At 70.0% G+C, this 57,671-nt stretch carries 44 protein-coding genes, 1 other RNA gene and 1 pseudogene (2 of these 46 cut by a window edge); 36 read left to right on the forward strand and 10 right to left on the reverse strand.

Annotated features, from left to right (window positions below):
* A protein-coding gene (locus AMK31_RS38865) for an FHA domain-containing protein (RefSeq protein ID WP_079186619.1) crosses the window boundary here: on the reverse strand, positions 1 to 1,215 show its start. The gene continues 3,597 nt to the left of window position 1, outside the view; the window shows 1,215 of its 4,812 coding nt (coding positions 1–1,215); it begins with the start codon at positions 1,213 to 1,215; its stop codon lies off the left edge, out of view.
* A gap of 368 nt (positions 1,216 to 1,583) precedes the next feature.
* Between AMK31_RS38865 and AMK31_RS00215 the strand changes: the two genes are divergently transcribed.
* The 4 genes from AMK31_RS00215 to AMK31_RS00230 all read left to right on the forward strand — a co-directional run bounded on the left by AMK31_RS00215 (position 1,584) and on the right by AMK31_RS00230 (position 6,856).
* Positions 1,584 to 3,320 (forward strand): serine/threonine-protein kinase, encoded by a 1,737-nt coding sequence (locus AMK31_RS00215; protein WP_073938208.1) that lies wholly within the window; start codon positions 1,584 to 1,586, stop codon positions 3,318 to 3,320.
* A gap of 153 nt (positions 3,321 to 3,473) precedes the next feature.
* Complete coding sequence (locus AMK31_RS00220) at positions 3,474 to 4,718, forward strand: serine/threonine-protein kinase (protein ID WP_073938209.1); 1,245 nt, start codon at positions 3,474 to 3,476, stop codon at positions 4,716 to 4,718.
* A gap of 72 nt (positions 4,719 to 4,790) precedes the next feature.
* A complete protein-coding gene (prfB, locus tag AMK31_RS00225) occupies positions 4,791 to 5,897 on the forward strand; it encodes a peptide chain release factor 2 (protein ID WP_073938210.1) in 1,107 nt (368 codons plus the stop codon).
* Positions 5,898 to 6,181: 284 nt separating this feature from the next.
* Entirely contained in the window at positions 6,182 to 6,856 is a 675-nt protein-coding gene (locus AMK31_RS00230) for an LPXTG cell wall anchor domain-containing protein (RefSeq protein ID WP_073938211.1), read from the forward strand.
* A gap of 75 nt (positions 6,857 to 6,931) precedes the next feature.
* On the opposite strand, the gene AMK31_RS00235 is transcribed toward AMK31_RS00230, so the two are convergent.
* On the reverse strand, positions 6,932 to 7,123 hold the full coding sequence (locus AMK31_RS00235; protein ID WP_073938212.1) for a hypothetical protein: 192 nt from the start codon (positions 7,121 to 7,123) through the stop codon (positions 6,932 to 6,934).
* A 230-nt stretch (positions 7,124 to 7,353) separates the two neighbouring features.
* Between AMK31_RS00235 and ftsE the strand changes: the two genes are divergently transcribed.
* The 6 genes from ftsE (at position 7,354) to dacB (ending at position 12,998) form a co-directional block, all read left to right on the forward strand.
* Entirely contained in the window at positions 7,354 to 8,043 is a 690-nt protein-coding gene (gene ftsE, locus AMK31_RS00240; protein ID WP_043501321.1) for a cell division ATP-binding protein FtsE, read from the forward strand.
* 32 nt (positions 8,044 to 8,075) lie between these two features.
* Complete coding sequence (gene ftsX, locus AMK31_RS00245; protein ID WP_073938213.1) at positions 8,076 to 8,993, forward strand: permease-like cell division protein FtsX; 918 nt, start codon at positions 8,076 to 8,078, stop codon at positions 8,991 to 8,993.
* Between the two features lie 68 nt (positions 8,994 to 9,061).
* Positions 9,062 to 10,225, forward strand: a complete 1,164-nt coding sequence (locus AMK31_RS00250) for a S41 family peptidase (RefSeq protein ID WP_079186620.1) — start codon at positions 9,062 to 9,064, stop codon at positions 10,223 to 10,225.
* Positions 10,226 to 10,308: 83 nt separating this feature from the next.
* Positions 10,309 to 10,788, forward strand: a complete 480-nt coding sequence (smpB, locus tag AMK31_RS00255; RefSeq protein WP_073938215.1) for an SsrA-binding protein SmpB — start codon at positions 10,309 to 10,311, stop codon at positions 10,786 to 10,788.
* A 117-nt stretch (positions 10,789 to 10,905) separates the two neighbouring features.
* Positions 10,906 to 11,305: a transfer-messenger RNA gene (ssrA, locus tag AMK31_RS00260) on the forward strand.
* 100 nt (positions 11,306 to 11,405) lie between these two features.
* The gene (gene dacB / locus AMK31_RS00265; protein WP_073938216.1) at positions 11,406 to 12,998 is read left to right on the forward strand and encodes a D-alanyl-D-alanine carboxypeptidase/D-alanyl-D-alanine endopeptidase; all 1,593 of its coding nucleotides are present in this window, start codon (positions 11,406 to 11,408) and stop codon (positions 12,996 to 12,998) included.
* Positions 12,999 to 13,088: 90 nt separating this feature from the next.
* Here the strand turns inward: dacB and AMK31_RS00270 are convergent, their stop codons facing one another.
* Both AMK31_RS00270 and AMK31_RS00275 read right to left on the reverse strand, forming a co-directional pair.
* Positions 13,089 to 14,093, reverse strand: a complete 1,005-nt coding sequence (locus AMK31_RS00270; RefSeq protein ID WP_107468478.1) for a LacI family DNA-binding transcriptional regulator — start codon at positions 14,091 to 14,093, stop codon at positions 13,089 to 13,091.
* 87 nt (positions 14,094 to 14,180) lie between these two features.
* Positions 14,181 to 15,395, reverse strand: coding sequence for an MFS transporter (locus tag AMK31_RS00275; protein ID WP_073938218.1), 1,215 nt, complete (start codon positions 15,393 to 15,395; stop codon positions 14,181 to 14,183).
* A gap of 83 nt (positions 15,396 to 15,478) precedes the next feature.
* Between AMK31_RS00275 and AMK31_RS00280 the strand changes: the two genes are divergently transcribed.
* The 4 genes from AMK31_RS00280 (at position 15,479) to AMK31_RS00295 (ending at position 21,724) form a co-directional block, all read left to right on the forward strand.
* Entirely contained in the window at positions 15,479 to 16,447 is a 969-nt protein-coding gene (locus AMK31_RS00280; protein ID WP_073938219.1) for a LysR family transcriptional regulator, read from the forward strand.
* A gap of 339 nt (positions 16,448 to 16,786) precedes the next feature.
* Positions 16,787 to 19,057, forward strand: coding sequence for a transglycosylase domain-containing protein (locus AMK31_RS00285; RefSeq protein WP_241842525.1), 2,271 nt, complete (start codon positions 16,787 to 16,789; stop codon positions 19,055 to 19,057).
* A gap of 58 nt (positions 19,058 to 19,115) precedes the next feature.
* On the forward strand, positions 19,116 to 20,408 hold the full coding sequence (locus AMK31_RS00290) for a hypothetical protein (protein ID WP_073938220.1): 1,293 nt from the start codon (positions 19,116 to 19,118) through the stop codon (positions 20,406 to 20,408).
* A 161-nt stretch (positions 20,409 to 20,569) separates the two neighbouring features.
* The gene (locus AMK31_RS00295) at positions 20,570 to 21,724 is read left to right on the forward strand and encodes an amidase domain-containing protein (protein ID WP_241842491.1); all 1,155 of its coding nucleotides are present in this window, start codon (positions 20,570 to 20,572) and stop codon (positions 21,722 to 21,724) included.
* Between the two features lie 61 nt (positions 21,725 to 21,785).
* Here the strand turns inward: AMK31_RS00295 and AMK31_RS00300 are convergent, their stop codons facing one another.
* Positions 21,786 to 25,253, reverse strand: coding sequence for a DNRLRE domain-containing protein (locus tag AMK31_RS00300; RefSeq protein WP_073938221.1), 3,468 nt, complete (start codon positions 25,251 to 25,253; stop codon positions 21,786 to 21,788).
* A 576-nt stretch (positions 25,254 to 25,829) separates the two neighbouring features.
* Between AMK31_RS00300 and AMK31_RS00305 the strand changes: the two genes are divergently transcribed.
* Complete coding sequence (locus AMK31_RS00305) at positions 25,830 to 32,951, forward strand: polymorphic toxin-type HINT domain-containing protein (protein ID WP_241842492.1); 7,122 nt, start codon at positions 25,830 to 25,832, stop codon at positions 32,949 to 32,951.
* Between the two features lie 14 nt (positions 32,952 to 32,965).
* Positions 32,966 to 33,208 (forward strand): hypothetical protein, encoded by a 243-nt coding sequence (locus tag AMK31_RS00310; protein ID WP_019891762.1) that lies wholly within the window; start codon positions 32,966 to 32,968, stop codon positions 33,206 to 33,208.
* 72 nt (positions 33,209 to 33,280) lie between these two features.
* Here the strand turns inward: AMK31_RS00310 and AMK31_RS00315 are convergent.
* Positions 33,281 to 33,823: pseudogene (locus tag AMK31_RS00315) on the reverse strand (site-specific integrase); the annotation flags it as partial.
* A gap of 212 nt (positions 33,824 to 34,035) precedes the next feature.
* Here AMK31_RS00315 and AMK31_RS00320 point away from each other — a divergent pair.
* Positions 34,036 to 34,299 (forward strand): hypothetical protein, encoded by a 264-nt coding sequence (locus AMK31_RS00320; RefSeq protein WP_143204191.1) that lies wholly within the window; start codon positions 34,036 to 34,038, stop codon positions 34,297 to 34,299.
* A 162-nt stretch (positions 34,300 to 34,461) separates the two neighbouring features.
* On the opposite strand, the gene AMK31_RS00325 is transcribed toward AMK31_RS00320, so the two are convergent.
* Positions 34,462 to 34,929: a hypothetical protein gene (locus AMK31_RS00325; RefSeq protein ID WP_241842493.1), complete on the reverse strand. Its 468-nt coding sequence runs from the start codon at positions 34,927 to 34,929 to the stop codon at positions 34,462 to 34,464.
* A gap of 28 nt (positions 34,930 to 34,957) precedes the next feature.
* Between AMK31_RS00325 and AMK31_RS40300 the strand changes: the two genes are divergently transcribed.
* Positions 34,958 to 35,377 carry a hypothetical protein gene (locus AMK31_RS40300; RefSeq protein ID WP_143204192.1) on the forward strand — a complete coding sequence of 140 codons (420 nt, stop codon included), beginning with the start codon at positions 34,958 to 34,960 and terminating at the stop codon, positions 35,375 to 35,377.
* A 278-nt stretch (positions 35,378 to 35,655) separates the two neighbouring features.
* Positions 35,656 to 36,477: an ammonia-dependent NAD(+) synthetase gene (gene nadE / locus AMK31_RS00330; protein WP_385310570.1), complete on the forward strand. Its 822-nt coding sequence runs from the start codon at positions 35,656 to 35,658 to the stop codon at positions 36,475 to 36,477.
* Here the strand turns inward: nadE and AMK31_RS00335 are convergent.
* Both AMK31_RS00335 and AMK31_RS00340 read right to left on the reverse strand, forming a co-directional pair.
* The gene (locus AMK31_RS00335; RefSeq protein WP_073938224.1) at positions 36,440 to 36,640 is read right to left on the reverse strand and encodes a DUF397 domain-containing protein; all 201 of its coding nucleotides are present in this window, start codon (positions 36,638 to 36,640) and stop codon (positions 36,440 to 36,442) included. The two genes, nadE and AMK31_RS00335, sit on opposite strands and share 38 nt — an antisense overlap.
* A 12-nt stretch (positions 36,641 to 36,652) precedes the next feature.
* Positions 36,653 to 37,522 carry a helix-turn-helix domain-containing protein gene (locus AMK31_RS00340; protein ID WP_385310443.1) on the reverse strand — a complete coding sequence of 290 codons (870 nt, stop codon included), beginning with the start codon at positions 37,520 to 37,522 and terminating at the stop codon, positions 36,653 to 36,655.
* A 151-nt stretch (positions 37,523 to 37,673) separates the two neighbouring features.
* Between AMK31_RS00340 and AMK31_RS00345 the strand changes: the two genes are divergently transcribed.
* The 11 genes from AMK31_RS00345 (at position 37,674) to AMK31_RS00395 (ending at position 50,520) form a co-directional block, all read left to right on the forward strand.
* A complete protein-coding gene (locus AMK31_RS00345) occupies positions 37,674 to 38,111 on the forward strand; it encodes an ATP-binding protein (RefSeq protein WP_338013018.1) in 438 nt (145 codons plus the stop codon).
* Positions 38,112 to 38,148: 37 nt separating this feature from the next.
* Entirely contained in the window at positions 38,149 to 38,919 is a 771-nt protein-coding gene (locus AMK31_RS00350) for a hypothetical protein (RefSeq protein WP_073938226.1), read from the forward strand.
* Positions 38,920 to 39,084: 165 nt separating this feature from the next.
* On the forward strand, positions 39,085 to 40,317 hold the full coding sequence (locus AMK31_RS00355) for an RCC1 domain-containing protein (RefSeq protein WP_073938227.1): 1,233 nt from the start codon (positions 39,085 to 39,087) through the stop codon (positions 40,315 to 40,317).
* A gap of 211 nt (positions 40,318 to 40,528) precedes the next feature.
* Entirely contained in the window at positions 40,529 to 41,941 is a 1,413-nt protein-coding gene (locus AMK31_RS00360; RefSeq protein ID WP_073938228.1) for a nitrate/nitrite transporter, read from the forward strand.
* Positions 41,942 to 42,039: 98 nt separating this feature from the next.
* The gene (locus AMK31_RS00365; RefSeq protein ID WP_073938229.1) at positions 42,040 to 43,215 is read left to right on the forward strand and encodes a uroporphyrinogen-III synthase; all 1,176 of its coding nucleotides are present in this window, start codon (positions 42,040 to 42,042) and stop codon (positions 43,213 to 43,215) included.
* Between the two features lie 97 nt (positions 43,216 to 43,312).
* Positions 43,313 to 43,924: a CGNR zinc finger domain-containing protein gene (locus AMK31_RS00370; protein ID WP_073938230.1), complete on the forward strand. Its 612-nt coding sequence runs from the start codon at positions 43,313 to 43,315 to the stop codon at positions 43,922 to 43,924.
* 228 nt (positions 43,925 to 44,152) lie between these two features.
* Positions 44,153 to 44,737, forward strand: a complete 585-nt coding sequence (locus AMK31_RS00375; RefSeq protein ID WP_073938231.1) for a sigma-70 family RNA polymerase sigma factor — start codon at positions 44,153 to 44,155, stop codon at positions 44,735 to 44,737.
* 50 nt (positions 44,738 to 44,787) lie between these two features.
* Positions 44,788 to 45,576: an anti-sigma factor family protein gene (locus AMK31_RS00380; RefSeq protein ID WP_073938232.1), complete on the forward strand. Its 789-nt coding sequence runs from the start codon at positions 44,788 to 44,790 to the stop codon at positions 45,574 to 45,576.
* Positions 45,577 to 45,763: 187 nt separating this feature from the next.
* Complete coding sequence (locus AMK31_RS00385; RefSeq protein WP_073938233.1) at positions 45,764 to 48,073, forward strand: HelD family protein; 2,310 nt, start codon at positions 45,764 to 45,766, stop codon at positions 48,071 to 48,073.
* A 365-nt stretch (positions 48,074 to 48,438) separates the two neighbouring features.
* On the forward strand, positions 48,439 to 49,854 hold the full coding sequence (locus AMK31_RS00390; protein WP_073938234.1) for an NAD-dependent malic enzyme: 1,416 nt from the start codon (positions 48,439 to 48,441) through the stop codon (positions 49,852 to 49,854).
* A 384-nt stretch (positions 49,855 to 50,238) separates the two neighbouring features.
* Complete coding sequence (locus AMK31_RS00395) at positions 50,239 to 50,520, forward strand: HU family DNA-binding protein (protein WP_003990598.1); 282 nt, start codon at positions 50,239 to 50,241, stop codon at positions 50,518 to 50,520.
* A 90-nt stretch (positions 50,521 to 50,610) separates the two neighbouring features.
* Here AMK31_RS00395 and murA read toward each other — a convergent pair whose 3' ends face one another.
* Entirely contained in the window at positions 50,611 to 51,951 is a 1,341-nt protein-coding gene (murA, locus tag AMK31_RS00400; RefSeq protein ID WP_073938235.1) for a UDP-N-acetylglucosamine 1-carboxyvinyltransferase, read from the reverse strand.
* Positions 51,952 to 52,206: 255 nt separating this feature from the next.
* Between murA and AMK31_RS00405 the strand changes: the two genes are divergently transcribed.
* From AMK31_RS00405 to AMK31_RS00430, 6 genes are all read left to right on the forward strand, one after another.
* On the forward strand, positions 52,207 to 52,779 hold the full coding sequence (locus AMK31_RS00405; RefSeq protein ID WP_073938236.1) for a YqgE/AlgH family protein: 573 nt from the start codon (positions 52,207 to 52,209) through the stop codon (positions 52,777 to 52,779).
* 30 nt (positions 52,780 to 52,809) lie between these two features.
* Positions 52,810 to 53,091: a DUF3039 domain-containing protein gene (locus AMK31_RS00410; protein ID WP_073938237.1), complete on the forward strand. Its 282-nt coding sequence runs from the start codon at positions 52,810 to 52,812 to the stop codon at positions 53,089 to 53,091.
* Positions 53,092 to 53,312: 221 nt separating this feature from the next.
* A complete protein-coding gene (locus AMK31_RS00415; protein WP_073938238.1) occupies positions 53,313 to 54,605 on the forward strand; it encodes an extracellular solute-binding protein in 1,293 nt (430 codons plus the stop codon).
* 41 nt (positions 54,606 to 54,646) lie between these two features.
* Complete coding sequence (locus tag AMK31_RS00420) at positions 54,647 to 55,591, forward strand: carbohydrate ABC transporter permease (protein ID WP_073938239.1); 945 nt, start codon at positions 54,647 to 54,649, stop codon at positions 55,589 to 55,591.
* Positions 55,585 to 56,433, forward strand: coding sequence for a carbohydrate ABC transporter permease (locus tag AMK31_RS00425; RefSeq protein ID WP_073938240.1), 849 nt, complete (start codon positions 55,585 to 55,587; stop codon positions 56,431 to 56,433). The genes AMK31_RS00420 and AMK31_RS00425 overlap by 7 nt, the downstream gene beginning before the upstream one ends.
* Positions 56,434 to 56,437: 4 nt before the next feature.
* A protein-coding gene (locus AMK31_RS00430) for a beta-N-acetylhexosaminidase (RefSeq protein ID WP_073938241.1) crosses the window boundary here: on the forward strand, positions 56,438 to 57,671 show its 5' portion. Its footprint extends 389 nt past the window's final position; only the first 1,234 of its 1,623 coding nucleotides appear in the window; it begins with the start codon at positions 56,438 to 56,440; the stop codon falls past the right edge of the window.

The raw sequence follows: 57,671 nt of genomic DNA on the forward strand, positions 1-57,671 counted from the left end.
CCACAGCCGGGGGCCGGGGCCGAGCGCGGTGAGCAGCAGGGCCGCCGGGTCCGGCCAGGTCTCCGGCAGCCGGGGGCCCGCCGACAGCGCGGGCGCGGCTACGGCGGCCGTCTCGGCGTCGTACGTCTGCGGCCCGGGCGCCGGCTGCTCGCCCCGACCGCCGGCCAGCCGACGGGCCCACGCGCCGAGGCCGCCGCGTCGGCGAGGGGCGGCCGGTGTGCCGGCGGTGCCCGGTCGTGCCGGTTCCGGGACGGTCGGGCCGGCGGGGGTGCCGTGGAGGCCGCCGGTCATGCCTTGGCGCCCGTCGGTCATGCCCTGGCGCCCGCCGTGCGTGCCGCCGTCGGACGGCGGCTGTGCGGGCGGCACCAGCCGGGCGCCGGGCGAGCGTCCTCCGGTGCCCCGGTCGTCGGTCTGCGTGCGGTCATCGGTCCGCGTGCTTCGGTCCTCGATCCGCGGCGCCCCTGCCTGCCCCGGCACGACCGGGGGGCGCACGGCGTGCGCGGTGTCCCGGCCAGGCTGCCGCCCGTCGGCGGCGCCGTCCGCGGGGGCCGGGGACACCCGGACGAAGCCCTCTCCGTCCGGTGCCGTGGCCCGCCGTGCGCCCAGGCCCCCGGCGGGGGCGAGGCGCAGGGCCGATTCACCGAGCCGCAGCAGCGCGCCCGGCGCGAGCCGGACCGGGTGGGAGCCGACGCGGGAGCCGTCCAGGGTGGTGCCGTTGGTGGAGCCGAGGTCGGCGACGGTGACGCGGCCGTCGGCGTCGAGGGTCACCGCGCAGTGCAGCCGGGAGACGTCCGGGTCGTCGAGCGGGACGTCGGCGTCGGCGGAGCGGCCGATGTCGATCCGGCCGCCGTGCAGCAGATGCACGCCGCCCGCGTCGGGGCCGGCGACCACGTCGAGGCGGGCCGGGGCGTCGCCGACCTCGGGGTGCGGCTCGGGGTCGGCGGGGGCGCCGAGGGACAGCACCGCGCCGTCCACGAGCGGGGGCTCGCCGAGGGTGCAGCGGCGGTCGTCGAGGCGTTCCGCGCCGGCGTACAGCACGACCGGGCCGGGCTGGGCGGCGCCGTCGCCGGTGACCGCGGAGGCCAGTGCCGAGGCGACCGCGGAGAGGGCCGTGCCGGCGGGCGCGGTGACCAGCAGGTCGCGGCTCGCGGCGCGGCCACGCGCCTCGGCCGAGGGCGGACCCAGCGGGTCTACGACGGTCAGCCGGATCTGCATCGCCGTCAGCGGTCCCTTCTGCGCGGGCGCGGAGGGGCGACCCCCCAGGAGCGCACGAGCACGTCGGCCAGTACTGCACGCATCCTCGCACCTGTCACCGGCCGCGCGCCCGCCGCTCCGGCAGAAGTGATCTTGATTGGTCGGCTCTGCCCGCAAAAGTGCCTGCCCAAAGCGTTGCCGCCGACCGGTTGAGATCGGTCACGCCCGCTTTCGGCAACCTTGGGACCGGGGTGAGCGTCTTTCCTTCGAACGCGGGCGGGGGTGTGTACGTAGCACCCACAGAAAGAGGACAGCCCGGTCCCGCACACCCGGCACTACAGTGGTTCGGAACGACAAGCAGGCAAGGCAAGCAACAGGGAGCGCGTGACGTGCGGCCAGTCGGCAGCAAGTACCTGCTCGAGGAGCCGCTCGGACGCGGCGCCACGGGCACCGTCTGGCGAGCCCGCCAGCGGGAGACCGCGGGTGCCGAGGCGGCCGTACCCGGACAGCCCGGCGAGACCGTCGCCATCAAGGTCCTCAAGGAGGAGCTGGCGAACGACGCCGACGTCGTGATGCGCTTCCTCCGGGAGCGCTCCGTGCTGCTCCGGCTGACCCACCCGAACATCGTCCGGGTGCGCGACCTGGTCGTGGAGGGCGATCTCCTCGCCCTGGTCATGGATCTCGTCGAGGGTCCGGACCTGCACCGCTACCTGCGCGAGAACGGCCCCTTCACCCCGGTCGCCGCGGCCCTGCTCACCGCGCAGATCGCCGACGCGCTGGCCGCCAGTCACGCCGACGGCGTAGTGCACCGCGACCTGAAGCCGGCGAACGTCCTGCTCAAGCAGGACGGCGGCCAGATGCACCCGCTGCTGACCGACTTCGGCATCGCCCGCCTCGCCGACTCGCCCGGCCTGACCCGCACCCACGAGTTCGTCGGCACGCCCGCGTACGTCGCGCCGGAGTCCGCCGAGGGCCGCCCGCAGACCTCCGCCGTCGACATCTACGGCGCCGGCATCCTGCTGTACGAGCTGGTCACCGGCCGCCCGCCGTTCGCCGGCAGCTCCGCCCTGGAGGTGCTGCACCAGCACCTGAGCGCCGAGCCGCGCCGCCCCTCCACCGTCCCCGAACCGCTGTGGACGGTCATAGAGCGCTGTCTGCGCAAGAACCCGGACGAGAGGCCGAGCGCCGAGAACCTCGCGCGCGGCCTGCGGGTCGTCGCCGAGGGCGTCGGCGTGCACGCGAACTCCGCGCAGATCGCCGCCGCCGAGAACGTGGGCGCCCTGCTCGCCCCGGACCCGGCGCCCGCCGCCGTCCCCGGCTCCCCGGGCGCGGCCGACCCGACGCAGGTGCTGCCGCACGGCTCCGCGCCGGGCGCGTACGACCCGAACGGCGCGACCAGCGTCCTCCCGCACACCGGCGGCCCGGCCGGCGCCGCCGACCCCACCGCCGTACTCCCGAACACCGGGGCCGCCGACCCGACGGCCGTGCTGCCGCCGGTGCCCCCGAACCAGCCCGGACAGCACGGCCAGGACCCCGGCCGGCAGGGCGAGCACCCCTGGCAGAACCAGCTGCGCGCCGCGCGGGACCGCAACGAGCAGACGCAGGTCCAGTACCTCGACCCCAGCCAGGACCCGCTGCGCCGCCGCCCCCAGCGGCAGGTGGCCCGCCCGCAGCAGCAGCCCCAGCAGCCTCAGCGGCCCCAGCCCCAGCAGCGCCCGCAGCCCCGGCGCCAGCAGGGCCCGCCGCCCGGCTACGGCTACCCGCAGCAGCAGCACCAGCCGCAGCAGTACGCACCGCAGCAGCAGCCCCAGCGGTACGCGCCGCCCGCCCCGCCGCAGCCGCAGCAGCCCACGCGGGAGCCGAGACAGCCGCGGCAGCGCAGCGCCAACCCGATGCGCATCCCCGGTCTGGGCTGCCTCAAGGGCTGCCTGTTCACGATCGTCATCCTGTTCGTGGCCGGCTGGCTGGTCTGGGAGCTGAGCCCGCTCCAGGAGTGGATCGGCACCGGCAAGGGCTACTGGGACCAGCTCACGGACTGGGTGGGCACGGTGACCGGATGGATCAGCGACCTCGGCGGCGGATCGGACGGCGGCGGATCCGGCGGCGGGGGCGGCTCGACGCAGTAGCGCTCCACGGCGGCGGGACCCTCGGGCGGCGAGTCCGTCAGGCGGCGAGTCTGTCGCTTTGTCGACACCCGGGGGGTGATTTCGGCCTCCCCGGTGAACGTCGGCTCGCCGGACGCGTAGTTTTAGCGACAACACGCGTCTGTAGGAGCAGTCTTGGCACGGAAGATCGGCAGCCGGTACACCGCGAACCAGATCCTGGGACGGGGCAGCGCCGGCACGGTGTGGCTGGGCGAGGGGCCTGAGGGCCCCGTCGCCATCAAGCTGCTGCGCGAGGATCTGGCGTCCGACCAGGAACTCGTCGGACGCTTCGTCCAGGAGCGCACCGCCCTGCTCGGGCTCGAGCACCCGAACGTGGTCTCCGTCCGCGACCTGGTCGTCGACGGCAACGACCTCGCGCTCGTCATGGACCTGGTCCGCGGCACCGACCTGCGCACCCGGCTGGAACGGGAGCGGCGGCTCGCCCCCGAGGCGGCCGTCGCGATCGTCGCCGACGTCGCCGACGGGCTCGCCGCGGCCCACGCCGCCGGGGTCGTGCACCGGGACGTCAAGCCCGAGAACGTCCTGCTGGACATGCAGGGCCCGCTCGGACCCGGCGGCTCGCACCGCGCCCTGCTCACCGACTTCGGCGTCGCCAAGCTGATCGACACCCCGCAGCGGACCCGCGCGACCAAGGTCATCGGCACCCCGGACTACCTGGCGCCCGAGATCGTCGAAGGCCTCCCCCCGCGGGCGTCCGTCGACATCTACGCCCTCGCCACGGTCCTCTACGAGCTGCTGGCCGGCTTCACGCCCTTCGGCGGCGGACACCCGGGCGCCGTGCTGCGCCGCCACGTCACCGAGACCGTCGTCCCGCTCCCCGGCATCCCCGACGAGCTGTGGCAGCTGATCGTGCAGTGCCTCGCCAAGGCCCCCGCCTCCCGGCTGCGCGCCTCCGAGCTGGCCGCCCGGCTGCGGGAGCAGCTGCCGACGCTGGCCGGAATGCCGCCGCTGGACGTGGACGAGCCGGACGCCGACGCCGCCGAACCCGCCGACGACGCCCCGCGGCCCCAGCAGGGCACCCCGGCGCCCCCGGCCCGGGAACGCCGGGGCGCGGTCTCGCTGGTCCCCGGCGCCAAGCCGGACTCCAACCGGGACACCCACACCTCGATGCGCGTCCCCGCCCCCGACGAGCTGGCCGGCGGCGCCCACGGCACGGCCCGCGCGCCCCGCGCCTCCGGCGCCCCCCGTCCCGGCTCGGCCCGCAACCGCGCCGCCACCCGGCGCCGCCGCATCACCCTCGGTGCCGCCGCGGTGGTCCTGGCCGCGGCGGTCGGCACCGGCGCCTGGCTGGCCGCGTCGGGCGACGACGAGGGGGCGGCACCGCAGGACACCAGGAACTCGGCACCGGACACGCCCTGACGCCCCCTGGCCTGCCGGGCGGGGCCGCGCCGCCCGGCGCCGAGCGCTCGACAGAGCCGTTACGCTGGATGCGTGGCAGTCGTCGATGTATCCGAAGAGCTCAAGTCCCTCTCCTCGACCATGGAGTCGATCGAGGCCGTTCTGGACCTCGACAAGCTGAGGGCAGACATCGCCGTGCTCGAGGAGCAGGCGGCCGCGCCGTCCCTGTGGGACAACCCGGACGAGGCGCAGAAGATCACCAGCAAGCTCTCCCACCTCCAGGCGGAGGTGAGGAAGGCCGAGGCCCTGCGCTCGCGGATCGACGATCTTGCCGTGCTCTTCGAGATGGCCGAGGAGGAGGACGACCCGGACACCCGTGCCGAGGCCGAGTCCGAGCTCGCCGCCGTCAGGAAGGCGCTGGACGAGATGGAGGTGCGCACCCTCCTCTCCGGCGAGTACGACTCCCGTGAGGCGCTCGTCAACATCCGCGCCGAGGCCGGCGGTGTCGACGCCGCGGACTTCGCGGAGAAGCTGCAGCGCATGTACCTGCGCTGGGCCGAGCAGCGCGGCTACAAGACGGAGCTCATCGAGACGTCCTACGCGGAGGAGGCCGGCATCAAGTCGACCACCTTCTCCGTGCAGGCCCCCTACGCCTACGGCACCCTCTCCGTCGAGCAGGGCACCCACCGCCTGGTGCGCATCTCGCCCTTCGACAACCAGGGCCGGCGCCAGACCTCCTTCGCCGGTGTCGAGGTGCTTCCCGTCGTCGAGCAGTCCGACCACGTCGAGATCGACGAGTCCGACCTGCGCATCGACGTCTACCGGTCCTCCGGGCCCGGCGGCCAGGGCGTGAACACCACCGACTCCGCGGTGCGCATCACGCACCTCCCGACCGGCATCGTCGTCTCCTGCCAGAACGAGCGGTCGCAGATCCAGAACAAGGCCACCGCCATGAACGTCCTCCAGGCCAAGCTGCTGGAGCGGCGCCGCCAGGAGGAGCAGGCCAAGATGGACGCCCTCAAGGGCGACGGCGGCAACTCCTGGGGCAACCAGATGCGTTCGTACGTCCTCCACCCGTACCAGATGGTCAAGGACCTGCGGACCGAGCACGAGGTCGGCAACCCCGAGGCCGTCTTCAACGGTGAGATCGACGGTTTCCTGGAAGCCGGTATTCGCTGGCGCAAGCAGCAAGAGAAGTAAGTTTGTCGACAAAGTCAACCGCCCCTGAACCAGGGGCGGTTGCTGTTTGTCCGGGTTTTACATCACACTCACAGTCTCCAGAGCCGACAAAGCGCGGTACATAAGGACATTGCGCGCGCAACGGCCTTGACGTTGCTTTGAAAAATCGGAAGGCTGAAGCGCGGCATGCGTACTTCTGGGGCGCATGTGAACCGGGGGGATTGAGTAAATGGCTACCACCCTCCGTCGATCACGGCCCCCGAGCGCCGCCTCATTGACGATCAGCTACTGGGGGTAGCAACCATATGACCAAGAAGACGCGGATCCGTCTCGCGCGTATAGCGGCCGGTGCGGTGATCGCCGCCGGTGCCTCGCTGACCGCCGCGGGCGCCGCTTCCGCCGCCCCGGACGACTGCGGGTTCCTGGGGATCGGCTGCGAGACGCCGAGCCCGGACCCCGAGCCGACCGACCCGGAGATCCCGACGGACCCGAACCCGACCGACCCGGGCATCCCGACCGACCCGGGCACGCCCACCGACCCGGGCATCCCGACCGACCCGGGTACGCCCACCGACCCGGGCACCGACCCGGAGATCCCGACCGACCCGACCGAGGACCCGACCGAGCCCGAGGAGCCGGAGGAGCCGGGCAACGGCAACGGCAACGGGAATGGCAACGGAAACGGGAACGGCAACGGGAACGGCAACGGAAACGGCAACGGGAACGGTGGCGGCAACAACACCAACCCCGACGGCGGCTCCAACGACTCCGCCCAGAGCGAGGGCTCCTCGGCCCTGACCGACACCGGCGCCGACGCCCCGGCCGACACCTCGGCCCAGGGCGGCGGCGACGAGCTGGCCGAGACCGGTGCCGCGGAGACCACGTTCCTGCTGGTGGGCGCCGCGACGATGATCGCCGGCGGCATCGGCTTCCGCGTCCTGCCGCGCCTCATGGGCGGCCGTGGCGGTGCGGCCGCCTGAGTGGTGGCCGACGGTAGCTGAAAGGGCCCGGAGCGTTACGCTCCGGGCCCTTTCCGTGTCCGTGTCAGGGAGGCGTCACGCGGTCTGGTGCGCCAGCAGTGCCACCGCGGCGACCAGCACCGCCAGCAGGGCGATCAGCGTCATCGGGTTCAGGCCCGCGAGGGGGTTCTCCTGCTGCAGCCGCTCGCGGTTCGCCCGGCACACGGGGCAGCGGCCCTCGCTCACGGGCGCGGCACAGTTCGCGCACACCAGCCGGTCGTACGTCATGTGCTCGCCCTCCTAGCGCCGGTTCTCCCTGAACAACGCTCTCCGGGGTGAGAACGTTCCCCCTCCACTGTGCCAGGTTCCCCGGAAGGGTGCGCGGGGCCCTTCGAAGGAGACTGCGGACGCGTGCACAAAACGTACATGTGACGCGCAACCCCGACCGGTGACTGCGGTTGCCCACTCGGTTCGCGTATGGTCACGCTCATCTACCCCCGGCGACCCGTGGTGCATCCGTGATCCGATTCGACAATGTCTCCAAGGTCTACCCCAAGCAGACCCGCCCGGCCCTCAGGGATGTCTCCCTGGAGGTCGAGAAGGGCGAGTTCGTGTTCCTCGTGGGGTCCTCCGGCTCCGGAAAGTCCACCTTCCTGCGGCTGATCCTCCGCGAGGAGCGGGCCAGCCACGGACAGGTGCACGTTCTGGGCAAGGACCTCGCACGCCTGTCCAACTGGAAGGTGCCGCACATGCGCCGCCAGCTGGGCACGGTCTTCCAGGACTTCCGGCTGCTGCCGAACAAGACCGTCGCCGAGAACGTGGCCTTCGCGCAGGAGGTCATCGGCAAGTCCCGCGGCGAGATCCGCAAGTCCGTGCCGCAGGTGCTGGAGCTGGTCGGCCTCGGTGGCAAGGAGGACCGGATGCCGGGCGAGCTGTCCGGTGGTGAGCAGCAGCGCGTCGCCATCGCGCGCGCCTTCGTCAACCGGCCCAAGCTGCTGATCGCCGACGAGCCCACCGGCAACCTCGACCCGCAGACCTCCGTCGGCATCATGAAGCTGCTCGACCGGATCAACCGCACCGGTACGACCGTCGTGATGGCCACGCACGACCAGAACATCGTGGACCAGATGCGCAAGCGCGTCATCGAGCTGGAGAAGGGCCGCCTCGTCCGCGACCAGGCCCGCGGCGTCTACGGCTACCAGCACTGACGATCCACGACGGAAAGGCTTAACCAGACGCCATGCGCGCCCAGTTCGTTCTGTCGGAGATCGGTGTCGGTCTCCGCCGCAATCTGACGATGACCTTCGCCGTCGTCGTCTCCGTCGCCCTGTCCCTGGCCCTGTTCGGCGGCTCGCTGCTGATGACCGACCAGGTCAACACCATGAAGGGCTACTGGTACGACAAGGTCAACGTCTCGATCTTCCTCTGCAACAAGAGTGACGCCGAGTCCGACCCCAACTGCGCCAAGGGCGCCGTCACCGACGAGCAGAAGGACCAGATCGTCGGCGACCTGAAGAAGATGCCGGTCGTCGACAGCGTCACGTACGAGTCGCAGGACCAGGCGTACAAGCACTACAAGGAGCAGTTCGGCGACTCGCCGCTGGCCAGCTCGCTCACGCCGGACCAGATGCAGGAGTCGTACCGCGTCAAGCTGAAGGACCCGGAGAAGTACCAGGTCATCGCGAGCGCCTTCAACGGCCGGGACGGCGTGCAGTCCGTGCAGGACCAGAAGGGCACCCTGGACAACCTCTTCGAGCTGCTGAACGGCATGAAATGGGCCGCCAGCGCGGTGATGGCGCTCATGCTGGTCGTGGCCCTGATGCTGATCGTCAACACCGTGCGCGTCTCGGCGTTCAGCCGGCGGCGGGAGACCGGCATCATGCGCCTGGTCGGCGCCTCCGGCTTCTACATCCAGGCGCCGTTCATCGCGGAGGCCGCGGTCGCCGGACTCATCGGCGGCACGCTCGCCTGCGGCTTCCTGGTGGTCGCGCGGTACTTCCTCATCGATCACGGACTGGCCCTGGCCGACCAGTTGACGCTGATCAACTTCATCGGCTGGGACGCCGTGCTGACGAAGCTGCCGCTCATCCTCGCCACCAGCCTTCTGATGCCCGCGCTGGCCGCGTTCTTCGCGCTGCGCAAGTACTTGAAGGTGTGACGCACGCCAAGAGGGGCCGTGCGGTCAACCGACCGTACGGCCCTTTCCGTTGTCCTAGACTCACCGGCATGTCAGGTCGTGACCTGTTCTGTCAGCCCCGCCGCATGCGCCGCGGGGCCGCCCTGACACTGCTCTTCGCGAGCGTGGTCGTCACCGGCGCCGCCACCGGCTCCCTGCCCGGCACCGAGCGCAGGCCCGCGCCCGGCCCGTCCCGCACGGCGGCCTCCGTGGCCCGCCCGGACGCAGTGACGGAGGCCGCCGTCGAGGCGATGGCCGACGGCAAGTCGCCCCTGGAGGCCGCCGAGCGGGCCGTCAGCCGCAGCGGGGACCGCTGGGACGCCGTCTACTCCGAGGGCGAGTACGAGGAGTTCGAGGAGACCCTGGACGGCGCCTACACGGGCGTCGGGCTGGGGGCGCGGCGCGAGCGCGGCGGGCGGATCGAGGTGACCGAGGTGGCCGCCGGGTCGCCGGCGGACGCCGCCGGGATCCGCGCGGGCGACCGGCTGCGCAGCATCGACGGCCGCGCGGTCGACGGGCGGCCCGTGACCGAGGTGGTCTCCTTACTGCGCGGTGACGCCACCGACGCGCCCGCCGGCACGACCGTCCGGCTCGGCCTGGAGCGTGACACGCGCGAGTGGGACGTCACCTTGCGCAGGGCCCGCCTCTCGACCGACACGGTGAGCGTCCGCGAGCTCCCCGAGGGGGACACCCTCATCAAGATCGGCGCCTTCACCAGGGGCTCCGGCGACACCGTCCGCGCCGCCGTACGGAAGGCCCCGCGCGGTGCCGGGATCGTCCTCGACCTGCGCGGCAACCCCGGCGGCCTGGTCACCGAGGCCGTCACCGCCGCCTCCGCCTTCCTCGACGGCGGGCTCGTGGCCACCTACGACGTCGACGGGGACCAGCAGGCGCTGCACGCCGAGCTCGGCGGCGACACCGAAAGACCCCTGGTCGCGCTCGTCGACGGGGGCACGATGAGCGCGGCCGAGCTGCTGACCGGCGCCTTGCAGGACCGGGGCCGCGCGGTCGTCGTCGGCTCCCGCACCTTCGGCAAGGGCTCGGTCCAGATGCCGAGCCGGCTGCCCGACGGCTCCGTCGCCGAGCTGACCGTCGGCCACTACCGCACTCCCTCCGGCCGCGCGGTCGACGGCCACGGCATCACCCCCGACCTGGAGGCCGACGAGGACGCGCTGCCCCGCGCGGAGACGGTGCTGACGGGCCTCGGCGACTAGAGGGCCACCCAGCGGGACCCAGTGGGACCCTCCCTTAATGACTTCCCGCACACCCCCTCCGTAGTGCGAAAATGGTCGGCACTATGGCTAAGGAAAAAGGGCGCAAACTGATCGCGCAGAACAAGAAGGCGCGGCACGACTACCTGATCCTCGACACCTACGAGGCCGGACTGGTCCTCACCGGCACCGAGGTGAAGTCACTGCGTCAGGGTCGCGCCTCGCTGGTCGACGGCTTCGTGCAGCTGGACGGTCACGAAGCGTGGCTGTACAACGTGCACGTGCCCGAGTACAGCCAGGGCACCTGGACCAACCACAGCGCCCGCCGCAAGCGCAAGCTGCTGCTGCACCGCGTGGAGATCGACAAGCTGGAGGCCAAGTCCCAGGAGACCGGCCACACGATCGTGCCGCTCGCCCTGTACTTCAAGGACGGCCGGGCGAAGATCGAGATCGCGCTGGCGAAGGGCAAGAAGGAGTACGACAAGCGGCAGACCCTGCGGGAGAAGCAGGACCGGCGCGAGGCGGAGCGCGCGATGTCCGCGGTGCGGCGCAAGCAGCGGGCCTGACCCCCGGGAATACGCTGGCACACGTCCGCGTTGGTCACGTACGATGGCATCTGCACCGCAAGCGGGTGCGCGATCCTGTCCGGGGGGCTACCTCCGGCGGGTTTGAAAAATCAACATGGGGATGATCGGTTTCGACAGCGGCTGTCGAAGCAGGGGAAGCGTGTCGAGGAAGCGGCCATGATCTCGTAAACCACAGGCCGAAAAAAATAATCGCCAACACCAAGCGCGATTCCTCCCAGCAGGCCTTCGCCCTCGCTGCCTGATCTCAGGTAGCAGAGCGAGCCTCCTACTAAGGGAGTGTCAGCCCGGGGCTGTTCCCGACCCGGATCCTGGCATCAGCTAGGGGACTAAACCTCGATCCCGGTCACGGGGTGAAGAGGGAAACCAAACAGTGACTGAGCCCGTCGGAGACTTGTCCGCGTGATCTCCGGGGCCGAGAAAATCAGAGCGGACTGCACACGGAGAAGCCCTGGTTCCGCACCGTTGGACGCGGGTTCGATTCCCGCCATCTCCACTCACTCCCATGTGGGCAAGGCCCCGACGCTTCCGAGCGCCGGGGCCTTTGTCATGCGAGGCGGTCTGTTGTGGGGCCGGGGGATCCGGGATGCTGCGGTGGCATGAAGAGATCAGGGGTCAACTCGCCCGGGCGGGCGTGGCGTTGGGTGTTGGTGGGCGGGCTGGTCGCCGGTCTGCTGGGGCCGGGGGCGTTCGCCGGGGCCGACGGGGATCGCAGCGGGCTGGCCGAGGCCATCGACACCGTGCTGGGCGACGCCCGGATGGAGGGCGGCGTGGCCAGTGTGGTGATCGCCGACACCGGGAGCGGCGAGGTGCTCTACCAGCGCAACGGCTCGACACGCCTGATGCCCGCCTCCACCACCAAGCTCGCCACCTCCGCCGCCGCCCTGGAGATCCTGGGCCCGGAGTACCGCTTCGGCACGGACGTGCTGGCCGGCGGACGGCAGTACGGCTCGGTGCTCCGCGGCGATCTGTATCTGCGCGGCACCGGTGACCCAACCCTCCTCGCCGCCGACTACGACCGGCTCGCCGCCCGGGTCGCCGAGGCCGGGATCAAGCGGGTCGAGGGACGGCTCGTCGCCGACGACACCAGGTTCGACGCCGAGCGCGTCGGACGCGGCTGGGCGGCCGACGACGAGGCCGCCTACTACGCCGCCCAGATCAGCGCGCTGAGCGTCGCCCCGGACACCGACTACGACACCGGCACGGTGCTCGTGCAGGTCACGCCGGGTGCCAAGGCCGGGGACGAGCCGGTCGTCACGCTCACACCCGACACCGAGTACGTGGACGTCGACGTCCGCGCCACCACCGTCGCCGCCGGGGGCGCGGGCGCCCTCTCCGTCGACCGTGAGCACGGCACCAACACCGTCGTCGTCACCGGCACCACCCCCGTCGGCGGCAGCGGCGGCAAGGCGTGGATCAGCGTCTGGGAGCCCACCGGCTACGCCGCCGCCGTCTTCCGGGACGCCCTCGCCGCGCACGGCGTGCGGGTCACCGGGCCGACCCGGCTGGGCCGGCAGACACCGGAGGGCGCGCGGCGGCTGGCCGAGCACCGCTCCATGCCGCTGAAGGACCTGCTCGTCCCGTTCATGAAGCTGTCCAACAACATGCACGCCGAGGTGCTGACCAAGGCCATGGGGTACGAGGTGTCCGGCAAGGGCAGCTGGTCCGCCGGGCTCGCCGCCGTCAGCGGCTACCTCAAGGGTGTCGGCGTCGACACCGCGAAGCTCCGCCAGGTGGACGGGTCAGGGCTGTCCCGGATGGACAACTTCCCCGCCGCCCAGCTCACCGCCCTCCTGCTCGCCGCCCGCGCGGAGCCCTGGTACGCCGACTGGTACCGCTCCCTGCCGGTCGCCTGCGACCCCGACCGGTTCACCGGCGGCACCCTGCGCACCCGGATGTGCGGGACGCCCGCGGCGGGCAACGCCCGCGCCAAGACCGGTTCGCTGACCGGCGCTTCCGCCCTGGCCGGGTACGTCACCGACGCGGGCGGTCGTGAGCTGGCGTACGCCATCGTGCTCAACAACCATCTGGCCTCGTCGGTGAAGCCTCTGGAGGACGCCATCGTCACCACCCTCGCCCGGTCCAGCGCGGAGGCGGCCACCTTGGTCACTCCTCGGCGAGCCCGGGGTGGGCAGGCGGAGGCCGAGTCCGATGGCCTGGAGTGCGCGTGGCGTAAGCCTGTGCGCTGCTGAGCGGGCGTGTGTGCGCGTCGGGGGTCCGGGGATCAGGCGGGTGCGGGTTCGTCGTGGCCTCTCGCGCGGTTCCCGCGCCCCTGAGGGGTGTCACAGTGCCGTTCGCCGTGCCGTGCTGCCCCGGACCGTCAGGGCCGGAGGCAGCAGCGTCGTCGCCGGTACCGGGTCGCCGGCCGGTTCGCGCAGCAGGAGTTCCACCGCGCGGCCGGCGATCTCGGCGGCGGGCAGGGTGACCGACGTCAGGGGGACGCGGGTGGACTCCGCGAGGCCGGGCGGGCAGATGGCGGTGACCGAGAGGTCCCCGGGGACGCGCAGGCCCAGCCGCCCGAAGGCGTCCAGGAGCGGGTTCAGGGCGGCCTCGTTGTGGACCACCAGCCCCGTCAGCGCCGGGTGTTCGCGCAGCAGGCGCTCGGCCAGCCGGAGGGCCGCCGCGGGCGTCGGCTCGCAGGGGTGGACGGCGGAGACGAGGCCGTGGCGGTCGGCTGCGGCGGTGAAGCCCTGGACCACGCGCTGGGCGAACGCGGTCCGGCGGACGTAGACCTCGGGCGGGGAGCCCACCAGGGCCACCACCCGGTGGCCCAGCTCCGCCAGGTGGTCCACGCAGGTCTCGGCCGCCGCCCTGAAGTCGAGGTCGACGCAGGTGAGTCCGGCGTGGTCCGCCGGGAGGCCGATCAGCACGGCCGGCCGGTCCAGGGTCCGCAGCAGCGGCAGCCGGGGGTCGTGCAGCTGTACGTCCATCAGGATCAGCCCGTCGACCAGGGCCGTGTCGGCCACCCGGCGCAGGCCGTCCGCGCCCTCGTCCTGGGTGACGACGAGGACGTCGCGGCCGTACGCCCGTGCCGTGGTCACCACCGCCACCGCGAACTGCATGGCCACCGGCACGTGGACGCCCGCCCGCAGCGGGAGGACCAGGGCGATGACGTTCGGCTCGCCGCCGGCCAGGGCGCGGGCGTGCGGGCGGTAGCCGAGGGCGCGGATGGAGTCGTGCACGCGACGCCGGGTCTCCTCGGAGATCGGGCGCTTGCCGCTGAGGGCGTACGACACGGTGCTGGGGGAGACGCCGGCGTGCCGGGCCACGTCCGTGATCTTCACCATCAGGCGGGCTCCACCGCTCGTTGTCGAAGCGCTTCGACGAGCGACGGTAAAGGCGGATCAGCGGACCGGTCAATGGGTCGGAAGGACTCAGTGGAGCGGTTCGACGGAGTGGACGAGCCTCCCTTCGCGCCGGCCGAGCGCGAGCGGCGCGAGAGCGGTCAGCAGGGCCGTGCCCGCCGCCGCGACCGGCACCGCGTAGCCCGCCGTCACCGACAGGTGCTCCACCGACCAGCCGCCCAGCGCGCTGCCGCCCGCGATCCCGCCCAGCAGGCCGGTCACCGCCAGCGTCATGCCCTCGTTGAGGCGTCCCTCGGGCGTGCGCTCCTGCACCAGGGCCATGCCGGTCACCATCGTCGGCGCGGTCGCCATCCCCGCGACCAGCAGCGCGCCCGCGAGCACCGGCAGGGAGCCGGTGAGCGTGGCGGCGAGCAGCGGCAGGGTCAGCGCCCCGGTCATGGCGGCGATGCACCACACGTACCGGACGTCGGCCCGCCCGCGCGGCCGGAACCGGCCGTACACCAGCCCGGCCGCGCAGGACCCGGCCGCCTGGAGGCCCAGGACCACGCCGACCGCCGTCCGCATGCCGTGGGCGTCCGCGAACGCGATCGTGACGACCTCCAGCGCGCCGAAGACCATGCCCATGGCGAGGCAGACCACGAGCAGCGGCGGAATGCCGGGCGCGCGCAGCGGCGACCTCCCGCGCACGGCGGGCCGCGCGGGCGGCTCGGTGGACCGCTGCGCGGCGAACAGCAGGACGCCGGACAGCAGCAGGACGACGCCGACGAGCGTGCCCGCCTCGGGGAAGAAGGTCCCGCACAGGAAGGCCGCGAGCACCGGGCCCAGCATGAAACAAAGCTCGTCGGCCGCCTGCTCGAAGGCGTTCGCGGTGTGCAGCGCGGCCGCGTCGCCCTTCAGCAGGTGGGCCCAGCGGGCGCGGGACATGCCGCCGGTGTTGGGGGTGGTCGCGGTCGCGGCGTAGGCGGCGAACAGGGTCCAGTCGGGGGTGTCCCGGCGGACGCAGAGGATCAGGGCGATGCTGCCCAGGGAGGCGACGAGGGTGGCCGGTACGGCGATCCGGGCCTGGCCGTACCGGTCCACGAGCCGGGCGGTCCAGGGCGCGACCAGCGCGGTCGCGGCGAGGCCCGTCGCGGTGACGGCGCCGGCGAGGGCGTAGGAGTCCCGCGCCCCGGCGATCATCACGACCGCGCTCACGCTGAACATGCCCATCGGCAGGCGGGCTATCAGGTTTCCGGCGGTGAAGGCCTTGGCGCCCGGGTGGGCGAAGAGCTGTCGGTACGGCATGCGTCCACCGTCGCCCGGAAGTGATCAACGGGTCCAACACCCGTTCGGCGCGGATTCACGCGCCTGTGTTGTAAGTTGCCCGGATGCCCGCCCCGCACATCGACCCCCGGCTCCTGCGCGCCTTCGTGACCGTCGCCGAGGAGCTGCACTTCACCCGGGCCGCGGCCCGGCTCTACGTCGCCCAGCAGGCGCTCAGCCGGGACGTACGGCGGCTGGAGCGGGAGCTGGGCGCCGAACTGTTCGTGCGGACCACGCGGCAGGTGACGCTGACCGGCGACGGCGAGCGGCTGCTTCCCCACGCGCGCCGGGCGCTCCAGGCGCAGGACGACCTGCTCGCCGCCTTCGGACAGGCCCGGCCGCTCCTCGTCGACCTCAACTTCCCCGGCTTCGGCACCGCGCACCGGGTGCTGCGCCGGGCCCGCGAACTCGCCCCCGGACTGGAGCTGATGGCCCGCTACGAGAGCGGGCTGACCGGTGCGGCGGAGCAGCTGGCCGGGGGGCGGCTGGACGCGTCGTTCGGACGGTACGCGGGGCTCGGCCCGGCGCTGCGCGGCCGGCTGGCGCACCAGCCGGTGCGGTTCGAGCCGATGGTGATCGCGCTGCCCGAGGGGCACCCGCTGGCCCGGCTGGAGGCCGTGCCGCTGGCCGCGCTCGCGGGCGAGCGGGTGTACGCGGGGGCCGGGAACCCGCGCACGCGGGAGTGGACCGACCTCGCGAGCCGCCTGTTCGAGGGGCGGGGGATCGAGGTGGCGCCGCCCGTTCCGCTGGCCGTCGGTGACGAGGAGTTCGAGCGGATCATGGCGAAGACCGGGTATCCGGTGCTCGCCGTGGTGGACTTCCCGGGGATGCGCGACCGGGTGATGCGGCCCTTGGTCGACCCCGTTCCTCTGTCCCCGGTGTCGTTGGTGTGGCGCAAAGGGCTGGTTCATCCGGGTCTGGACGCGTTGCGGCGGGCCGCGGCGGAGGTGGCGGCCGAGGAGGGGTGGCTCCACCGGCCCGCCGGGGGGTGGATTCCGGCCATGGACATCTCGCTCATGAACCTCCACAACTGACAATGCGTATACAGAAATCCGGTAGGCATATGCTCGGATCGGCCGCGCGAGCTCAGGCCAGCCGCCCTTCGCTTCAGATGTGACCTGTTCCGCCCGACTTTGTGTGGAGACTTTGCGAAGGGCGCTGGTAACTTGAGAGCGCCGCGGTGACCCGCGAGGTCCGGGGGGATTCAGGGTTTGCGGTCGCTGCTGCGGCAACCGACAGCAAACTCTCGTACGTCTGTACGTCTGCCTGCGCGAGCAACATGGAGTGCGGAGGGAGGCACAGTCGTGACCCAGGCAGGGCAGGGGGGACGCGATCGGGGCGGCGACGAGGTGCCCCTTTCGCCGGACGAGACCATGCAGTTGAAGGTCCCGGCGCCGCAGCAGCGAGCGGCCGCCGACGAGACCATGCAACTGCGCGTACCCGAGGGTGGCATACCCGAGGGCGGCATACCCAAGGGCGGCAAAGCTGATGACTCCGGCACAGCCGACGGATCCGGCACAGCCGACGGATCCGGCAAAGCCGACGGAGCCGGTTCCGGTGAGTCCGAGACCTCCGGTACGCCCTCCCGGCGCCGCCGCAAAGCCGCCCGCCCCTCTCCCGCCGCCCGCCTCGCCGCCGGCCTGACCGCGGCGCTCGGCCCCCGCCTGGCCCCCGTGCTCGGCCCCGTCGCCGCCTTCCTCGGCCCCTGCCTCCGCCGGATGCGCCCGCAGTACCCCCGGCCCGGCCGCACCGGCTGGCGGCGCTGGATCCCGTCCTGGAGGCAGAGCCTCGGCGGCTTCCTCGCCACCCTCGGCCTCAGCAGCCTCCTCCTGGTCGTCGCCTACGCGGCCACCGACATCCCCGAGGACCTCAACACCTACGCCACCCAGCAGGACAACGTGTACTTCTGGGCCGACGGCACCCCCATGGCCCGTACCGGCTGGGTGCTGCGGCAGTCGATGTCGCTGGACGACATCCCCGAGGACGTCCGCTGGGCGGTCCTCGCCGCCGAGAACGAGAGCTTCTACAGCGACCCCGGAATCTCCTTCAAGGGCATCACCCGCGCCGTGTTCCGCACCCTCGGCCAGGGCGACACCCAGGGCGGCTCGACCATCACCCAGCAGTACGTCAAGAACGTCTACCTCAGCCAGGACCAGACCGTCAGCCGCAAGTTCACCGAGGCGATGATGGCTCTCAAGCTCGACAACCGGATGAGCAAGGACGAGATCCTCGAGGGCTACCTCAACACCAGCTGGTTCGGCCGCGGCACCTACGGCATCCAGCGCGCCGCCCAGGCCTACTACGGCAAGGACGTCAGCGAGCTGAACGTCAGCGAGGCCGCCTTCCTCGCCTCCCTGCTCAAGGGCGCCGGCCTCTACGACCCCACGCTCAGCCAGGCCAACCACGAGCGGGCCGTGGAACGCTGGTCGTGGATCCTCGACCGGATGGTCGCGATCGGCAAGCTGTCGCCGCAGGAACGCGCCAAGTACACGAAGTTCCCGGAGCCGCTGGAGAGCAACCCGCTGTACGACACCGGTGAGCAGAGCGACTACCTGGTCGAACTCGCCGCCCAGTACGCCAAGAAGACCGCGCACATCTCCGACCCGGAGTTCGACCGCGGCGGCTACCAGATCTACACGACCTTCGAGAAGGGCCGCGAGGACCAGCTCACCGAAGCCGTGACCAAGGCCCGCAAGCAGGCGAAGAAGGACAACCCGAAGGAGGCCAGGACCGCCCATTACGGCGCCGCCTCCATCGCCGCCGACGGCCGGATCCTCGCCGTCTACGGCGGCCCCGACCACCGCAAACAGGGCTACAACGAGTCCAACGCGACCACCGTCCCCGCCGGATCGGCGTTCATGCCGTTCGTCTACGCCGCCGGACTGGAACACGGCGTCCGCAAGAGCCGCGACGGCGAACCCACCCCGGTGACCGGGGAGACCCTCTACAACGGCGACGACGAAGTGCCCGTCACCACACCCGAGGGCCCCTACTGGGACCGCAGCGGCCGCAAGGTCGCCGCACGCAACGACGGCGGCAAGTCCTACGGGCAGATCTCCCTGCACCAGGCGCTCGCGCTGTCCGTCAACACCCCGTTCATGCAGCTCGGCATGGACACCGGGCTGGAGAAGGTGCGCTCCACCGCCGAGGCCTCCGGGCTGCTGCCCTCCAGCATCGGCGCCCAGGTGCCCACCCTGTCCACCGGCAGCTCCACCCCCAGCGCCATCCGGATGGCCAGCGGCTACGCCACCTTCGCCGCCGACGGCAGGCACACCGAGCCGTACTCGGTGCGGAAGATCACCCACAACGGCCGCACGGTCGCCCTCGACAAGCCGGCCACCCGCCGCGCAATGGGCGCCGACACCGCCCGCGAGGTCCAGTCCGCGCTCGTCGACGCCTTCCGCGCCGCCCACCCGGAGGCCGCGTCCGCCTCCACCGCGGTCGCCGGGAAGGCCGGCACGACCGAGAACGACAAGGCCGCCTGGTACGTCGGCACCGCCGAGAAGGTGTCCACCGCGGTCGTCGTCTACCGCATGGACCTCGGCAAGAGCCTGGAACCCCTGCCGCTGGAAGGTCTGGCCGGGACGGCCGCCGACAGCGTCCCGTACGGCATCTGGTCCAGTGCCGTGAGACCGCTCGGCTGAGCCCCCGGCGCGACCACCGGCACCGCCCAGCCCCTGTCCCCGAGAGATCGAGCCGCAGATGAAACAACCGTCGGGCCGCCGCCGCAAGGCCCGTGCACGCCGCCGCCCCGCCGCCGCCCGACCGGGGTTCCTCACCCTGGCGGCGTGCCTCGTCGTCGCCTCCCTCGTCGCCGGCTACCTGGTGCTCTCCCGCACCGACGACACCGCCCCGACCGCGTCCGCCCAGGACGGCCCGAAGTCGTCGCAGCCGACCGCGCGGGCGAGCGAGGAACCGGAGTGGGACGGCAAGACGAAGGTGCTCGGCGACGGCTCGACCTCCTACACCGGCCCGCAGAAGAACCAGTTGAAGCCGGAGCCGCTCAAGCCCGGCCAGAAACCGCCGCAGTTCGTGGTCTTCTCCTGGGACGGCGCCCTCCAGGGCGACGACGGCCTCTTCTCCCACTACCGGGAGATGGGCCGGCAGTACGACGCCCACATGACGTACTTCCTCACCGGCATCTACCTGCTGCCCAAGAGCAAGAAGGACCTCTACTCCCCGCCCCAGCACCCCAAGGGCACCGCGGCGATCAGCTTCCCCACCGACGAACACATCCGCACCACCCTGGAGCAGCTCGGCGGCGCCTGGAAGGACGGCAACGAGATCGGCACCCACTTCAACGGCCATTTCTGCGGCGCCAAGGGCGGCGGCGACTGGAGCGTCGAGGAGTGGAAGAGCGAGATCGACCAGTTCTACGAGTTCGTCGAGAAGTGGAAGACGAACACCGGCTACACCGACCTCGACCCGCTGCCCTTCGACATCAAGAAGGAGGTGGTCGGCGGCCGCGCCCCCTGCCTCGAAGGGCAGGCCAACCTGCTGAAGGCGGCCGAGAGCTACGGCTGGCGCTACGACGCAAGCTCCGCCGGCGACTTCCAGATCTGGCCGACGAAGAAGAACGGCATCTGGGACTTCCCGCTTCAGATGCTCCCGTACGAGGGCGGCAAGTACCAGGGCCTGTCCATGGACTTCAACTTCCTCTACAACCAGTCCGACGGCGAGACCGACGGCGATCCGGCCATGTACCCGCAGTGGCAGCAGGAGACCTTCGACGCCTACATGGCCGGGTTCAACCGCGTCTACTACGGCAGCCGCGCCCCGCTGTTCATCGGCAACCACTTCGAGCAGTGGAACGGCGGCATCTACATGAACGCCGTCGACGACATGATCAAGACCGTGTGCACCAAAAAGGACGTCAAGTGCGTGTCCTTCAAGGAACTCGCCGACTGGATGGACGCCCAGAAGCCGGCCACCCTGGAGCGGCTGCGCACCCTGGATCCGGCGCAGGCACCCGACTGGTCGACGGTCGTCCAGTGACCCAACCCCGGTCGCCGCGGGCGGCGGTGACGGTCCGGTAACAGCCGCTCGGTTGGTCCTGCAACCCTCTTCACAGCAGCCACACATGGCATGGGAGGATTCCGCTGCCTCGGCACTCCTCAGCCGGGGAAAGAGGGGAAAGTTCAGTGAAGTCAAGGAAAGTGAGTCGTACGCGGCGTCGCGCGACGATACTCACGGCAGCCGCCGCCTCCGTCGTCGCGGGCGTCGCACTGCTGCCCAACTGGAGCGCCGGAGCGTCCACCACGACCGAACCAGAGGTGGACGCCAAGACGAAGGCCACGTTCCAGAAACTGGCCGACGCGGTCTTCACCGACCGCACCAACGCCCTGGTCGACGAGTCGGCGGCCGACCAGCCGCGGACCGACGGCTTCTCCGGCCGGGTCGCGCTCTCCTCCGGTGCGGCCCGCACCGAGGACAGCGCCCTGGACCAGCTCGGCGACCGCAAGGACCGGCTGGCCCGGCTCGGCGAGAAGTACAGCGCGGCGAACACCTCCGTCACCCTGGACCGCACCCGGGTGCGCGGTCGTACGGCCGTCGTCGCGGTCACCGAGACCACGACGCTGACGTACGACAAGGTGCGCGGCGACGAGCCGAAGTCGACCGGGTTCCAGGCCCACCACGAGTTGACCTTCAGGGCCGACAAGAGCGGCAACTGGCGGCTCACGGGCATCCGGGAGACCGACGACGGCGGCTTCGCGGTCAACCAGCTCGCCAAGTCGAGGACCGCCGCCACCACCACCGACGACACCATGCCGTCGGCCCCGCGCGCGGCCATCACCCGGCCCGCGCCGTCCAACCCGAAGAACTTCACCGCCAGCGGCTACGACTACAAGGCGATGGCCGCCTACGCGGAGAAGTACTGGCGCAACTACAACCCGGCCTACCCCGACTTCAACGGGCAGGGCGCGGGCGGTGACTGCACCAACTTCGTCAGCCAGTCCCTGAAGGCGGGCGGCTGGAAGCACGTGCCGGGCTACGTGTACGACTACACCCGGTGGTTCGGCAACGCCGACATCCAGTCGCACTCGTTCGTCGGCGTCAACGAGTGGTCCTGGTTCGCGCTGAACTCCAAGCGCGTCACCAGCCTCGCGAACGTCTACCAGATGGACGTCGGCGACGTCCTCCAGGTCGACTTCGACAAGGACGGCTCCAAGGACCACACGATGATCGTCACGTACCGCAGCCCCCAGGGCGTGCCGTACCTGACGTACCACTCCACCAACACCTACCGCCGCTCGGTGGCGAGCGTCATCGCGTCGTACCCGAACGCGGCGTACTACGCGTACCGCACCTGACCGGGGCGGTAGCGAATCCGAGCCTGGGGGCTCGCCCTTCTCGGGCGGGCCCCCAGCTGCGTCAGCCGATGGCGATGCGTGTCTTCCAGTAGCTTGTTGGGCCGATGATCTCCGTCCCCGAGCCGGTGAGGGCGGTCTTGCCGCCGGCGTGGAAGCGCACGGAACCGTCGGATCGGATGGCCCAGATGTCGGGGACGCCGTCGTTGTTGGCGTCTGGAGTGCCCGCCAGGAGCGGCACACTGCTCGAGAGCCAGCCGGAGGCGGCGTACTCGATATCCAATCCGCCGGACGAATTCGCCGCGGAGGCGAGCGACGTCAGGGCGACCCCACCACCTGAGTCGGCGACGCCCTTGCGCAACAGCAGCCGACCGGAGACGTTGGAGCGGTAGACGAGGTCGGCGACGCTGTCACCGGAGACATCCTGCACAGTGACGATGTCCCGGTCCTTCCAGCCGGACCCGAGAAGGAGGATCGCCTGGTCGACCGTGGCACCGTGGTAGCCGGTGAAGGCCCAGAGCTCGTCGTCAGTCCCGTTGCCGACGGTGGCTAGGAAGTCGGTGCGGCCATCGCCGGTGATGTCGCCGGCCGCCACGATCTGGGTCAGGGTCGCGGGGCTGGGTGCATTCTCGGGGAGCAGGATCTCCTGCCGCTTGTCGATGTTGACGGCGCCGTAACCGTCCCCTGGGTACACCCACAGCTTGCCCTCGACGCGGACGACCAGGTCCTGGAGACCGTCACCGCCGAGGATGTCTCCGTTGTGGGTGATCAGCGAGCCCTTGAAGTGCCCGTTGGGGGCGGCCACGTACGGCGGCGTGTCGTCGCCGCCGTTGGGATCCTTGTCGGGGTTGGCGCGGTATGCGCCCGGCATGGAGTAGTCCAGGTCGCCCGTCCCTCTGAGCAGATCCTTGTCGGCCTGGGAGGGATAGAGGGCGAGGTTGCCGGCTTCCGTGACGGCCATGAGATCGGGGAGCTTGTCGCCTGTGAAGTCGCCAGGCGCGTCGGCCTGGTCGCGCGGGGGGACGTAGAAGAAGTACTTCGTCGGATCCGAGACGTTGCCCGCGTCGTCGACCGTACGGACGTACAACACGTTGGGGCCGGCGGCCGGTGGCTTGGCATCCTTGATGGAGGAGATGTTGGTGAGGGGGCTGATGGAACCGGTGTAACTCGGTGAGTTGAACCCGTACTCGAACCTCGCGACATCGCCGTCACGAGCGATAAGGGTGAAAGTGCCGGGCGTGCCGAACTTCTTGATGCTCCAGGTGGTGTCCTCGGCGTCGTTGCCGAAACCGTTCTCACTGTCGTCCGCGTTGGGGAAGTCGGTGGACATCACGAATGGCGGTTTCGGTGCGGCCGTGTCGAGAACAAACCGACATGGGGCCTTGCGCGGGTGGTACGCCGAGGACGACCCCGCGTCGTCGACGGCCCGGACCCGCCACGAGTACGTGGCGCCGTTCGCGAGCTTGCTTGTCGGAAACTCGCCGGTCGTCTTCTTCGCAGTGTCGGAGTCACTGCCTGTCGAAACCTTGCCGACCGAGCCGAGCAGGTCGCCCGTCTTCTTCCATTCACCCGTCTTCCATAGATCGAAGTCGAGGTAATTCAGGTTCCTGTCCTTGTCCGTCGCCTCGGCGGTGAAGGTCAGATTCCCGGAGCCCATACGGATGTACGGCCTGGTGGTGGTGCACTTACCCCCAGGGCCGAGGTCCAACGAGTTCGAGACGATCGAGGGCTTGCGGTTGTAGACCAGCTCCAGTGTCGGCGGGAAATCGCCGGTGGCCTGGAACTTCTTCCAGGCGTACTGGGAGTCCTCGTCGCGGGCGCGCAGTCCGAACGTGATGGTGTCGTCGCCGTCGTCCGCGGTCTGCTGCGCGCCGCTGCGCACGTCGAAAGACTCGTACGCGTCCGGGCACCCGGACTTGTAGCCGTGCGCGAAGCTCTTCGTGGCCAGCTTGTTGCCGTCGTGCAGGCGCGGCGCGTTTTTCCAGTTGGTGCGGGAATCGATGGGCCCGGTGACGTGCACGCTCATGGACCTCGCGCTGCACGACCAGGAGTACGTCTCCCGCAGGTACAGCTTCGCCTTGATGATCTTCGTGCCCTCCAGATCCTTGTCGAACTCGATGTTGAAGAAGGATCTGGAGGTGCCCCAGGTGTCCGATTCGAAGCCGACGCGCGCTTCGTGGGTGCCGTTCTTGTTGAAGCCCTTGCCGTTGTAGAAGGTGGCGTTGGGGTGGCGGTCGTACGCGGTGGTCCAGTTCTGGACGTGCTTCTTGACCGACGGGTCGATGAAGACGGGGTAGGTCGTCGCCGGGTCGGTCAGGAACTCCTGGCTGGGAGTGAGCAGCCACTTGCCCGGCCCGAGGTCGGTCTCGACGAGGTCGCCGCGTGAGTCGGGGGACGGACCGTTCAGGGACGGCAAGCTGAGCGTGGCCGCCGAGCCGGTCTGTGATGGCTCTGGAGCCGGCTCGGGCGGTATCGATGGAAGGGGGGAGTCCGACAGGCTGGGTTCGGGGCCGTCGGTCGCGGAGGGCAGCACCTCGACGTCCGTGTCGCTCTGCTCGTCGGACTCGACAGGCTCCTCTTCGGTGGTGCTCGGGCTCGGACTGGTGCCGTCGGTGGGAGAGGGGCTGCCGGAGTCGGCGGGTTCGGGCGCGGTCGGCTGAGCGGTCGCCCCGACGGCGCCGTCCGTGACAGCGGGCGATCCGCTGCTGTCCCACATCAGCGGCGTCGGTGACATCGCCACTTCGTCCCCGTCGGCGTTCTCCGCACTGACGATGCCGGAGAGCGGTTCGAGGCGGAAGGTGAGTGAGGCGGAGTGAAGGCCGTAGACCAGTTGCCGGACGTGCGGGTCGGAGGCTGCCGCCCGGTTCTTCAGGACGACCAACTGCCCGAAGCCGTCGTCGTCGGCGGTCAGCACCAGGTCGCCACCGGGGAAGATCTCCGGGTACAGGGCGCGATTGCCGTCGATGATCGGGGTGGGGACAGGGCCCGGCCAGGTGAGCTGGATCGCGTGGGTGCCGCCGTCGACGTACAGCGTGACCAGGGGGGTACCGGTGTCCTCCGTCTCGGCTTGCTTCACCAGGGAGACCCGCTGCACGGTTGAACGCGAGGCCCGCTCCTCACCGCGTCCGCTCGCACCAGCCGAGAACACCATGCGGGTGTTGGTGGCGCGCGGCTCATAGCCGTCCTTGGTGCGGCGCAGGTTCCGGTCGATGTCGTGCCACTCGCCATCCACTTTGGCGCGGATCGGCGACGAGTAGAGCCGCTTCGCCATGAGGCCGTCGGGACGGGCCCAGGTGGTGGAGTGAGCCGTGCGCGCGGTGGTGACCTCTACGGGCTTGCCTGTGCGAGCTGCCTTCTTGAGCGCGACGCTCTCCGTCACGGGCTTGGCGGGCCGGGCGTGACCGCTGTCGTCCTGTGGCCCGGGGCCGTCGAGTCGCAGCCCTGCGTAGACGACACCGGTCACGGCGAGCGCGCTGGCGAGCAGCGCCGCGCCGGCCCGTCGGCCGGAGCCATGGCGCCAGTTGCGCGTCATCGGGCAAGTCCCCTTCCCCCTTGATCCCCTCGGAACCGGCGCACGCCAGGGCGTACGGCCGGGCTCGCTGATGATGACTCATGGGGGAACGGTCGTCACCCTGTGCCGAAGCTGTGCAGGCGGTGTGAGGGGACCTATCAGAGGCTGCGCCGATTGCCGGCAAGCGTCGAGGTCGGCGGCCCGCACCGACCGAAGGGCTCCTGCGTGAAGCCGGAAGGTCCGGGTGTGTCCGAATAGGTCTCCGGCTTTTGGAGTGCAAGGTGCGGGCGTGTCCCAATGAGGTCAAAGAACTGGACTAATCCCAATGGGAAGCGTCCTCCGTTTTGCAGCATATTCAGTGCGTCACGAGTCGTTACGTTCCGTGATGGTTGTCACATCATCACTTCGTCTATGGCTTTCCGTCACAGAGTGATCACAGAATCTGCATGATCTGATACGTCTCACGCGTGGTCCTTCGCTGATCCCGCTTGGAGTGGTCCGGGGGGCCTCGCCGTGTTCCGTCGACTCACGTATGCCCGTGTTCGCAGGGGGCGTTTGGCGCGCATCGCCGTGCCGGTGACCGCGGCAGCGTTGTTGGTGGGCCTCTTGCCCGCCGAGGCACTCGCGCTGCCGCCGGACCCGGCGAAAGAGGAGGTCGGACGTGAGTCGCTGGTTCTCGAGGAGCTCAAGCGCGAGACGCCGGTGCCCGGTCTGGCCAGCGCCGCTTCCCGGCGCTTGGAGAGACTCAAAGCACTGGCACCCACCAATCTGACCGCCCCGCTGCCCGGCACGGTCACTCCGCCGTCCAACGTGAGCGGCACGGTCACCTTCGGATCCGACGCGACTCCCGCTTCCGTGCGCACCTCCGGTGGCGAGGCGGAGCAGGTGGCGCTGAGCCCGGTCGGCTCCCTGCCCGTGAGCCTGGGCCAGGCTTCCGACAAGCCGGCGCCGACAGGCACCTGGCAGGTCACGATCCCGGACCGTGCCTCCGCTGTCGGTCAGGGCATCGACGGCGCCCTCATGGTGGTGCGGGCCCCTGACACCGGTTCGGTTCCGGTGTCGGTGAAGCTCGACTACTCCAGGTTCGAGAGCCTGTACGGTGCCGACTGGGCGTCCCGGTTGCAGTTGGTGCAGTTCCCCGAGTGCTACCTGGCCACGCCGGACGACGAGGCGTGCCAGGCGTACGAGGAACTGGAAACCAGCAACGACACGGCATCGAAGTCCATCACCGCCACGGTTGATCCGGCTGCCGACGGCACTGTGACGCCCGCCGCCGCGGAAAGAGACTCCACTTTCGGATCCGGCGTCGTCCAGGCGGCCTACCGTTCGTCCACATCGGCGACTCCCGCGGCCGCCGGTGACACGGCCGTCGTGGGCGCCGTGGACTCGGGAGCCGGGAACGGCGGCAGTTTCAAGGCGACACCGCTCGCTTCCGACGGCAAGTGGGAGGTCGCCGGCTCGTCGGGCGCCTTCGTGTGGGAGTACCCGCTCATCGTGCCCAGCCCCCCAGCGGGACCCGCGCCCAGGATTTCCTTCACCTACAACTCCCAGACGGTGGACGGCCGCACCGCTGTCTCCTCGCCCCAGGCGTCCTGGATCGGCGAGGGCTGGACCTACGACCCGGGCTATATCGAACGCCGCTACCGCACCTGCAAGGACGACCGCAAGACTCTCGACTCCGGCACACCCAACAACACGGCGTCGAAGGACAAGACCTCCGACCTCTGCTGGGTGTCGTACAACGCGGTGCTGTCCCTCAACGGCCAGACCAACGAACTCGTGCGCATCGCGACAGCCGACAGCAAGCCCGAGACCGAGACCGAGTACTACCGCCTCCAGAAGGACGACGGCACCCGCGTCGAGCACCGGGTCGGCGGTACCAACGGTGACAACAACGGTGAGTACTGGGTCGTCACCACAGTGGACGGCACCAAGTACGTGTACGGACAGCACCAGGTCGGCGGCGGCCACGCCGACACGAACTCCGTCTCGACCGTTCCCGTGTTCGGCAACCACCCCGATGAGCCCTGCCACGCCACCGCCTTCGCCGACTCGCGCTGCGGTGCCGGCAAGCGCCAGGCCTGGCGCTGGGGGCTGGACAAGGTGGTCGACGTCCACGGCAACACGATGATCGTCAACTGGAAGCAGGAGACGAACAACTACGCCGTCCGGGAGAAGTACAAGAGCCCTGAGCAGTACGACCGTTACGCCTATCCGACGTCCATCGAGTACGGCATGCGGCCGGACTCCTTGACCAGCCCGTCCGCGGTGGTCGAGTTCGGCGTCGAGCAGCGCTGCCTCAAGTCGGCCACCGTCTGTGACCCGGCGAACTTCGCCAAGACCGAGGACCCGGGCGCCTACCGCTTGTGGTGGGACACTCCCGGCAACCTCAACTGCAAGTCGACCTCCAAGATGTGCCCCGCGTTCCCGTCCTTCTGGACGCAGATGCGCCTGGACAAGGTGACCACCAAGGCCCACCGCGCGGGTCAGACCGGCCTCGGCCTGGTCGACAAGTACACCCTGCACCAGTCGTTCCCCGCGGACTGGTACGACTCCGCGCCCGGTCTGTGGCTGAACTCCATCACCCGCACCGGTTACGCCCCCGGCGACACCAAGGGCACCGTCCAGTCCGATGACGGCGTCAGCTTCTCCGAATACCGGGTGGGCAAGGACTCGCCGCTGAAGGGCCGGCTCGCGGACCGTCAGCTGCCGAACCTGGTTCCCGCGGGCAAGGACGATCAGACGCCGGGCTTCACCCGGCCCCGCATCGGCACGGTCTCCACCGAACATGGTGGTGACATCGAGGTGGAGTACACCGGCGGCTGCGCTGTGGCGCCGGGGGAGGACAAGGGCGAGCGCAACGGCACCTGCTACCCGGTGCGGTGGTCGATCGACCCGGACGTGAAGACGCCATCGAAGGTCTGGTTCAACAAGTACGTCGTCGACTCCGTCACGGAGATCGACAAGATGACCTCGCGCGGCAGGCCCGTCGTGTCGAAGTACGCGTACTCGGGGGCCGCCTGGGCGAAGAGCGATGACGAGTTCACCCGGCCGGCGCTGCGCACCCACAGCGACTGGAAGGGCTATCAGGAAGTCTCCGTCCGCAAGGGCAGCAAGAGCACCTCCGAGCAGGGCCAGCTCAACGGTCAGTCCCACAGCGTCACGCGCTACTTCCAAGGCGTCGGTGGTGCGGTGAAGGACTCGACCGGGACGAAGACACTGCTCTCGGAGGACGCACCGCAGTTCGCGGGCATGTCCGCCGAAAGCATCACGTACCTGGACGGCAGGCAGCAGAAGCGCACCCTCACCTTCCCGGCCTCGAAGCAGACCGCGTCGCGCACCCGTGAGAACGAGGACGGAACGGCCGCTGATCCGCTGCTCGCCCACCGGGTGTGGGTCGAGCGGAGGGACCAACTGCAGCGGGCCGACGCGGACTGGCGCACCATCCGCACCACCACCGAGGTCGACGACACCTACGGATTGCCCACACAGGTGGAGACCGGAGTCGTCGAGGGCGACGGGCTCTCCGACCCGGTCTGCACCACGACGTCGTATGTGCACAACACCTCTGCGTGGCTGATCGGACTGGTCAAGGAGCAGCGCACCACTGGCACCACCTGTGCGGCTCAGCCCGCCGCCGACCCCGCCACCAAGCTCAAGTCGTCGGTGCGGAACACCTACGACGACCTGACCCACGGTGCGACTCCCAGCAAGGGATTGCTCACCTCACAGGCAACGAATGACGGGGCCGGCACTGCTCACTCGCACGTCACGACGACGACGTACGACCCCCTGGGCCGAGTCCGCAAGGTGACGGCGCCCGGCACGGGCACCACCGAGACCGAGTACACCCCCGGGGACGACGGCGGTCCGGTGACGAAGGTGAGGTCCATCAACGCCATGGGCCACGCCACCACCCTGACCTTCGATCCGGGACGCGGTCTTCCGATGACCGCAACCGACCCCAACGGCCGGGTCACGCGCAACGAGTACGACGCCCTCGGCCGTCTGGTGAAGGGCTGGACACCGTCGCGCTCCTCCGTCGGCCAGTCGCCGACCGTCCAGATCTCCTACCAGAACGCCGTGGCGACCTCGAAGGAGAACCGCCCGGCCTCGGTGACCGTCCAGACACTCAAGGACGACGGCACCTACGCCCGCGAGATCACGCTTTACGACGGCCTGCAACGCGAAGTCCAGAGGCAGACCGAGGCACATGGCCCCGGCCGGATCATCGTGGACACCAAGTACAACGACCACGGCCTGGTAAGCGAGAAGACCAGCGGATACCTGGCGAAGGGCGACCCGAGCACACAGCTCTTCGCCCCCAGGTCGACATCCCTGATAGCCAGTTCGACCAAGTACCGCTATGACGGTCTGGAGCGCCCCTACTGGGCGGGGATCTACCACAGCGACCAGTACAAGTACGCGACGCTGACCAGCTACGGCGACACGTCCACCTACGTCGACCCACCAGGCTCCACGATCCCCCGCACCCGGACCGCCTACGACGCCCTCGGCCGCGTCACCTCGATCAAGCACTACAGCAAGGACGGGGCCGACGAGGGCCGCACAACGTCCTACGAGTACGACGCCCGCGGCAACCGCAGCAAGGTCGTCGACCCTGCCGGCAACACCTGGTCCTACGTCTACGACGCTCGCGGCCGGGTGACGTCCACCACCGACCCCGACACCGGCACGACCGAGACCTGGTACGACGAGGCCGACCGTCCGCACCGCGTCAAGAACTCCCGTGGGCAGGAGACGTTCACCGAGTACGACTCCCTCAGCCGTATCCGCCACGTGCGGGAGGGCTCCGCGACGGCCACCCCCGTCAAGTCGTTCACCTACGACTCGGCGTATGGCGGAGTCGGCAAGCCGGCAGAGTCCATCAGGCGCACCCCGAACGGTGACTACGTCAACCGCGTCAACAGCTACGACGCCGAGTACAACGTCACCCGGAGCGAGACCGTCATCCCGGCGAACTCGATGACCACGGGCCTCTCCGGCACGTACGCCTACACCTTCACGTACACGCCCACAGGGAAGCCGCAGTCGGTGACTCTGCCGGAGAAGGGCGGCCTGGCGAGGGAAAAGGTCGTCACGCGCTACAACTCCGATGGCCTCCCGGAGTCGACGTCGGGTCTGACCTGGTACACGTCCGACGTCACCTACTCCCCCTTCGGGGAGGTCATGCGCACGGTTTCCGCTGCGCAGCCCTACCGAGTGTGGACGACGAACTTCATCGATCCGCACACCGGCCGTCTCCAGCGCACGGTGGCCGACCGGGAGACGGCTGCCAACCGCATCACGGACAACCGCTACTCCTATGACCTCTCCGGCACGATCACGTCCAGCATGCGCGAGCTCGCGAGCGAGAGCGGTGCCAAGACGTGGGACACCCAGTGCTTCACGTACGACGCCATGGGCGAGTTGACGCACGCCTGGACGTCCACCATCAAGCCCCTCGGGGACGGCACGGGCTGCAAGGCGGCCAACGGCACCACCTGGGGCTACCGCGCCGACTACGCGACGTCCACCGGACCGGTCGCCGACGCGCCCGACGAGTCCACGGATTCGGCGACGCCCGACCCGAGGCTGACGCAGTCGCTCGCTGCCGCAGCGCCCGACGCGGCCACGGTCTCCACCGGTGACACCGCCTACCGCCAGTCGTTCACCTTCGACTGGATCGGCAACCGCGCCACGTTGACGGAGCACGACCCGGTGGACGCGACGAAGAACATCACCTACCGCTACGGATACGGCAAGCAGATCACGGGCAACGGCACGACCGCGCCCTACCTGGCCCAGCCGCACACGATGACGTCGATCGCCTCGACCCCGACGGGCAAGGACAGCACCTACTCGTACGACGCGACGGGCAACACCAAGGCCCGCGACCTGCACGACAGGGACCAGACCCTGGACTGGACGTCCGAGAGCAAGCTGGACGCGATCACGGACAACGGCACCAAGACGACGTACGTCTACGACGCCGCCGGCAACCGCATCCTGGAGAACTCACCGACGGGTTCGACCCTCTACCTGGGCGAAACGGAACTGACGACTAACAGCACGGGCTCCATCACCCGAGCATCGCGTTCCTACGGCCAGGCCGGCGCACCCACGGTGGTCCGCACGACCACCAACGCGGCCACGACCGGCCACAAGCTCAGCGTCCTCCTCGCCGACCACCTCGGCACCGCCAACACGTCGGTTGACGTCGCCTCCGGCCAGGCCGTGACCCGCCGTTCCTTCAAGCCGTACGGCGAGGTCCGCGGCACCAAGCCGACGAGCTGGCCCAACAAGCGCAGCTACGTGGGCACGGGCATCGACGACGCGGCGACGGGGCTGACGCACATTGGCGCCCGGGAGTACGACCAGAGTTCTGGGCGCTTCCTGTCGGCGGACCCGCTGATCGACATCGCCGACCCGCTCCAGATGAACGGGTACAGCTATGCGAAGAACAGCCCGATCAGCACCAGCGACCCGGACGGGCTCAAGCCGGTCACCCCATGCGACAGAGGCTGCGATGACGGTGACGACAGCTATCGGGACTGGATGACTCAGAACCCTGACGGCACCTGGTCGTACCACTACGAGAACACCCGCTACGTCTATGAGGGCGGGACAGGCGACCTTGTCTCTACCACCAAGCGAGGCAGCGAGCACCCGGGGTTCGGCAAGAAGACCGTGTTCAAGGGGTACAAGCCGGGACTTGAGCACACGATCTTCAAGGTTAGTGTCTCGCTCTTTATGCCTGATCCCTCGGACTGGGTGGACTGCTTCAGCGGCTCCGGAGTGAAGAGTTGTGCCATCGCGTCAACGGACCTGCCTTGGCTCAAGGCTCTGAAGCTGGTACCCAACTCGGTGATCGAGAAGGGGACCAAGGCGGTCGAGGACTGGCTCTCGAAGCGTCCCAAGGGATGCAAGTGCTTCCTTGCCGGGACGGACGTCCTGATGGCCGACGGCACGACCAAGGACATCGAGGACGTCGAGCTGGGCGACAAGGTCCTGGCGACCGACCCGGAAACCGGTAAGACGGCGGCGCGCGAGGTCACCCGTCTGATCCGCACCGAGGGCGATAAGCACTTCAATGAGCTGTCCATTGCCACAGAGGAAGGCATCGAGAAGCTCACGGCAACCCACGAGCACCCCTTCTGGTCCCCTTCCGCGCTCCTCTGGGTCGAGGCGAGAGAGCTCAAGCCGGGCATGACCCTGCTGACCGACAAGGGCGAAACGGTCGTCGTCACGGGCAACCGCGCGTTCACCAGGCACGCACGGACTTACAACCTCACTGTTGATGACCTGCACACGTACTATGTGCTGGCAGGGGCTACGCCGGTCCTGGTTCACAATTCCGACTGCCCGCTGACCGGTGGCTTCAAGGCGGGTGTGACCCCTGACGAGATCGCCGATATCAACCGTGGATTTGGCGGTGAAACCCTGCTGAGTGGCTCGCCCGCGAACACCATGGCTAACGCCAGTCGCTATAACAGCTTCTGGGATAAGTCGGCCGTCGTGATTCGTGACATCGCTGGTGGTCACATGTTCAACAACGGAAACAAGCGCACGGCTCAAGCTGTCGTAGAGCAGCTGATGCAACGTAACAACGTTACAAGTGGCCCCACTTCTGCCGATCTCCGAAGTGTCATCGACAGAGTAGGTAAAGGTCAGCTACACGACGTCAGTGACATCTCGGCAGCCTTGAGGGGCTATTGATGGGAGCGTAAGGAATGAATATCGAGCAGCTCATGGAGAAGTTGGGCCGCTCAGGCGTCACCGTGATCCTCAAGGTGGATGACGAGAGGATGGCGGAAGGTGGCGAGCCCTGGACTTTGGTGATGTCGGGTCCGGGGCTGGGGCCCGAAGGATTCATCCGCGCTGAATCTTCCAGCCTGAGCGACTGCCTCGAACAGGGATTCACCCGGTTGCGTTCCCGGCCCGGCGACTGGGAATGGCTGGCGGAAATCTCATAGCCATTGAAGCGAGGCCCTCCCGAATTCTTCGGGAGGGCCTCGTGTCGTTTGACGGCAACGGTGACGGCAACGTCAGCGGACGCCTGCCGCGGCGGGTGGGTCGTCGGGGTCGTCGTTGACAGGGCAGAGGGCGCCGTTCAGGGTGTCGATGGCTTGGCGTTGGAGGCGGAGTCGGACGTGGGCGTAGACGCCGGCGGTGACGCCGATGTGGGAGTGTCCGAGGAGTTCCTTGATCACGACGAGGTCGACGCCTTGTTCCAGGAGCAGGGTGGCGGTCGAGTGTCGTAGGTCGTGGAAGCGGATGCGGCGAAGTCCGGCCCGGTTGAGGAAGCTGTGGAAGCGGCGGGTGAGGTTGGCCGGGTCGAGAGGCCGGCCAGTCGGCGTGGTGAAAACGAGTCCGCTGTCGTTCCAGTCCGTCCCTGCTGTCTCTCGCTCCTTGTCCTGCCGTTCCCTGTGCTCCTTGAGGGAGTGGAGGCATTCGGTCGGGAGGGCGATGCGGCGCTCGGACGCTCGGGTCTTGGTGGGTAGTTGGATGAGGCCGCCGGTTCGGGTGCGCTGGAGCGAGCGGCGGATGCTGGCCGTTCCGGCGTTGAGGTCGAGGTCATCCCAGTGGAGGAGTTGCAAAGGTTCGTTGGCGACCCGAACAACGTTCAGATTCATGGCACGTGGCGGAACAGCACACCGGCTCGACACTATGTGAACCTGAGGACAGGGCAACATGTGTCGGTCGACCTCGAATCTGGAAAACTGTTGGGCGCATGGAAAACGGACGTAAATGACGATCAATTCTGGCACCTCACGATGTTTGGGAAGTTGTGATGGGTAAGATGGAGGCGCTGCTCGTTCTGGCGGAGGCAGTTGCCGAGGGTAGGATTACGGCGGGCGAATTTGCCACCGTCTGTCTGCCGCTATATAAGCACTATCCATACCGCTATCCTTCCGAGGAGCACTATCAGGCGGCGACAGATCTCTTCTATGTCGCGCACGACTACGATTCAGCCGGCCTCGACATGCCTGATCTGCTCAACGGCGACCAGGTTCGCCAGAAGGCGGCTGATATCGCGCGGCGAATGAGGATACTTCTGCAGTAGCCGAATTCGAACAGGCCGTTCCGGTGGAGCAATGGGTGGGTCCCTCGGTCCCGAGCCGAGGGACCCACCCACGATCTGTTGACGGCAATGCTGACGGCAACGTCAGCGGACCACGGCTGCCGCAGTTGGGTCGTCAGGGTCGTCGCCCTTGCCCGGGATCTGCTATATCCCGACCCACTCCGCGTACTGCGCCAGCGAATTGCTTCGCGTCCGCTCCTGCCGTCTCAGGGCGAGCATCGTCTCTCGCACGGTCGGGTGGTAGCGGGTCTGCTGCGGGGCGATGCGCCGGGCCTGGTGCAGGCAGTCCAGCGCCTGCTCCGGGTGGCCTGACCAGGCATGGGTGCGGCCGAGGTCCATCCAGTGGTGCCCGGCCCGGGAACGGGTCCAGCCGCGCGGAATGCGTACATCCTCGGCGAGTTCGATCGCGCGTCCGAAGTCGTCGGCCTCCGAGGCGATGGCCACGGCGTGAACGCCGACGTTCACCGGTCCCCAGGTGACGCCGAAGTCGGGCAACTCCCCTGTGGCCAGGGCGAGGGCACGGGCTTCGGTGAGGCGGGCGTCGGCGTGGTCCCGGTCCTTCGACGAAATGTCGCGCCTGGCCTCACGGTTCGTCGCAGGGTTCGAGACCATGTATGGGTATCCGCCAGGGGAGCACTACGTGTCAGGAGCCGCCGATAGTGGCGGTCGCGACGCGCTCGCTGCGGTCTTGAGCGACGCGGGTGCGAGGGTTTTGATCGAGTTCTATTCGCGCGTAGCGCAAATCCCCTTGCCTGATGTCGGTCCGGGGTTCTTTGTCGATGAGGCCGAGTATGTGGTTGAGGGGTTGCGCGGCGCTCAGCCAACACAGGTGAGTAGCGTGCCCTATCGGACTGTCGCCGTGTTTGAGTCTGCGGGGGGCGGTGCATTGTTTGCTGCCGATCGTCAAACCGGAGAGATTGTTCGACTGGAATGTGGATCTCTCGTCGGTGATTTCTATAAGGTGGAGGAGCCTGGGGTGCAGGTGATCGCGCGAGATTTCGAGGGCTTTATGAAATTCCCGTACGGTGAATTGCTGCGACAGATTCCCCCCGATGCGTAGACAGCTGATCGCGCCCGAACTGATGCCGAGTCCGGCATATTCCGACGCCACTGCAGTGGGCCCGCCAGGTGTGCCCTGGCGGGGCTTGTGCGTAGGGTGAGTTGCGGCTGTGTCCGCTGACCGTCGTAGACCTCGTTGTGGGGGCCAGCTGTGAGCTACGCGGTTGCGCGCGATGCGGCACCCTTTCGGTAGCGTTCTCTCAGCCCGCAAGAACGGTCGCGGCTGGTGGTGACGAGCACCCCTGACGGCGGCCGAGCAAGGAGAGAATCGTGAGCGACCTGGTCCCCATAGCCCTGCAGCAGGAGATCGCCCGCGAACTCCACGTGAGCGAGTCCTTCGACGCCCGGCAGGAGATCGAGCGCCGGGTCGCCTTCCTCGCCGAGCGGCTGACCTCGGCGGGCCTGCGCTCCCTCGTCCTCGGCATCAGCGGCGGCGTGGACTCGTCCACCGCGGGCCGCCTGTGCCAGCTGGCGGTCGAGCGGGTGCGGGACGCCGGGCACGAGGCGACGTTCTTCGCGATGCGGCTGCCGTACGGCGTCCAGGCGGACGAGGCCGACGCGCAGCGGGCGCTGGAGTTCATCCGGGCGGACCGGGTGCTGACCGTGGATGTGAAGCCGGCGAGCGACGCCGCGCTGGAGGCCGTGGTGGCCGGCGGCACGGTGTTCCGGGACGCGCACCACCAGGACTTCGTGCACGGCAACATCAAGGCGCGCCAGCGGATGATCGCCCAGTACGCGGTGGCGGGCGCGGAGAACGGCCTCGTCGTGGGCACCGACCACGCCGCCGAGGCGGTCTCCGGCTTCTTCACCAAGTTCGGCGACGGTGCCGCCGACGTCGTACCGCTGACCGGGCTCACCAAGCGGCGGGTGCGGGCCATCGCCGCCGAGCTGGGCGCGCCGGACGCGCTGGTCTGGAAGACCCCGACCGCCGACCTTGAGACCCTCGACCCGGGCAAGCCCGACGAGGACGCCCTCGGCGTCACCTACGACGACATCGACGACTTCCTGGAGGGCAAGCCGGTCGCCGAGCCCGCCTTCGAGGCGATCGTCAGCCGGTACCGGCTCACCGAGCACAAGAGGCAGTTGCCGATCGCTCCCTGAGGGTGCTCATGAACGCGGTCCAAGCGGAGGGGTGGACCGTGAGGTGAGGGCCGGTGGCCCTCTTCGAGTCGCGGATGTGGACGGCTGTGGCGGCGGTGGCTATCTCGACGCAGTTCGAGGCGTCGCCGCTGTAGCTGGACTTCCGCCAGGTGGGTGTGGGCATGAGGGTTGCCTTTCAGAGGTCGTGGGCGATGCGGCGGATGAGGTCGCGGGAGTCGTCGGGGTCCAGGGCGTTGGCCTCCATGTGGTCGATCACGGCTCGGTACTTGCCCAGCTGCGCCTCGCCGTCCAGGAACTCGCAGCCGTGGTGGGTGTCGAGCTGCACGGTGTCGAGCTGGCGGACGGCGCCGGCCAGGTAGTCGATGCCCTGGCCGGTGCCGTGGAAGCTTTCCCTGCCGAAGGGCACCACTCTGACGGTGACATGTGGGAGTTCGCTCATGTCGAGGATGTGCCGGAGTTGGGTGACGGCGACGTCGCGACCCCCATATCCCATTCTCAGCGCCGCCTCGTGGATCGTCGCCGTGTAGGGGGTGGGCGTCGCCCGGTGGAGGATGCCCTGCCGTTTGATGCGGTGTGTCAAGCGGTGCTCGATCTCGTACTGCTGGAGGGGTGGAAAGACGCCTCGGAAGAGTGCGCGGGCGTGATCGGTCGTCTGGAGCAGGGCGGGGATGTGGATGACCAGGGCCACGCGCAGCTCCGCCGCATAGTGCTCCAGCTCGGCAAGGTCGATCAGGCCGACGGGCAGGTGGTCTCGGTACTCGTCCCACCAGCCCCGCGTCCGCCCGCCGGTCATCGCCGTCAGGGCTTCGACAAGTGCCTGGTCGGCGCAGTGGTAGGCCCGGGCGAAGGTACGTACGCGGTCGGCGCTTACGGCGTACCGGCCCGACTCGATGCTGCTGATCTGTGCTTGCTTGACGCCGAGCAGTTCGGCTGCGGCGCTCGATGTCAGCCCGGCCTGCTCCCGTAGCTTGCGCAGCTCGGCGCCCAGGCGCCGCTGGCGCAAGGTGGGGTTGGTACTCGACGGCACGTGGCCCTCTCTCGTCATGGCCCGGTCCTCAGGGGTCACCCACAGGAGGGAGTTGTTAGGCATTGCCCCTTTTTGATGTTAAGTATCACATCGCGACCTCTATGGTGATTCTCAAGTCCCCTTCCTCCCGGAGGTCTTCGTGGTCACCGTAGCCCCGTGTCAGCCCTGGGTGTACGCCCTGCGCCTGCCGCATGACCCCCGCGCGGCACATGTCGCACGTGTGACCGTGCGGGCCGTGCTCAGTTCTCACGGACGGGATGAAGTGCTGGACGCCGTCGAGCTGTTGGTGTCCGAGTTGGTCACCAATGCCTACCTGCACACCGACGGGCCCGCCTCCCTCCGGCTGACCGCGTTGACCGACGGCCGGCTCCGGGTGGGGGTCTGGGACAGCGATCCGCGTATCCCCGCGCCCTTCGGTGAGCCGACCGGAACGCGAGCGGTCTCGTCCGTCCCGCACGACGCCGAGCGCGGGCGTGGGCTGCTGCTCGTGCGGGAGTACGCCGATGTGTGGGGCGGGTGGCCCGTCGGTGAGGGGGGCTTCGGCCGGGGTGGCGGGAAGTTGCTGTGGTTCGAGGTGGGTGGAAAACTGCCCGCGTTGCTGAAGTGAACAGAGGGACGCAAGCGTCGCGGGGGAGTGGGTTCGGGTGAGCAAGCGGCAGATACAGAAGATGCTGCGGCTGATGGCCGGCGGGGAGCCCGTGCAGGTCACCAGTGCCATGGCGTCCGTGAAGAAGCTCGCCAAGCTCGCCTTCGTGGCCCAGCAGTTCGGGTACGAGTACGCGGACGTACGGCAGGGCGGCGCCAACAACAGCTCGCTCGTCATGCTGATCGTCCCGGACCCGAGCCCGTACGCCCGTGCGCGGGCCGCGCAGAACTGGGCGCAGTATCCGAACGCGGGGGACGGAGTCTCGCTGCCGCCGTTCGTGCCGGACGCGCTGGAGCTGCTGAAGGCGCGGATCAACTTCGATCTCACCGGGAAGGGCACCGAGAAGCGGATGCTCTTCGCGGGGATCGGCGCCACCGTGGGTGCGGGTGCCGTCGCCGTGCAGGACGGTGGCGGCGCGCTGCTCTGGGCCGGCGTCCTCTGGGGCGTCCTCATGGGCATCCTCGGCATCGGCTTCGTCGTCAACCGGCGACGCAACGCCAAGTTCGCGGCCCGTCTCCAGGCCGCCGGGTTCATGCCCGTCGCCGACGAGAGCGGGCGGGTGCGGTATCTGCCGCCGGGCGGGCAGCTGCCGGGGCACGGGAATCCGTTCGCCCAGCAGCCGTATCCCCAGCCGCAGCCCTACCCCCAGGCGCCTCCCCAGCCGCAGCCCTATCCCCAGGCGCCTCCCCAGCCGTACGCCTCGCAGCCGCACGCCTCCCAGCCGCACGGCCCCCAGCAGAACCCCTACTGGCAGCCCCCGAGCCGCTAGGTTCCGCGAACGGCTTCTCGTAAGGCTTACCGAGGGACAGCCTCGAGCATGTCCTGATGTGTCGTGCTGTTCATGGGTCGTCGCATTGATATTGCTATGGGCAGATTGTCCTGCCGTCTGTCATGAGGGGGTGACGAGGCAAGGACCGTACGGAGAGGAAAGTTCGTGGTGGAAACGCACTCCCCGGCCCGAAGAAGACGAGCGCGGGCGGTCGTGGCCGGCGCGCTGGTGGGGTTCCTGGCCTGGACGCCGTCCGCGTACGCCGACGGCGCGCCGCCCAGGGGTCAGGGCGCGGCACCGTTCGCCCAGGCCTGGGGCGACAACGACGAGGGGCAGCTGGGCAACGGAACCAACACCGACAGTCATGTCCCAGTCACGGTGTCGAACCTGACGAACATCACCGGCCTGGCCGCCGGCTTCGACCACAGTCTGGCGCTGCTGGGCGACGGCTCCGTCCGGGCCTGGGGCGACAACCTCAACGGAGAGCTGGGCGACGGCACCAACACCCCCAGCAACGTTCCCGTCCGCGTCCTGAACCTCGCCAACGTGAGGGCCATCGCCGCGGGCGACAACCACAGCCTGGCGCTGCTGGGCGACGGCTCCGTCTGGACCTGGGGCGACAACGACAACGGGCAGCTGGGCAACGGCACCACCACCCCCAGCAACGTCCCCGTCCGGGTCCAGGGACTCACCGGCGTGAGGGCCATCGCGGGCGGCGACAACCACAGCCTCGCCGTGCTGCGGGACGGCTCCGTCTGGGCCTGGGGCGACAACGACAACGGGCAGCTCGGCGACGGCGGCACCACCGACAGCAACGTCCCGGTCCGGGTGCAGGGCCTCTACGGCGCGACCGCGGTGGCCGCGCCGGCCGGCGGCGACCACAGCCTGGCGCTGCTGAGGGACGGCACGGTCCGTGCCTGGGGCGACAACGACAACGGGCAGCTGGGCAACGGCACCACCACCGACAGCAACGTGCCCGTCCAGGTCCTGAACCTCAACCGGGTGAAGGCCCTCGCCGCCGGTTTCAACCACAGCTTGGCGCTGCGGAACGACGGCACGGTCCACGCCTGGGGCGACAACCAGTTCGGGCAGCTGGGCAACGCGACCAACACCGACAGCGACGTCCCCGTCCAGGTCCGCAACCTCACCGACGTGACGGCCATCGCCACCACGGAGGACCACAACCTGGCCATCCGCTCCTTCTGCGACTGCGGCAAGCGCGGGGACGGCTGGGGCGGCACCACCACCGGCAACGTCGTCTTCACCTGGGGCGCGAACTTCGCCGGGGAGCTGGGCAACAACAGCACCACCAACAGCAATGTGCCGGTGGCCGCGGTCACCGCGATCAAGAACGTCACCCTCATCGCCGGCGGAGGCACCCACAGCCTGGCGGCCTGACCCTCGTCGCGTCACCACCCGGCCGGGGCCCTGAAGAGGGGTCCCGGCCGCCGCGTGAGCGGGAAGAACCGCCGGTCCGACGGCGACCTCTCACCCCGCCTCCTCCCAGGGTGAGAGCAAAGTTCCTTTCCGGTCACCCACAGCCACAGTCCGGAAACGCGCCCTCCCTACCTTCGGGATGTACCTCAGCCCGAAGCCCCGTGGAGGCGTCATGACGGCCCCTAGTACAGCCCCCGCACCCCCGCCCCCCGGCAGGAGCCCGTCCCCCGGCAGGGGCGGCCGCTGGATCCAGCACTGGGATCCGGAGGACGAGACCTTCTGGAAGGAGACGGGGGAGAGGATCGCCCGGCGGAATCTCTTCTTCTCCGTGCTCTCCGAGCACATCGGTTTCTCCGTCTGGACCATGTGGTCGGTGCTCGTGCTGTTCATGGGGCCGGAGTACGGGCTCACGCCGGCCGACAAGTTCCTGCTGACCTCGGTGGTCACCCTGGTCGGGGCCGTGGTCCGGGTGCCGTACACCTTCGCCGTCGCGATCTTCGGCGGGCGGAACTGGACGGTCATCTCCGCGGCCATGCTGCTCATCCCGACGATCGCCGCGTTCACCGTGATGGAGCCGGGGACCTCCTACTCCACCTTCCTGCTGGTCGGCCTGCTGGCCGGTGTCGGCGGCGGCAACTTCGCCTCCTCCATGACCAACATCAACGCCTTCTTCCCGCTGAAGAAGAAGGGGTGGGCGCTCGGGCTCAACGCCGGCGGCGGGAACATCGGGGTGCCCGTCATCCAGCTCGCCGCCCTCGCCATCATCGGGGCGAGCGGCGGACCGCGCGTCCTGCTCGGGATCTACATCCCGCTGATCCTCGTCGCCGCCGTCCTCGCCGCGCTCTTCATGGACAACCTGGAGAACGTGAAGAACGACACCGGCGCCGCGAAGGACGCCGCCCGCGACGGGCACACCTGGATCATGTCCTTCCTCTACATCGGGACGTTCGGCTCGTTCATCGGGTACAGCTTCGCCTTCGGCCAGGTGCTGACGAACCAGTTCGGGCGTACGCCGCTCCAGGCGGCCTACCTGACCTTCATCGGCCCGCTGCTCGGCTCCCTCATCCGCCCCCTCGGCGGCTGGCTCGCCGACCGCTACGGCGGGGCGCGCATCAGCCTCTACAACTACGTCGGCATGGGCGCCGCGACCGGTGTCCTCATCTACGCCAGCGTGCAGAAGTCGCTCGCGCTGTTCGTGTCCGTCTTCGTGGTGCTGTTCGTGCTCAGCGGGCTCGGCAACGGGTCCACCTTCAAGATGATCCCCGGCATCTTCCACGCCAAGGCCCTCGCCAAGGGGCTGCGCGGCGAGGAGGCGGCGGCCTACGGGCGGCGGCTGTCGGGTGCGTCGATGGGTCTCATCGGTGCGGTCGGCGCGCTCGGCGGGGTCGGCATCAACATGGCCTTCCGGCAGTCCTTCCTCTCCTACGGCTCCGGAACCGGCGCGTTCGTCGCCTTCCTGGCCTGGTACGCGGCGTGCTTCGTGGTCACCTGGTCCGTATACCTTCGCCGCCGCCCGGCCGCCCCACAGCGGGCCGCCGAGTCGACCACCGAGAAGAACGCGCAGCTCAGCTACGCCGAGGTGTGACGTAACACCGGCGACATCAAGCCGAACCGAGCCTGTCACGCGGCGTTGACAGGCTCGGCGGCATGTAGGTGCCACGACTCGAGTGCGGGACATGAGCTATGTACGAGGAACTGCAGCGACCGGACAACGGGACCCAGGAGCGGGCCGAACACGGGCCCCTCGCCGGGTTCACCGTGGGTGTGACCGCCGCGCGCCGCGCCGATGAACTCGGCGCCCTGCTCCAGCGGCGCGGAGCCGCGGTCCTGCACGCCCCGGCCCTGCGGATCGTGCCGCTCGCCGACGACAGCGAGCTGCTGGCCGCGACCAAGGAACTGCTCGACAGGGTGCCGGACGTGGTGGTGGCCACCACCGCCATCGGGTTCCGCGGATGGATCGAGGCCGCCGACGGGTGGGGGCTCGGCGAGCCGCTGCTGGAGCGGCTGCGCGGGGTCGAACTGCTGGCCCGCGGCCCGAAGGTGAAGGGCGCGATCCGGGCCGCCGGGCTGACCGAGGACTGGTCGCCGTGCTCCGAGTCGCTGGCCGAGGTGCTGGACCGGCTGCTGGCGGAGGGCGTCGACGGGCGCCGGATCGCGGTACAGCTGCACGGCGAGCCGCTGCCCGGGTTCGTGGAGGCGCTGCGGGCGGGCGGCGCCGAGGTGGTCGGGGTGCCGGTGTACCGGTGGCTGCCGCCGGAGGACCTGACGCCCGTGGACCGGCTGCTGGACGCCGCCGTCGCCCGGGGCGTGGACGCGCTCACCTTCACCAGTGCGCCGGCCGCCCAGTCCCTGCTGAACCGCGCCGAGGAACGCGGACTGTTGCCGGACCTGCTCGCCGCCCTCGGCCACGACGTCCTGCCGGCCTGCGTCGGCCCGGTGACCGCGCTGCCGCTCCAGGCCCACGGCGTCGACACCGTGCAGCCCGAACGCTTCCGGCTCGGCCCGCTCGTCCAGCTGCTCTGCAAGGAACTGCCGGGCCGTGCACGGTCGTTGCCGGTCGCCGGGCACCGGGTGGAGATCCGCGGGCACGCCGTGCTGGTGGACGGGGAGCTGCGGCCGGTGCCGCCCGCGGGGATGTCCCTGCTGCGGGCGCTGTCCCGGCGGCCGGGCTGGGTGGTGTCGCGGGCCGAGCTGCTGCGGGCCCTGCCGGGCGCGGGCCGCGACGAGCACGCCGTCGAGACCGCGATGGCCCGGCTGCGGACGGCACTCGGCGCCCCGAAGCTCATCCAGACCGTCGTCAAACGCGGCTACCGGCTGGCCCTCGACCCGGCGGCCGACGCCAAGTACGCCGACGCCTGACCCGGCGGTCCGTGGGCGTCCCGAGGGGTTCCGGCCGGGAAGCCGGGCAGGCACTGTAGGAGGGAACAGGAGACTCCTCCTAGGCGGTGACAGGCGCATGGCACTGGGTACGGCCACGGAAGCCCCCGAGCTGCGGTTCGACGCCGGGCGCCACTGTCTCGACCTGCTGGCGACCACACACCCCGGGGAACGGCTCGACTCCGTCGGGATGTTGTGCGCCTGGATCGCCGGGGCCGGCCTGGTGCCGCCGGGCACCCTGCTCGGCCACGCCGACGCCTCCTGGCTGCTCGGCTTCCGCGAACTGCGCGGCCGTATCGACCCCTTGGTCCGCGGCACACTGCGCGTCGCCGCGCCCGGCACGTCGTACGACCACGCGCTCGCCCGCGTCAACGAGTTCGCCCGCACCGCGCCCCCGGCGCCGCGCGCGGTCCGCGCCGACGACGGCACGCTGGTACGGCGGCTGGACCGGCCCCCGGACTGCCCCGCGCTGCTCGCGGCCGTGGCCCGGGACGCCGTGGACCTGCTCACCGACCCGCTCGCGCGGGCCTGTCTGCGCCAGTGCGCGGGCGACGACTGCCCCATCGTCTACCTCGACACCTCACGGGGGCGGCGCAGGCGCTGGTGCTCCAGCGAGGTGTGCGGGAACCGGGTGCGGGTGGCCCGGCACCGGCGCCGGGCGGCCCTCACAAGTGCGGCACCCGTGAAGTGATTTAGGCAACACGGCAGGCGGCACGGCAGTCACCTGGCGGGCACGCGGCAGGCACCGCCGCCTTTGCCTTCGTGGGGGAAATGTGAAGACGCTACGCGGGGATTGTGCATTCATGTCCCCCTCGTCACGCCGTCTCGAAGAAATCTGTCGCCTCGCTTTGAACACCTCGCGCCCCGCGTGCGTACACGTCGTCGAGCGACCGGTCGGGGGAACCCCCGGACATCGGAGGTGGGCGTGCGCAAGGATTCCGTCGTGGCCAAGGAACGTGGAACGAGGGCCCGACATCGCATGTCCGCCCAGCCTCCGGAGCCCGACGAGGAGTTGATGCGCGCGCTGTACCGCGAGCACGCCGGACCCCTGCTCGCCTATGTGCTGCGTCTGGTCGCCGGAGACCGGCAGCGCGCCGAGGACGTGGTGCAGGAAACGCTCATCCGTGCCTGGAAGAACGCCGGTCAGCTCAACCGAGCGACCGGATCGGTACGCCCCTGGCTGGTGACGGTCGCCCGGCGCATCGTCATCGACGGCCACCGCAGCCGGCAGGCCCGGCCGCAGGAGGTCGACCCGTCGCCGCTGGAGGTCATCCCCGCGGAGGACGAGATCGACAAGGCGCTGTGGCTGATGACGCTGTCGGACGCGCTCGACGACCTGACCCCGGCTCACCGGGAGGTGCTCGTCGAGACGTACTTCAAGGGGCGTACCGTCAATGAGGCGGCTCAGAAACTGGGGATACCGAGTGGCACGGTGCGCTCCCGGGTGTTCTACGCGCTGCGTTCGATGAAGCTGGCACTGGAGGAGCGGGGGGTGACGGCGTGATGAGTGCATACGGGGGATACGACGCGGGGGGTCCGGGTATGTCTGGCCCCATGCAGGGATCTCAGGGGGCACAGGGACCCACGGGCCCGAACGAACACGAGACCGTCGGCGCCTACGCCCTCGGGATTCTCGACGACGCCGAAGCAACCGCTTTCGAGGCGCATCTCGCGAGCTGCGAGTGGTGCGCCGAACAGCTCGACGAGCTGGCCGGCATGGAGCCGATGCTGGCCGCGCTCGCCGACCTGCCCGGCACCGGCAGCACGCCCGCGATCGGGGAGTCCCTGTCCGCGAAGCCCAGCCCGCGGCTCGCGGAGAGACTGGTCGACGAGGTCGCCGAGCGCCGCGCGCAGAAGCGCCGGCGCGGTTTCTACATGGTCGCGGCGGCGGCCGCGCTGATCGTCGGTGGCCCGTTCGTCGCCGTGGCGACCAGCGGGGGCGGCGACGACGGCGGCCCGAAGGTGTCCGCGCACGCCGGCAGCCCCGCCAAGGCGTCCTTCGACGACATCGACGACAAGGTCACCGCCACCGACCCCGGCACCCAGGTCAGCGCGACCGTGGCGCTGGAGAAGAAGGCGTGGGGCACCCATGCCGTCCTGGAGCTGAAGAACGTCAAGGGTCCGCAGAAGTGCGCCCTGATCGCGGTCGGCAAGAACGGCGAACGCGAGACGGTCACCTCCTGGTCCGTCCCGAACTGGGGCTACGGCATCCCGGGCGCCACCACCGAACAGGCCAAGCAACCGCTGTACGTCCACGGCGGCGCCGCGTTCACGCCCGACGAGATCGACCACTTCGAGATCATGACCTTCGACGGCAAGCGGCTGGTGGAGGTCGACGCCTAGCGACCGGCCCGGCGGGGTCGCGCCCTTCGCGGCGCGCCCCCCAGGGGCGCGGGGAACTGCGCGACCGGGCACGACGCACCCGCACCCGCCGGTGGACGGAACCCCCTCTTCAGCAGGCGCCCCGTAGCCGCGAGCCGCCCTCTTCGCGTACGGTTGACGGCTGCCCAGCACGTCAGAAGGGGGCCCGGTGGCCGCACAGGCTCAGCAGGATTCCGCGGTCGACTCGGTTCACGACACCGGTCATGACTCCGTACGCGACCGCGAGATCGGCGTCGAACAGGAACACCTGGACAAGGTGTACCGCCGCCTCGAGGAGAAGATCCACGAGGCGGAATTCCTGATGGAGGACGCGGCCCGCCGCGGCCAGGTCGGCACGCCCGGCGCGCTCGCGGAGCGGGACGCGCAGGTCTTCCGGGCGGGCGTGCACCTGAACCGGCTGAACAACGAGTTCGAGGACTTCCTGTTCGGCCGGATCGACCTGCTGCTCGGCAAGGACGGCAAGAAGGGCCCCGACGGCGCCTACACGGCGGTGGAGCCCGCGGAAGGGGCGGTGCGCCCCGACAGCACCGCCGACATCGCCGAGACCCTGCACATCGGCCGCATCGGCGTCCTCGACCAGGACTACGCCCCGCTGGTCATCGACTGGCGGGCCCCCGCCGCCGCCCCGTTCTACCGCTCCACCCCGGTGGACCCGGGACGGGTCGTACGGCGCCGGGTCATCCGCTCCAAGGGCCGCCGGGTCCTCGGCGTCGAGGACGACCTGATGCGTCCCGAGCTGAAGGCGTTCCTGGACGGCGACGAACTGCCCGTGATCGGCGACGGCGCCCTGATGGCCGCCCTCGGCCGGGCCCGCAGCCACACCATGCGGGACATCGTCGCCTCCATCCAGGCCGAGCAGGACCTGGTGATCCGCGCGCCCGCCGCCTCCGTGACGTACGTCGAGGGCGGCCCCGGCACCGGCAAGACGGCCGTCGCCCTGCACCGCGCGGCCTACCTCCTCTACCAGGACCGCCGCCGGTACGCGGGCGGCATCCTGATCGTCTCCCCGACCCCGCTGCTGGTGGCGTACACCGAGGGCGTCCTGCCCTCCCTCGGCGAGGAGGGCCAGGTCGCCATCCGGGCGATCGGCTCGCTCGTCGACGGCGCCGAGGCCACGCTGTACGACTCCCCGGCCGTGGCCCGCGCCAAGGGCTCGTCCCGGATGCTGAAGGTGCTGCGCAAGGCCGCGCGCGGCGCGCTGGAGCGGAACGGTTCACCGGACCGGCTCAGGGTCGTCGCCTTCGGCCGCCGCCTCGAACTGGAGGCCGACGAGCTGGGCCGGATCCGCCAGGCCGCCCTCGGCGGCACGGCCCCGGTCAACCTGCTCCGCCCGCGCGCCCGCAAGCTGCTCCTCGACGCCCTCTGGGAGAAGTCCGGCGCCGCGGGCCGGCACACCGACCCGGAGCTGGCCGCCGAGCTGCGCTCCTCCTTCGACGAGGACGTGACCAGCGAGGACGCGTTCATCGCCTTCCTCGACGCCTGGTGGCCCGAGCTGACCCCGGCGGGCGTGCTCGCCGCCATGGCCGACGAGCGGCGGCTCGGCCGCTGGTCCCGGCGGGTGCTCAACCCGGGCGAGGTGCGCAAGGTGGCCCGCTCGCTGAAGCGGGACGGCCACTCCGTGCACGACATCGCGATGCTCGACGAGCTGAACGCGGTCCTCGGCGCCCCCGCCCGGCCCCGCAAGAAGCGGGAGCTGGACCCGCTGGACCAGCTCACCGGCCTGGAGGAGCTGATGCCGATGCGCGAGGAGTCGCAGCGCGAGCGCGCCGAGCGGCTGGCGCAGGAGCGGGTGGAGTACGCGCACGTCATCGTCGACGAGGCCCAGGACCTCACGCCGATGCAGTGGCGCATGGTCGGCCGCCGCGGCCGGCACGCCACCTGGACGGTCGTCGGCGACCCGGCCCAGTCGTCGTGGTCCGACCCCGACGAGGCGGCCGAGGCCCGCGACGAGGCCCTGGGCACCCGCCCGCGCCGCCGCTTCCAGCTCACCGTGAACTACCGCAACCCCGCGGAGATCGCCGAGCTGGCGTCGAAGGTGCTGGCGCTGGCGATGCCGGGGTCCGAGTCGCCGGCGGCGGTGCGCTCGACGGGCGTGGAGCCGCGTTTCACGGTCGTGGGGGAGTCCCTGGGCGAGACCGTCCGGGAGGAGGCCGCGCGGCTGCTGGAGCGGGTCGACGGCACCATCGGCGTCGTCGTCGCCATGAACCGGCGCGAGGAGGCGCGGCGCTGGCTGGCCGGGCTCGGCGACCGGGTGGTGGCGCTGGGCAGCCTGGAGGCGAAGGGCCTGGAGTACGACGCGACGGTCGTCGTCTCCCCGGCGGAGATCGCCGACGAGTCCCCGGCGGGCCTCAGGGTGCTGTACGTGGCCCTGACCAGGGCGACCCAGCAGCTGACGGTGGTCTCCGGCGAGCGGGACGAGCCGGACGCGACCGGGGTCCCGGATCTGCTGAGGGACTGACCGGGGGATTTTCCCCCGGACGGGAATGGCCCTCCGGGAACGTTTGTTAGCCTGGATGTGACACCGGCTCGATCCAAGCCCCCGGGCCCAACCTTCGTCCCTTCGAGGGACCACTTGCCGCGAGGCGAGCATGGCGGGTCGGTGTCATGAACGTTCGAAGAGGCCCACGTCCGATGTGACGTGGGCCTCTTTGTTGTCGTATCTCTGGCTGATCGAATCTCGTATCGTGGAAGATGTTTTCCAAAGTTCACGGCCACCCGTGAACAAAACGTCCGCAATTCGGGGCGGCTACCGCGTACTCAGGGGTAGGTGCGACGATCGGACGGCACAACTTCGCGACACGGTGAAAGCAGAGGAAGTCGGCCATGGCAACGGCGCCCAGCGTCTCCTACTCGATGACCATCCGGCTGGAGGTGCCCGCGAGCGGAACCGCCGTCTCGCAGCTCACCACCGCCGTGGAGTCCTCCGGAGGCTCGGTGACCGGCCTCGACGTCACCGCGTCCGGCCACGAGAAGCTCCGGATCGACGTCACCATCGCGGCCAGCTCGACCGCGCACGCCGACGAGATCGTCGGCAAACTGCGCACCATCGAGGGCGTCACGCTGGGCAAGGTCTCCGACCGTACGTTCCTGATGCACCTCGGCGGCAAGATCGAGATGGCGTCGAAGCACCCCATCCGCAACCGTGACGACCTCTCCATGGTCTACACGCCCGGCGTCGCCCGCGTCTGCATGGCGATCGCCGAGAACCCCGAGGACGCCCGCCGTCTGACCATCAAGCGCAACTCCGTTGCGGTCGTGACGGACGGCTCCGCGGTGCTCGGCCTGGGCAACATCGGCCCCAAGGCCGCGCTGCCCGTCATGGAGGGCAAGGCGGCCCTGTTCAAGCGGTTCGCCGGCATCGACGCGTGGCCGATCTGCCTCGACACCCAGGACAGCGACGCCATCGTCGAGATCGTCAAGGCGATCGCCCCCGGGTTCGCCGGCATCAACCTCGAGGACATCTCCGCGCCCCGCTGCTTCGAGATCGAGGCCCGGCTGCGTGAGGCCCTGGACATCCCCGTCTTCCACGACGACCAGCACGGCACCGCCATCGTCGTGCTCGCCGCCCTCACCAACGCACTGCGCGTGGTGAACAAGGGAGTCGGCGACGTCCGCGTGGTCATGTCCGGCGCCGGCGCGGCCGGTACGGCCATCCTCAAGCTGCTGATCGCCGCCGGCGTCAAGCACGCCGTCGTCGCCGACATCCACGGCGTCGTGCACGCCGGCCGCGAGGACCTGGTCGAGGCCGCCCCCGACTCCCCGCTGCGCTGGATCGCCGACAACACCAACCCCGAGGGCATCACCGGCACCCTCAAGGAGGCCGTGCGCGGCGCCGACGTCTTCATCGGCGTCTCCGCCCCGAACGTCCTCGACGGCGACGACGTGGCCGCCATGGCCGACGACGCCATCGTGTTCGCGCTCGCGAACCCCGACCCCGAGGTGGACCCCGCAATCGCCCGCCAGACCGCGGCAGTTGTGGCCACCGGCCGCTCCGACTTCCCGAACCAGATCAACAACGTGCTGGTATTCCCGGGCGTCTTCCGCGGCCTGCTCGACGCCCAGTCCCGCACGGTGAACACCGACATGATGCTCGCGGCCGCGAAGGCCCTCGCGGACGTCGTCACCGAGGACGAGCTGAACCCGAACTACATCGTTCCGTCCGTCTTCAACGACAAGGTCGCGGGCGCCGTCGCCGGCGCCGTGCGGGACGCGGCGAAGGCGGCGGGCGCCACCGCGTAGCATCGCGCGCAAAACCCCTGGCGGGACTGTGCCGGGGCTGTGAGGATCGACACGATGAGCCGCCGCCACGGCGCGTCGTGGAACCGAGCGACCCCGGGCGCCCTCTAGGGTAGGCGGGCCGTCGGCCGCCGCCATCCGGGTGGACGGCCGGTCAGGGGCGCTCCTCGTGTGACTCCCAAGGGTGTTCTCACGACTCCAATGGGTGCCGGATTGGCTTTCCCGCCGCAGGTAGGGGCAGGATGCGGTCCTGGGCGCGAGCGTCTGACGACGGACCCGGGTCCGGGACCCGTCCGAGGGCCCTGGCAGCATCGGCTTCGCTGTGCCCGAGATGCGGCTTCGCCGCGTGGCACGCCCCAACAGCAAGAAGAACACGGGAGTAACAACATGAACCGCAGTGAGCTGGTGGCCGCGCTGGCCGACCGCGCCGAGGTGACCCGCAAGGACGCCGACGCCGTGCTGGCCGCGTTCGCCGACGTCGTCGGCGACATCGTCTCCAAGGGGGACGAGAAGGTCACCATCCCCGGCTTCCTGACCTTCGAGCGCACCCACCGTGCCGCTCGCACCGCGCGTAACCCGCAGACCGGCGAGCCGATCCAGATCCCGGCCGGCTACAGCGTGAAGGTCTCCGCGGGCTCCAAGCTCAAGGAAGCGGCCAAGGGCAAGTAAGGGCGCGTTTACGTGAAGCCTTGCTGAACGCCGATGGGGCGGTCACCCGGACTCGGGTGACCGCCCCATCGGCGTGTCGGAGCAGGGGTGTCAGCCGAGCGCCTTGCCCGGCAGTTCGACCTTCGCGCCCAGTTCCATGAGCTTGTCCATGAAGTTCTCGTAGCCGCGGTTGATCAGGTCGATGCCGTGGACCCGGGACGTGCCCTGGGCCGCCAGCGCCGCGATGAGGTACGAGAAGCCGCCGCGCAGGTCGGGGATGACCAGGTCGGCGCCCTGGAGGCGGGTCGGGCCGGACACGACCGCGGAGTGCAGGAAGTTGCGCTGGCCGAAGCGGCAGTCGGAGCCGCCCAGGCACTCGCGGTACAGCTGGATGTGCGCGCCCATCTGGTTCAGCGCGGAGGTGAAGCCGAGCCGGGACTCGTAGACCGTCTCGTGGATGATCGACAGGCCCGTGGCCTGGGTGAGCGCCACGACCAGCGGCTGCTGCCAGTCCGTCTGGAAGCCGGGGTGCACGTCCGTCTCCAGGGCGATGGACTTCAACTGCCCGCCCGGGTGCCAGAAACGGATGCCCTCGTCGTCGATCTCGAAGGCACCGCCCACCTTCCGGTAGGTGTTCAGGAACGTCATCATCGAGCGCTGCTGGGCGCCGCGGACGTAGATGTCGCCCTCGGTCGCCAGCGCCGCGGACGCCCAGGAGGCGGCCTCCAGCCGGTCCGGGAGGGCGCGGTGCGTGTAGCCGCCGAGCTTGTCCACACCGGTGATGCGGATCGTGCGGTCGGTGTCCATCGCGATGATGGCGCCCATCTTCTGCAGGACGCAGATCAGGTCCTCGATCTCCGGCTCCACGGCCGCGTTCGAGAGTTCCGTCACGCCCTCGGCGAGCACCGCCGTCAGCAGCACCTGCTCGGTCGCGCCGACTGACGGGTACGGCAGCCGGATCTTCGTGCCGCGCAGCCGCTGCGGGGCCTCCAGGTACTGGCCGTCCGCGCGCTTCTCGATCGTCGCGCCGAACTGCCGCAGCACGTCGAAGTGGAAGTCGATGGGCCGCCCGCCGATGTCGCAGCCACCGAGGCCGGGGATGAAGGCGTGCCCGAGCCGGTGCAGCAGCGGGCCGCAGAAGAGGATCGGGATGCGGCTGGAACCCGCGTGGGCGTCGATGTCGGCCACGTTGGCGCTCTCGACGTGCGTCGGGTCCAGCACCAGCTCGCCCGGTTCCTCGCCCGGACGGACCGTCACGCCGTGCAGCTGCAGCAGCCCGCGGACCACCCGCACGTCGCGGATGTCCGGGACGTTGCGCAGCCGACTGGGAGCGCTGCCCAGCAGCGCGGCCACCATGGCCTTCGGCACGAGGTTCTTCGCACCGCGGACACGGATCTCGCCCTCCAGCGGGGTTCCGCCGTGGACAAGCAGGACATCGTCGTTGACGGTCATGAATCTCGCGTTCCGTATGGGAGTGTGGGGCAGGGCCGGAGAGACAGACTAATGGCCCCGCACCCCCCTTCTGTAAGCCCAAGTACCGCCCAGCCACGTCATAGCTGTGTCACAACACGAACCGTTCACAATCGGGCACATGGGGTCACCACGGCCGCCGTGCGCGCGGGGTGCACCGGTGCGCCCCGCCGGGCGTTCACCCGGGCGTCACGATTGCCTCCCCACACCGGGGGAAGATGCGGGATCATGTCTGGCATGACCGAGGTGTCCTCGCTCACAGGGCGGCTGCTCGTGGCAACGCCCGCCCTGGCGGACCCGAACTTCGACCGTGCGGTGGTGCTCCTTCTCGACCACGACGAGGAGGGCTCCCTCGGTGTCGTCCTCAACCGTCCGACGCCGGTCGGGGTGGGCGACATCCTGGAGGGCTGGGCGGACCTGGCCGGCGAGCCCGGCGTGGTCTTCCAGGGCGGCCCGGTGTCCCTGGACTCGGCCCTCGGGGTCGCGGTCGTCCCCGGCGGGGCGTCCGGTGAGGCGGCGCCGCTGGGCTGGCGGCGGGTGCACGGCGCGATCGGCCTGGTCGACCTGGAGGCCCCGCCGGAACTCCTCGCCTCGGCCGTCGGCTCGCTGCGGATCTTCGCCGGGTACGCCGGCTGGGGGCCCGGTCAGCTGGAGGACGAGCTGGTGGACGGCGCCTGGTACGTGGTCGAGTCCGAACCCGGCGACGTGTCCTGCCCGGTGCCCGAGAGACTCTGGCGCGAAGTGCTCCGCCGCCAGCGCAACGAGCTGGCGATGGTGGCCACGTACCCGGACGACCCTTCGCTCAACTGAACCATGTGAGCTTCAGTACTCTTGGGTTCTATGAGCACTCTCGAGCCCGAGCGCGGGACTGGTACGGGGACCCTCGTAGAGCCGACGCCGCAGGTGTCCCACGGCGACGGCGACCACGAGCGCTTCGCCCACTACGTCCAGAAGGACAAGATCATGGCGAGCGCCCTCGACGGCACCCCCGTCGTGGCGCTGTGCGGCAAGGTCTGGGTGCCGGGCCGCGACCCGAAGAAGTACCCCGTGTGTCCCATGTGCAAGGAGATCTACGAGTCCATGGGCTCCGGCGGTGACGACAAGGGCAAGGGCGACAAGTAGGCCGTAGTCCGCCTGCCTCACAGATCTGCGTAAGGCCCCCCGGGGCGCGCTCGGTGCGCGCGCGGGGGGCCTTTCGTGTGCCGCGAAGCGGGTCACGAAGTGTGTCACGAAGTGGTTGAGACCTCTTGTCGGCGTGTTCGGGTAGTACCTAGCCTCCGTTGTGTTGTGCAGAGCAAAACAGTCATTGCGCATGTTGCAACGAAACGCCGGAGGAACGCTTCATGAAGCTCCCCGCCCGTCTGGCCGTGCTCCTCGCCGTCATGGCCGCCACCGCCTGCGCCCCCCAGACCACCGACACCAGCGGCTCCGACAAGGACGACAAGAGCGGCACCCTGCGGGTCTGGCTCTTCCAGGAGGTCGGCAACAAGCCGAAGGAACGAGTCGTCGACGCCGTCGTCGACAGCTTCGAGAAGGCCCACGAAGGCGCCGAGGTCTCCGTCGAGTACATCCCGGTCGAGAGCCGCGCCCAGCGCATCAAGGCCGCGTTCAACGACCCCGCCTCCGCGCCCGACGTCATCGAGTACGGCAACACCGACACCGCCGGCTATGTGAAGGACGGCGGGCTCGCCGACGTCACCGAGGAGTTCGCCGCCTGGCCCGAGGCCGAGGACACCGACCCGACGGCCCGGCAGTCGGTGACGGTCGACGGCAAGGTCTACGGCGCCCCGTTCTTCGTCGGTGTCCGCGCGCTCTACTACCGGACGGACGTCTTCGACGACCTCGGGCTCGAAGTGCCCCGCACCCAGTCCGAGTTGGTCGAGACGGCCAAGGAGATCCGGGCCGCCCGGCCCGACCTGTACGGCCTCGCCGTCGGCGGCGCCTACACCTACGGCGCGCTCCCGTTCGTCTGGGCCCACGGCGGCGAGCTGGCCACCCGCGAGGGCGGCTCCTACGTCTCCGCCGTCGACGGCGCCGCCGCCCGGCGGGGCATCGAGGCCTACACCTCCCTCTTCGGCGACGACAACTGCCCCGCCCCCAAGTGCGCCGGCATGGGCGGCAACGACACGGTCACCGCCTTCGCGTCCGGCAAGGCGGCCATGGCGATCGGCGGGGACTTCAGCCACGCGGCCGTGGAGGCCGGCGCGGTGAAGGGCAAGTACGCCGTCGTACCGCTGCCCGGGGTGAAGGCCGGGGAGATCGCGCCCGCCTTCGCGGGCGGCAACAACATCGGCGTCCTGAAGAGCACCGGGCACCGCACCCTCGCCGTCGACCTGATGAAGCGGCTCGCCGGCAAGCGCACCCAGGGCGAACTCTTCGACGCGATGGGCTTCCTGCCGACCTTCACGGACGTACGGCGCGAGGCCGCCGAGAAGGAGCCGTTCGTGCGGCCCTTCGTGCGGACGCTGGCCGCCGGGGCGAAGTTCGTGCCCGCCTCGCCGGCCTGGGCGCGCATCGACTCCTCGCTGGTGCTGCCGACCATGTTCCAGGAGATCGTCAGCGGCCGGAAGGACGTGGCCGCGGCGTCGCAGGACGCGGCGAGGAAGATGGACGACGCGTTCGGCTCCGCCGGGTGAGCCGGGTGCCTGCTGCGGTGGGGAGTGCTGTTCGTCGGCGGGTGCGGGTTCGTCGGGGTTTCTCGCGCCCAGGCGGCGGTAGCCGCAGATCCAACACGGCCCCGCGCCCCTTTCGGCGTCAGGGCACTCCGTGGCTGTATCTCGCCCCCGCGCTGGTCGTTCTCGGCGGGCTGCTCGTCTATCCGATCTACCAGCTCGGGCTGATCTCTCTGTTCGAGTACACGCAGGCGCAGGTCAGTGGCGGTGAGCCGACGGTCTTCCGGGGGGCGGCCAACTACATCGAGCTGTTCGGGGACCGGCAGTTCTGGCAGGTGCTGCCGGCCACCGTGCTGTTCGCCGCCGCCTGCGTGGTGGCCACGCTCGCCGTGGGCTGCGCGCTCGCCGTGCTGCTCACCCGGGTGCGGGCGCTGCCCCGGCTGGCGCTGATGCTGGCCGCGCTGGGCGCGTGGGCGACCCCGGCGGTCACCGGCTCCACGGTCTGGCTGCTGCTGTTCGACCCGGACTTCGGGCCGGTCAACCGGCTGCTCGGGCTCGGCGACCACTCCTGGACGTACGGCCGGTTCAGCGCGTTCTTCCTGGTCCTGCTCGAAGTGGTCTGGTGTTCCTTCCCGTTCGTGATGGTGACGGTGTACGCGGGGATCCGCGCGGTGCCGTCAGAGGTGCTGGAGGCCGCCGCACTGGACGGCGCCTCGCAGTGGCGGATCTGGCGGTCGGTGCTCGCGCCCATGCTCCGGCCGATCCTGGCGATCGTCACCATCCAGTCGGTCATCTGGGACTTCAAGGTCTTCACCCAGATCTACGTCATGACGGGCGGCGGCGGCATCGCCGGCCAGAACCTGGTGCTGAACGTCTACGCCTACCAGCGGGCGTTCGCCTCGTCCGAGTACAGCCTCGGCTCGGCGATCGGCGTGGTGATGCTGCTGATCCTGCTCGCGGTGACGCTGGTGTACCTGCGGCTGCTGCGCCGACAGGGGGAGGAATGGTGAATCTTTCACGGTGGCGTGTGCGGCGTCCGTGGCGGCTGGCCGCCGAGTGCTCGGCCCTGCTGATCGCGGTCGTCGTCGCCTTCCCCCTCTACTGGATGGTGATCAGCGCCTTCCGGCCGGCCGGGGAGATCGAGTCGAGCGAGCCCCGGCCGTGGACGCTCGCGCCCTCGCTGGATTCCTTCCGGCGGGTCTTCGGGCAGCAGGAATTCGGCCGTTACTTCCTCAACAGCGTGATCGTCGCGGGCTCCGTGGTGATCGTCTCGGCGCTTGTCGCGTTTCTCGCGGCGACCGCCGTGACCCGATTCCGGTTCCGCTTCCGGACCACCCTGCTGATCATGTTTCTGGTGGCCCAGATGGTGCCGGTCGAGGCGCTCACGATCCCGCTGTTCTTCCTCATGCGGGACTTCGGCCAGCTGAACACTCTGGGGTCGCTGATCCTGCCGCACATCGCCTTCTCGCTGCCGTTCGCGATCTGGATGCTGCGAGGGTTTGTGAAGGCGGTCCCGGAGGCCCTGGAGGAGGCCGCGTACATCGACGGGGCGAGCCGGGCGCGATTCCTGTGGCAGGTCCTTTTCCCGCTGGTCTTCCCGGGGTTGGTGGCCACGAGTGTGTTCTCGTTCATCTCGGCCTGGAACGACTTCCTGTTCGCCAGGTCGTTCATCGTCAGCGACACCTCGCAGTCGACCCTGCCGATGGCCCTGCTGGTCTTCTTCAAGCCGGAGGATCCCGACTGGGGCGGCGTGATGGCCGCGTCCACGGTGATGACGATTCCGGTGCTGGTGTTCTTCGTACTCGTACAGCGACGCCTGGTCTCGGGGCTGGGCGGAGCGGTTAAGGACTGACGTGATGGAACTGATTCCGGCACCCCGCGGCGTCGTCGCCGGCTCCGGCGAGGTGCGGCTGACGGACCGCTCCCGGCTCCGCGCCGGCCCCGGGACGGAGGGCGTCGGCCGCCGGCTGGGCGCCGACCTCCGGCAGGCCACCGGCCTGCCGCTGCCCGAGGCACCGGACGCCGACGGCACCGACGGCGACGGCATCACGCTGCGGCTCGACCCCGGGCTGGGCCCGGAGGCGTACCGCCTCGTCAGCGACCGGAGCGGTGTGCTGATCGAGGGCGGTGACGCGGCCGGTGCCTTCTGGGGCGCCCAGACGCTGCGGCAGCTCCTCGGGCCCGACGCGTACCGCAGAGCCCCGATCGGCACGGACCGCGCCCGGTCCGTGCCGCACGCGACGATCGAGGACGCCCCCCGCTTCCGCTGGCGCGGCCTCATGCTCGACGTGGCCCGGCACTTCATGCCGAAGGAAGGCGTCCTGCGCTACCTGGATCTCATGGCGGCGCACAAACTCAACGTCTTCCACTTCCATCTGACCGACGACCAGGGCTGGCGCGTCGAGATCCGAAAGTACCCCCGGCTGACCGAGATCGGCTCCTGGCGGGCGCGGACGAAATTCGGTCACCGGGCCTCGCCGCTGTGGGAGGAGAAGCCGCACGGTGGCCACTACACCCAGGACGACATCCGCGAGATCGTCGCCTACGCCGCCGAGCGGCATATCACCGTCGTCCCGGAAATCGACGTACCGGGCCACTCGCAGGCCGCCATCGCCGCGTATCCGGAACTCGGGAACACCGACGTCATCGACACCACCGCCCTCACCGTCTGGGACAACTGGGGGATCTCTCCCAACGTACTCGCCCCCACCGACAACACCCTGCGCTTCTACGAAGGCGTCCTCGAGGAAGTGCTGGAACTGTTCCCGTCGGAGTTCGTGCACATCGGGGGCGACGAATGCCCCAAGGAGCAGTGGCGGAGTTCCCCGGCGGCCCAAGCCCGCATCGAGGAACTGGGACTGGCCGGCGAGGACGGGCTCCAGGCGTGGTTCATCGGCCACTTCGACCGGTGGCTGACCGCGCGGGGGCGCCGGCTCATCGGCTGGGACGAGATCCTGGAGGGCGGCCTCGCGGCGGGCGCGGCCGTGTCGTCCTGGCGCGGGTACGCGGGCGGGGTGACCGCCGCGCGGGCGGGCCACGACGTGGTCATGTGCCCCGAGCAGCAGGTCTACCTGGATCACCGGCAGGACG

The sequence above is a fragment of the Streptomyces sp. TSRI0107 genome, from assembly GCF_001905845.1.
Classification (GTDB): domain Bacteria; phylum Actinomycetota; class Actinomycetes; order Streptomycetales; family Streptomycetaceae; genus Streptomyces.

Excerpts from the sequence above, each read along its gene's own strand:
- AMK31_RS00230 (WP_073938211.1), top strand. The coding sequence starts at position 6,182 with ATGACCAAGAAGACGCGGATCCGTCTCGCGCGTATAGCGGCCGGTGCG.
- AMK31_RS00235 (WP_073938212.1), bottom strand. The coding sequence starts at position 7,123 with ATGACGTACGACCGGCTGGTGTGCGCGAACTGTGCCGCGCCCGTGAGC.
- ftsX (WP_073938213.1), top strand. The coding sequence starts at position 8,076 with ATGCGCGCCCAGTTCGTTCTGTCGGAGATCGGTGTCGGTCTCCGCCGC.
- AMK31_RS00250 (WP_079186620.1), top strand. The coding sequence starts at position 9,062 with ATGTCAGGTCGTGACCTGTTCTGTCAGCCCCGCCGCATGCGCCGCGGG.
- smpB (WP_073938215.1), top strand. The coding sequence starts at position 10,309 with ATGGCTAAGGAAAAAGGGCGCAAACTGATCGCGCAGAACAAGAAGGCG.
- dacB (WP_073938216.1), top strand. The coding sequence starts at position 11,406 with ATGAAGAGATCAGGGGTCAACTCGCCCGGGCGGGCGTGGCGTTGGGTG.
- AMK31_RS00270 (WP_107468478.1), bottom strand. The coding sequence starts at position 14,093 with ATGGTGAAGATCACGGACGTGGCCCGGCACGCCGGCGTCTCCCCCAGC.
- AMK31_RS00275 (WP_073938218.1), bottom strand. The coding sequence starts at position 15,395 with ATGCCGTACCGACAGCTCTTCGCCCACCCGGGCGCCAAGGCCTTCACC.
- AMK31_RS00280 (WP_073938219.1), top strand. The coding sequence starts at position 15,479 with ATGCCCGCCCCGCACATCGACCCCCGGCTCCTGCGCGCCTTCGTGACC.
- AMK31_RS00285 (WP_241842525.1), top strand. The coding sequence starts at position 16,787 with ATGCAGTTGAAGGTCCCGGCGCCGCAGCAGCGAGCGGCCGCCGACGAG.
- AMK31_RS00290 (WP_073938220.1), top strand. The coding sequence starts at position 19,116 with ATGAAACAACCGTCGGGCCGCCGCCGCAAGGCCCGTGCACGCCGCCGC.
- AMK31_RS00300 (WP_073938221.1), bottom strand. The coding sequence starts at position 25,253 with ATGACGCGCAACTGGCGCCATGGCTCCGGCCGACGGGCCGGCGCGGCG.
- AMK31_RS00310 (WP_019891762.1), top strand. The coding sequence starts at position 32,966 with ATGAATATCGAGCAGCTCATGGAGAAGTTGGGCCGCTCAGGCGTCACC.
- AMK31_RS00320 (WP_143204191.1), top strand. The coding sequence starts at position 34,036 with ATGGAGGCGCTGCTCGTTCTGGCGGAGGCAGTTGCCGAGGGTAGGATT.
- AMK31_RS00325 (WP_241842493.1), bottom strand. The coding sequence starts at position 34,929 with ATGGTCTCGAACCCTGCGACGAACCGTGAGGCCAGGCGCGACATTTCG.
- AMK31_RS00335 (WP_073938224.1), bottom strand. The coding sequence starts at position 36,640 with ATGCCCACACCCACCTGGCGGAAGTCCAGCTACAGCGGCGACGCCTCG.
- AMK31_RS00340 (WP_385310443.1), bottom strand. The coding sequence starts at position 37,522 with ATGACGAGAGAGGGCCACGTGCCGTCGAGTACCAACCCCACCTTGCGC.
- AMK31_RS00360 (WP_073938228.1), top strand. The coding sequence starts at position 40,529 with ATGACGGCCCCTAGTACAGCCCCCGCACCCCCGCCCCCCGGCAGGAGC.
- AMK31_RS00365 (WP_073938229.1), top strand. The coding sequence starts at position 42,040 with ATGTACGAGGAACTGCAGCGACCGGACAACGGGACCCAGGAGCGGGCC.
- AMK31_RS00370 (WP_073938230.1), top strand. The coding sequence starts at position 43,313 with ATGGCACTGGGTACGGCCACGGAAGCCCCCGAGCTGCGGTTCGACGCC.
- AMK31_RS00380 (WP_073938232.1), top strand. The coding sequence starts at position 44,788 with ATGCAGGGATCTCAGGGGGCACAGGGACCCACGGGCCCGAACGAACAC.
- AMK31_RS00390 (WP_073938234.1), top strand. The coding sequence starts at position 48,439 with ATGGCAACGGCGCCCAGCGTCTCCTACTCGATGACCATCCGGCTGGAG.
- AMK31_RS00395 (WP_003990598.1), top strand. The coding sequence starts at position 50,239 with ATGAACCGCAGTGAGCTGGTGGCCGCGCTGGCCGACCGCGCCGAGGTG.
- murA (WP_073938235.1), bottom strand. The coding sequence starts at position 51,951 with ATGACCGTCAACGACGATGTCCTGCTTGTCCACGGCGGAACCCCGCTG.
- AMK31_RS00405 (WP_073938236.1), top strand. The coding sequence starts at position 52,207 with ATGACCGAGGTGTCCTCGCTCACAGGGCGGCTGCTCGTGGCAACGCCC.
- AMK31_RS00410 (WP_073938237.1), top strand. The coding sequence starts at position 52,810 with ATGAGCACTCTCGAGCCCGAGCGCGGGACTGGTACGGGGACCCTCGTA.
- AMK31_RS00415 (WP_073938238.1), top strand. The coding sequence starts at position 53,313 with ATGAAGCTCCCCGCCCGTCTGGCCGTGCTCCTCGCCGTCATGGCCGCC.
- AMK31_RS00425 (WP_073938240.1), top strand. The coding sequence starts at position 55,585 with ATGGTGAATCTTTCACGGTGGCGTGTGCGGCGTCCGTGGCGGCTGGCC.